We start from the raw sequence: 57,671 nt of genomic DNA on the forward strand, positions 1-57,671 counted from the left end.
CTGCTTAGTTAAACTGTTCATATCTTGACCCTGATCCTGAAATTCTCGCTCAGCGCCGGAATCTGGATGGACCTCAAATTTCTTGTACCAACGTACAAAGTGATAGGCAGTTACTTTGCCTATTCGGTGCTTTTTCGCTACCTGGCTAATGCTCAAAATACCGCCCTGGTAATCCCGAGCTACTGCGATTTTTAAACTTTCATCATAGATGGCTACCCGACCACCTTTTGATCCTTTTCTTGGTGCTTCCATTCTTAATTTAATTTAAGAATTATCCTAAACTTTATCAACTACTTTTAGGAATGGACACTGAAAATTGAAAAATTATACGAATCGTCCTCCCATTAACCCGAACAACAGGATTATTTAAGATATTTGCCAGTCTGGGGAACTGTATTGATGCAGCTCGGGCGAAAAAGAAAAGGAATAATATGATTGAAATATTTACTGACGGTGCAGCAAGCGGAAATCCTGGTCCGGGAGGTTATGGTGTTATTCTGCGTGCAGGAAGTCACTATAAAGAGTTAAGCGGTGGATTTCGCATGACTACAAACAACAGGATGGAGTTACTTGCAGTCATTGAAGGCCTGAATGCAATTAAAAAACCCGGTCAGCAGGTGACAATTTATTCAGATTCAAAATATGTTGTAGATTCAGTAGAGAAAAAATGGGTATTTGGCTGGGTAAAGAAGGGCTTTAAAGATAAAAAGAACAAAGATCTCTGGATACGTTTTCTGGCTATATACAAACTGCATGATGTTAAATTTATCTGGATTAAAGGCCATAATGACCACCCGGAAAATGAAAGATGTGATGTACTTGCAGTCGCAGCATCCAAAAGAAGGGATATACTGGCTATCGATTATGAGTTTGAAGCAGAAAAAAACAAAGGCCTCTTATTATAATAAAGGACAGCAGCAGACGCATGCTGTCCTTTTATTTTCTAGATTCAGGCAGACTGAACGGTTACAACTTTTTCTACATATTCGGCAGCCATCATTTCTTCGGCCATCCTGACCATTTTTTCTGATCCTATAAAAATAGACGCCCTCTGATGTAATTCATTTGGTTCTATCTCCAAAATTCTGTTAAATCCATCTGAAGCCCTTCCGCCTGCTTGCTCCACAATAAAAGCCATCGGATTACACTCATAAAGTAGTCTTAATTTACCATTCGGCGAACTTGCTGTTGTCGGATAAATATAGATTCCGCCTTTAATAAGGTTGCGGTGTATATCTGCTACCATAGAACCGATATATCTGGACGTGTAAGGACGATTACTCGCAGCGTCATGAACCTGAGCATATTTTATATACTTTTTAACACCCTCAGGAAAATGCACATAATTCCCCTCATTAATAGAATAAATACAACCGTCCTGCGGTATTTTCATATCTGGATGGGAAAGGCAGAATTCACCAATTGAAGGATCGAGTGTAAAACCATTCACACCTTTACCGGTCGTATAAACCAGCATGGTCGAAGAACCGTAGATAACATAACCAGCTGCGACCTGCTCGGTTCCCTTCTGGAGTACATCTGCCAGCGTAGCGGTGCCTTCAATAGATTTCCTGCGGAAAATAGAGAAGATAGTTCCAACAGCAACGTTTACATCGATATTACTGGAACCATCCAGCGGATCGATACAAACGATATATTTGGCATTTTTAGAAACCGGAGATTCGATCCTGACGAAATCGTCCTCTTCTTCTGTCGCTACAATACAACATTCCCCACCGCTGGTGAGCGCTGAGATAAACTGGGTATTCGCGTAAATATCCAGTTTTTTTTGTCCCTCCCCCTGAATATTCATAGTACCTGCATCTCCCAGAATATCGACAAGACCGGCTTTATTAACCTCCCTGTTTACGATTTTGGCAGCTATACCGATGTCCCTTAATAATCTGGAGAGTTCGCCTTTGGCGTAAGAGAAATCAGCTTGTTTCTCAATAATGAATTGCCCTAATGTTTTGATACCAGACATTCTACTTAGTGTATTAAATACGTTATCTTAGACCTATTTCTATGGCCTCTAAGGTATGTATTTTTTTCTCCGTAACACAAAATCGAATTAAGGTTTTCTTCTGATGCCACCCCGATTTACCCGCTGCACCGGGGTTAATATGCATACAATTGATTTTAGGGTCTAACATTACTTTAAGGATGTGTGAATGTCCGCTTATAAAAAGACCAGGAGGCTTAGTGTATATTATACTCTTTACATTCGGAGCATATTTCCCGGGATACCCACCGATATGCGTCATCCAAACATCCAATTCCTCGCAGCTAAATCGTAAATGCTCCGGAAACTCTTCCCGGATAATTTTATCGTCAATATTTCCGTACACTCCTTTTAAAGGTTTGAAATCTGCCAGCTTTGGCGCTACATCCGGGCCGAAGTCTCCAGCATGCCAGATCTCATCACAACTATCAAAATATTTATAAACTGCATCATCCAGGTAACCATGCGTGTCGGATATTAAGCCAATTTTTTTCATTTTATTCAATTATAGAAATTTGCGCTGTTTTAGAACGCCAGAAAGAACTCTTTAAGCAGCATCTGGTACTGCGTAGTATAAACTCCCTGCGCAGCGTAGATATATACATTATCCCGCCGGACAGGAACATCTTCAAATCCCAGACAGATCAGCTGCCGGAACGCCGGCTTCTGCGCATCAGAGCAAATCTGAAATCGCCGGCACGGATAGAGTTTCCATCGAACTGCCTGCTGGATAACGAATTCTGCCTGCTTCACCGGCAAAATAAGCCATAGTAAACCTTTAGGGTTCATCATTTCCGCAGCCTGCCGGAGCATTAGCTCAAAAAAATCGGGGTCTGCATGCCTCGCCAGTTCCTTCCGTTTCTCTGGATTCTTAAGGTCATTCACAAAAAAAGGTGGATTAGAAACTATAAGATCATATTTATGCAGCGGTTTAAACTGAAGAAAATCATGTCCAGATAGCCGCACGCGGTCTGCGAAAGGAGACTCTATAAAATTCTTTTCTGCAGCCGAAGCCGCAGATGGGTCAATTTCTACTGCGTCTACCACAGCTGATGGAAAACGCTGAGCGAGCATCAGCGCTATTACTCCCGTCCCGGTTCCGATGTCCAAAATTCTCAACGGATCTTCATGACTTGCTAAGGCGCCAAGCAGTACGCCGTCCGTGTTGATTTTCATCGCACAACCTTGCTGGTCTAAACTAAACTGTTTAAAACGAAAAACACTTCCCATAGTTAACCTGCATAGAGTTCAAGAGGCAACCCGTCAGGATCTGTAAAAAATGTAAATCTTCTGCCTGTGTATTCATCGGTACGGATCGCTTCAGTCTGAATACCCTGATCGTTTAAACTGCGAACAGAAGTTTCGATATCATCTACCTCAAAAGCCAGATGTCTCAATCCCGCTGCTTCTGGCCTGGAAGGACGTTCAGGAGGATTTTCGAAAGAAAACAATTCAATAATATAGGTACCGTCCAAAGCCAGATCCAGTTTATACGATTTTCTGGCTTCCCGATACACTTCCCTGATAATCTCCAGGCCAAGTATTTCGGTATAGAAAGCTTTACTCTTATCGTAATCCCTGCAAATAATTGCAATATGATGTACCCGTTTTAAAATTCCAACTGACATTTGTATATAATTTAGTTTTTCCAGAGCATGCAGGGTTTCGCCCTGCACTCCTGCCGCAACAGCATAAACACAAATGTAAAGAATTTAGTGTGCCAGCGTAAAAGAAAGCGGCATCGTATAGCGCACGCGTACAGATTGATTATGCTGCCTGCCAGGCGTCCATTTCGGCGACTTACGAATTACCCGCATAGCTTCTTCGTCACATCCACCCCCGATACCCTTTAAAATTCGCACATCAGTTACTGAACCGTCTGTTTCTACTACAAAGCTAATAAATACTTTCCCCTGAATATCCTGCTCCTGCGCAGCTGCAGGATAACGCAGGTTTCTGCGGATAAATTTAGTCCAGCCTTCTGCCCCTCCATCAAATTCAGGGTATTTATCTATCGTTGCCGCATCATAAATTGTATTATCGCCAGTATTAATTGTAGCCGAATTACCTTCGCCATCTCCTGTTTTTACTGTCGTACTTCCTGTGGCTGGGACACCGCTCTGGGTTAGCTGACCGGGATCTGCATTTTTCAACTCATCCAGTCTGGGCGGTTCTTCAGTTAGATCCGGCCGGTCTACTACTTTAATGTTTGAGCTGAATTTTTTCGATTCCCGACGCGGAGCCGCAGCTTCGACTTTAGCTTCCACAGGTTCGGGCGCCTTTCTCTCCAAAGGTTTCTGTGGAACCAATGTATTCAGCTCGACAGGAATCTGCACTTCTTCTTTAATTTCCTGTACGGGATTAAACTGCCTGTAGACTGCCGGACCGGCAAATAACAAAACGAATACCGGAACGGTAAGCATAAATGCTTTCAGGGTGTTTGACCCGGACTCAGCACGTAATACATACGCGCCGTAATTTTTGTTCCTGCCTTTGAAAACAAGCGCAGTCCAGGTACTTTTGTTGAGGTTAGCATTGAAATTCAGCATAATATTCAGGTTTAATTCAACGTTATGATGTAAAAAGAATAAGTTTTCCATAATTCATTCTATTTGCCGGCAAAAAACGGTTGTCTTCAAAAACCGCCTTAAACTTCTTGAAAAGGCATATATTTCTAGCATACTTTGCAAACAAACCACAACCGCACACTTTTTAGATACACAAATAGCTGTATTCACCTAATTTTTTAAAAAAAAGCTTGAATTTTTAATTGTAAATATTCTATTTTTGATAAAATTTTAAAGAAACGAATGAAAAGCTTAAGGACAACCGCACTAAAAGAAGCACAAACCAGAGTTTCACCAGAAGTAAAGGCACCATCGCCGAAAATTTCTGAGTTTTTCGGGTCAAATGTGTTCGATACTAAAAAAATGAAAGACTTCTTATCTAAAGATGTCTACGAAAAATTAATTGCTGCTATTGACCGTGGAGAACTCATCAACCAGGATGAAGCTAACCATATTGCAAGTGCAATGAAACAGTGGTCAATGTCCAAAGGCGCCACACACTATACTCATTGGTTTCAACCATTAACTGGATCCACTGCAGAAAAACACGATTCATTCTTCGAACCGAGTAAAGACGGACCAATCGAGAAATTTGCAGGCAGCGCACTGGTACAACAAGAGCCAGATGCTTCCAGCTTCCCTAACGGTGGTATCAGAAATACTTTCGAAGCTCGCGGTTACACTGCATGGGACCCTTCTTCACCAGCTTTCATTATGGAAAGCAAAGCAGGTAAAACCTTATGTATTCCTACAGTATTTGTAGCTTATACCGGTGAAGCACTGGATTACAAAGCTCCGTTATTAAAAGCACTAAATGCTTTGGATAAAGCAGCTGTTGAAGTTTGCCAGTTTTTTGATAAAGGAATTACCAAAGTAACTGCATCTTTAGGTATCGAGCAGGAATATTTCCTGGTTGACCTTGCGTTATATAATGCACGTCCGGATTTAGCTTTAACCGGCAGAACGCTATTCGGCCATATGTCTGCAAAAGGACAACAACTGGATGACCATTATTTCGGGTCGATTCCTGAGCGTGTTTATTCTTACATGGTAGATTTCGAAAACGAAGCTTTAAAACTGGGTATTCCTTTGAAAACCCGTCACAATGAGGTTGCACCTTTACAATTTGAATGTGCACCGATTTTCGAAGAGATTAACCTGGCTATCGATCACAACCAGTTATTAATGGACGTGATGGAGAAAGTTGCCCGCAGACATCACTTCAAAGTATTATTACATGAAAAACCTTATGCCGGAATCAATGGTTCAGGTAAACACAATAACTGGTCTCTAATTACAGATACGGGTAAAAACCTGCTTGCTCCTGGTAAGACACCAAAAAATAACCTGATGTTCCTTGCTTTCTTTGTGAATACAATTAAAGCTGTTCACGAACATGCAGATTTATTAAGAGCAAGTATCGCTTCTGTAAGTAATGATCACCGCTTAGGTGCAAATGAAGCTCCTCCTGCAATTATCTCTATTTTCCTTGGTCAGCAGCTGAATGAAGTGCTGGATGAGATTGAACACTCCCGCATCAGCAAAAAAATCAAAGAAGATAATGCGCTTTGGTTAGGAATTCCTAAGATCCCGCAGATCCTGTTGGATAACACAGACCGTAACCGTACTTCACCTTTTGCTTTCACTGGTAATAAATTTGAATTACGTGCTGTAGGTTCTTCTGCAAACTCTTCTGCACCAATGACGGTATTAAATACAATCATGGCAGATCAGTTAGTGAAATTCAAAATTGAAGTAGATAAACTGATCAAAAAAGGTGAGAAAAAAGATATCGCTCTTTTAACAATCATCAAAAAATACATTAAAGAATCGAAAGATATCCGTTTCGAAGGTAATGGTTACAGCCAGGACTGGGAAAATGAAGCTTTAAGCCGTGGTTTAGCAAATGTTAAAACAACTCCGGTTGCGCTTGATGCTTATATCTCAGATAAAACAACTGAGTTATTCGAAAAAAACAATGTATTCACTAAACGTGAACTACATGCGCGTCATGAGATCCTGCTGGAAGATTACTACAAAAAACTGCAGATCGAAGCAAGGGTAATGGGTGAGGTTGCGAATACAATGGTTATTCCTGCTTGTATCGAATATCAGAATGCTTTACTGGAGAATGTTAAAGGATTGAAAGACGCTGGTCTTTCTAAAGAAAGCCTGGAAACTCCACTTGCTATTATCAATAAACTTTCATTGCACCTGGGTATTGTTAAAAACTCTATCGATGAGATGCTGGAAGAACGTAAACGGACTAACGCAATTGAAGATTCAAGAGAAAAAGCAATCGCCTACGATCAGAATGTCAAATCTCACTTTGACGCGATCCGCTACCATGCAGATAAGCTGGAGCAAATCGTTGATGATAGTGTTTGGCCTCTTCCGAAATTCAGAGAATTATTATTTTTAAAATAAGAGCTTAATACAAACACAGCTTTCTAACCTCTGCCCCATAAAGGCAGAGGTTATTTTTTTATGTTAGAATCGTCCACATCCGGGCGTTTCTCTATCTTTGCAACAATATGAGTGATAACAGGTACAACCAGCGTGGCGTCTCAGCCTCGAAAGAAGATGTGCACCAAGCCATCAAGAACATAGATAAAGGAATTTTTCCGCAGGCATTTTGTAAGATTATCCCGGATATCCTGGGAAATGATCCCGATTTCTGTAACATCATGCATGCTGACGGTGCAGGTACAAAATCATCTTTAGCTTATGTATACTGGAAAGAAACCGGTGATCTTTCAGTTTGGAAAGGTATTGCACAGGATGCAATTATTATGAACCTCGATGACCTGATCTGTGTGGGCGCAACTGACCATATCTTATTGTCATCTACAATCGGCAGAAATAAAAATCTGATCCCGGGTGAAGTGATTGCCGCTATCATTAACGGAACTGAAGAAATTCTTGCTGAGTTGCGTGAGATGGGTATTTCTATCTATTCTACGGGAGGCGAAACTGCAGATGTTGGTGACCTTGTCAGAACTATCATTGTAGACTCTACGGTAACCTGCAGAATGAAAAGAGCTGACGTGATCAGTAATCACAAAATACAACCGGGAAATGTAATTGTAGGTTTATCTTCTTCAGGTAAAGCAAACTACGAACAGGAATATAACGGAGGAATGGGTTCAAACGGATTAACTTCTGCCAGACATGATGTATTCAATAAAACTATTGCTACCGCCTATCCTGAAAGCTTTGATCCCTCCGTTCCTGAAGAACTGGTATTTTCCGGTGGTAAGAAATTAACGGATACTATTCAGATTGATGCAGAAACGACTACTACCATTGGTAAACTAGTTCTTTCCCCTACCCGTACGTATGCACCGGTAATAAGCCAGATTCTGGCTAAATACAGAGGACAGATCGATGGGCTGGTACATTGCAGCGGTGGTGCCCAAACTAAGGTTCTTCATTTTATTAATGAAGGCATCCACGTAATTAAAGACAATTTATTCCCTGTACCTCCTTTGTTTCAGTTAATCCAGGAACAATCCGGAACAGACTGGAAAGAAATGTATAAGGTATTTAATATGGGCCACCGGATGGAGCTTTATGTCCCTGCGGAGATCGCAGCTGATATTATCGCTATTGCAGCTGGTTTCGGTATAGACGGACAAATTATTGGCCGCGTAGAAGCTGGCGAAGGTAAAAAAGTAACCATCCTTTCCGACAAAGGAACCTTCGATTACGAAGGTTAGTAATTACCGGATAAAATATAAACAAAAGAGCCGCAGGAAATTTCCTGCGGCTCTTTTGTTTATATGTAAATTATTTGAACAGGGACTAATCTGCATGCAGTACATCCGCGTGTTCTTCTGGTTTGTAATTTGCTTCCAGTTCAGCAAGTTTTTTCTTACCGTACGCTATTTTGGTAATCAGTACGAATAATACCGGAACGATAAAGATTGCCAGAATCGTTGCCGAGATCATACCTGCTGCTACTGTCCAACCGATAGTCATCCTGGACACAGCACCTGCACCATGAGAAATAATCAGTGGAATTACTCCTAAGATAAAGGCAAGGGATGTCATGACAATCGGTCTTAACCTTAGTTTAACAGCTTCAATCGTCGCTGCAATTAAAGGCATACCCCAATCTACACGTTCCTTGGCAAACTCAACGATCAGAATTGCATTCTTCGCCGACAAACCAATCAAGGTAATTAAACCTACCTGTGCATAGATATTGTTATCTAATTTCGGCAGGAACATCAGCGCAAGGATCGCACCGAATAGACCTAGTGGTACAGCTAACAGAATAGAGAACGGAACAGACCAGCTTTCGTAAAGCGCTGCAAGAAGCAGGAATACGAACACTACGATTAATCCGAAGATCAAGGTTGTACTGTTACCAGCTTCTGTTTCCTCCAAACTTAATCCAGAAAAATCATAATCATAATTTGACGGTAAAGTTTGTGCTGCAACTTCACGGAGTGCATTTAATGCATCACCTGAACTGTAACCTGGTTTAGAAGCACCGCCAATCTCAATTGACCTGAAAAGGTTATAGTGATTGATAATTGAGGCGTTCTCTATTGTTTTATAAGACACCATAGAACTTAATGGTACAGGAGTGCCTGCTGCATTTCTTACGTATAATTGACCCAGGTTTTCTATTCCTCTTCTGAAGTTAGTATCTGCCTGCGTTACTACACGGAAGTTACGTCCGTATTTGGTGAAATCATTAATATAATTACTACCCAGATAAGCAGAGATAGTACTGTAAACAGCACCGATAGAAACACCCATTTTCTTCGCTTGCTCGCGGTCTACATTGACCTTATAGTTTGGTGTTCTCGCATTAAACAGCGTATAAGCCATTCCAATCTCTGGACGCTGATTTGCTGCCATCAGGAATTTACCTACGTTGGCTTCAAACTCTTTAATATCTCCGGTTTGTTTTTCCTGAATCTGTAAACTAAATCCACCACTGATACCCAGACCCGGAATAGCCGGAGGTGATACAACCAGTACACTACCGTCTTTATCACCGGCAAAATCCTGAGTTACACCAGCAATAGTTTCATTTACTGTATTAGGACGATCATTCCAGTCTTTTAACTGAACGAAGAATGTCGCTGCATTGGATTTAAAGGAACGGTTCAGAATGTTAATACCTGTAATCGAAGTGATGTTCTTCACTTCCGGATATTTCTTCTGGATCGTTTCTGTAATTCTATTCACAAATGCATCGGTACGTGCAGCCGAAGCTCCTTCAGGAAGGGTAACCCCCATCAGGAATACACCCGCATCCTCATTCGGAATAAATCCACTTGGTTTTTTCATAAACATTCCTACAGTACCTACATAGATACATGCAAGAATTATCATAACTAAAGGTGCTTTTTTCAAAGCCCACTTCACACCATTCGAATACCTGTTCGTTACACGTGCAAACCAACCATTGAATTTAAAGAAGAATTTATTTAATCCTCTTGAATCTTCTGTCAGGTTCATTGGTGTTAACATTAATGAACATAATGCAGGAGTCAGTGAAAGCGCGATAAATGCAGATAACAAGACAGATACTGCAATTGTAATAGCGAACTGTTGATAAAGTTGTCCAACCATACCTGGTATAAATCCTACAGGTATAAATACCGCAGCAAGAATTAAGGCAATTGCAATTACCGGAGCGGTAATATCCTTCATCGCTTTTCTAGTCGCATCTGGAGCTGAAAGGCCTTCGTGGTCCATATAATGCTGGACAGCCTCCACTACAACAATCGCATCATCCACCACAATACCGATGGCGAGTACAAATCCAAACATCGTTAATACGTTGATAGAGAATCCTAAAAGCGTAAAGAAGATAAATGTACCGATAATGGATACCGGAATCGCTAATACAGGAATTAATGTTGCTCTCCAGCTTTGCAGGAAGAAGAACACAACGATGGTAACCAGGATGAGCGCTTCTACAAGCGTATGAATTACCTCGCTGATGGATACTTTAATAATAGATACAGTTTCATAACTGATTTTATAATCGAGATCATTAGGAAATGACTTTTTTAATTCAATCAGCGTTTTATCAATACCGTCTGCAGTTTGTACAGCGTTACCACCTGGCGTCTGGTTAATGGCCATCATAGATGCAACCTGACCGTTAACTTTTGAACTTGTAGAGTACATGAACTCACCTAATTCAACACGTGCAACATCTTTCAGATAAACGGGAGATCCGTCAGCACCACTTTTAATTACGATGTTACGAAACTGATCTTCTGTATTCAAATCTCCGTCAAGTACAACTGAGAATTCAAAAGTTTGATTACTATGTTGTGGAGCACCACCGACACTACCTCCGGGAACACGGGTATTCTGTTCCTGAATTGCCGCAGAAACTTCAGCCGGTGTCAAACCAAGACGCGCCATTTTATTGGCATCCAACCACACACGCATACTAAATGGCTGGCCGAAGGCCTGCACATCACCTACACCTGGGATACGAAGTAAAGCGTCTTTTACATAAAGGTTGACATAGTTGGAGATAAACTTTTGGTCATATGTCCCTTTGGGAGAATACAGACCTACCACCATTAAGATGTCATTATTTGCTTTTTTGGTTGTAACACCCAGTCTTCTCACAGCTTCGGGCAAAGAAGGTTCGGCGATACCTACCCTGTTCTGTACGTCAAGGGCTGCGATATCGATATCTGTTCCTACATCAAAAGTTACTGTGATAGCCGAACGTCCGTCGGAGGTACTGTTGGATGAAAGATATTTCATACCCGGTGTACCGTTAATCTGACTTTCTATTGGTGTTGTAACTGTTTGTTCGACAGTTTCTGCATCCGCTCCGGTATAGGTCGCAGTTACTGTAACTGTTGGTGGTGCGATATTCGGATACTGACTGATCGGGAGTGTAGTGATCACAATCGTACCGATCAGCACGATTAAAATGGAAATAACGATTGCCGTGACGGGTCGTTTTATAAATACTTCTGAGATCATATTGCTGAAATTCTTTGTAAAAACCTATTTTTTAGCTGCCGGAGCTGCGGCTGCAGGTTGCTGACCGTTAGCAGCTGCTGCAGTATTGTCCTGAACTACTGCGCCAGGTCTTACATTTTGCACACCATCTACAACAATAACTTCACCTTGTTTCAATCCTTCTCTGATAACAACTTCTTTATCAAATTGCTTTCCTAGTTTGACCATACGTGGTGTTGCTTTGCTACTGTCTCCAACTACATATACATTGTATTCTCCTAACTGTTCAACCACTGCTTTGAATGGAATCACTAACTGGTCATCAGTGGCCTTATTCAGAACGCGCATATTTACAGTCATACCTACATACAGCTTACCTGCTGAGTTTGGATAACTAATTCTCACTTTGATAGTTCCGGTCTGTGGATCCACTGCACGGTCTATTGCAGTAATATGTCCCTGAGCTGTATAGATACTACCGTCTTGTAACTGGATATTAAATAGTGAATCTTTAACTGCTGATGCACTTTGTAATGCTCTGAAACGTGGAATCTCAGCCTGATTAACTGCGATATCCACAGCAATCGGATCATTTGTCGAAACTGTATTCAATAAGGTTGTACCCGGAGAAGCAAAAGCTCCTAATTTTACCTGTGAAATTCCAATTGTACCATTTAAAGGAGATACGATAATTGAACGCTGCAGGTCAGAATTAGCTGAGGCAAGATTCGCTTCTGCTGCTGCTACCTGAGATTCTGCATTGGCAAGATCGGTTAGCGCATAATCAACACGTTGTTTTGCAACTGCATCTTGTTCTGCAAGTTTAGTATATCTCTCTGCATCTTTTTTTGCTTTATCTCTATTGGCTTTTGCTACTGCAACGTTTGCTTTTGCAGAGTTGTAAGCCGCCTGATATTTTGTACGGTCAATTTCATAAAGCTTCTGACCTTTAGAAACTTTCTGTCCGTCTTTCACGAAGATACCGGTGATATAACCGCCCACTTGTGCACGGAGTTCCACTTCATCCAACGCAACGACATTTCCAGGATAAGTATCAACTGTAGTGACTGGCTTAGATTCCACGGTAGATAAACTTACCGGAGTTGCAGGAGGAGGTCCTTGTTGTTGCTGTGCTGATTTATCGCCACCGCCACAGGACACTAATGTAATAGAGCTTATTAAAGCGATACCTAATTTTATGTAATTTGTGTTCATGTCTGTATTATTGGTTTACTGTGATTGTTCCTAATGCTTGTTTTACGTCGAATTTCGATGAAAGCAGACTGTATAATGAATTTAAGTAATTGAGTTGAGCGGTACGCAGATCTGTTTCTGAGGTCATCAGATCCAGATAAGTTTTAATCCCTTCATCGTATTGTAATTTGATCGTATTGTAAACCTGTTTGGAAATATCAACATTCTCACGGTTAGTCCTTAAATCATTAAGGTTTGCTTTATAAGTGGCAATTGCCTGCTCATACTGCGTATTGATCTGATTTTTCGTGTTAACTAAGTCAAGATCGATCTTTCTTTCCTGTAACTGTGACTTTTTAATTTCCTGCGTTCTCTTTCCACCTAGGAATACCGGCACAGTAAGTTTTAAGCCAACAATTGAACTCGGGTATACCCTGTCATATAAATTACCGATCTCCTGATTCTGGTAATTCCATCCGTAATTGATAAAGCCGGATAAGGTTGGCATATAAGCTAATTTGTTATAAGAGGTGTTGATCTTTTGAAGCTGCTTCTGAGTTTCCAGTAAGCGGTACTCTACTCTACCTTGATAATCCAGCGTTTGGTTAGTATCCAGTAAGACCTCTTTTTCCATATCTGCAGAAGCAAATGAAAGACTGAAGTCTTCAGTACCTTTATACCCGATCAATTCTTTCAGGTAAACATATTTGTATTTCAATAATTCTTCAGTTCTCTTTTTATCTGCCTTGGAATTACTCAGACTGATTTGCGCACGCTGATAATCTGTCTTATCTACCAGACCTGCTTCGTATTGCGCACTCGCATCTTTCAATTGCTTTTCCAGACGGGCAATATTCTCTGCAATAATATTTAACTGTTCTTTGCTGGTCAGAATATCATAAAAACCTTTACTTACATCAACGACCGTATTGATTTTCGTATTTTCTGTATTCTGTTTGTATTGCTGTCTGAAATACTTAGCTGTTCTTGAGGCTTGAATTAAACCTGCATTCAAAAATTGCTGATCTGCCTGCAGTACAAATGATGATGTATTCTTAGCACCAAAAGTAAGCAAAGAGCTTTCTCCATTCGTGGTTAATATTTGACTCTGCTGCTTGAAATTGTGATTAGCGGTTCCAGTACCGTTAATTTGCGGTAACCATCCGGAGAGTGCCGACTTGATATCCCTTTCCCCGATTTCCTCATCCAGCACTGACTGCTGAATTCCGGGTCTGTTACTGAGCGCGTAATCAATACACTCTTGGAGCGTCGCATTCGTAAGTGTAAGCTGATCTCTGACCGTAGCCGGCGTTTGTGCGTGAAGACTGCCTGTGAAGAACAGCGGTACGCAGGAGAGCATCATTAAAACTAAATTTTGAGATTTCATATTTATATAAAGGGTATTGTTCAATTATTGGTTACTGTCGTTTAATGCCGTCCCAAATTATACTGACGACCTCATTGATGTCTTCATCGGAAAACAGCATATGTTGTGATAATTGAAAACTAGCGGCAGCAACAAGGGTACCTCTAATGGTCGGGGCAAGAAGTCTAGGGTCTATATTTTTGAAGTAAGCATTTTCTATGCCATATTTAAAGAAGGTAATGACCTTTTCTACAAACAGTTGACTCTCCAAATGTGCATACTCCTGCGCATAAGGTGAGTTGATATACTGTTCAAGAAAATTCATGGAATCCGGGTTTTCAACGTAGAATCTGTATTGGCTGACCATGACAGCGAAGAATCTTTCTTTATAGCTTTTTGAAGGATCATCGCCATCGATTATCGCTTTTGCCATACGATCTTTGACATAAATATACAATTCAGATATCAGGGCTCCTTTCGAAGGAAAATAATGATAGATTGTCCCTGCAGCAACTCCGGCATTTTTCGCAATCTGACTCATAGGCGTTCCGTGAAAACCTTGTTTCCCCACCAATGAGAGTGTACTCTTCAGTACAGCCTCTTTTTTTCCAAAACAATCATGTAATTGAACGTTCATTCGGTACAAATGAACAAAATTTATTTAAGTTAAAATATTGTTTAAATTTTTTATGACAAACGTATGATTAGCGTCACTTTTTCTGGTCATAATTGTCTTAAATAGGAAACGGAATTCCGTACCACCGAAGTTATATACCTTGTATTTAAAGGAATAGCATATTCGTCGAGTAGACTGCAATTTATTTGAATGTTCCTTTACTTTTTAGTGCTTCAATTATTCTAGAAAATATAAGAACAAAAAAAGGGTGCATTCAAATTTGAATGCACCCTTTTTTTGTTCTTATATTGGTTATTATCTAGTTGAAGCTATATCTCACCCCAACCTGAACTTGATATCTTGAACCGATACTAGTGTTGTCTCTGAAAGTTTCACCAGGTAAAGCTTGACTCACAGTATACGTTGGTGTGTTATTTACAACACCTTTGTATTGTAAGAAGTTGGTCAGCTGAGGAGTTTTTGTAGTTCCCCACTTTTTATTCAACATATTACCAAAGTTGATGATATCGACAGAAATTTCAAATCTGCTGTTGTCTTTCTCACCAAATACAGTTTTGATCTGTTGAAGGATTCTAATATCAAATCTATTCGCCCAAGGGTATTCAGCACCGTTTCTTTGTGACATTTCACCTCTGTGCTTGCTAAGGTATTTGTCTTGATTGATATAATCATCAAGCCTTGCATACTGAGAATTAATATCTTCTGGTGTTGTAGTTCTTGAAGCAGTAATTGGTACTAACTTAATATCATTCTGATCTCTTGGAATATACATCAGATCGTTCGAGGTAGCATTATCATTGTTAACGTTTCCGGAAGTGATATAAGAGAATCTTGTATTACCAAAAACATCACCGTATGGGCTGCCTTCATAAACAACTCCAAATGAAGTTGGCAATTTAGGAATAATAGAGAAATTAACATTTACGGATGCAATCACGCGGTTTTTAACAACGAAACTGCTATATGCTAATACCGGAGTATTAGGATCACCTGCTACTGGGTTACCTGTAAATGCCGAGTTAGCCTGTGAACCTGGATTGGAACTGATATCGCGGGCGTCGCTTCTTGTATACGCTGCCATTACATCTAGATGTCTACCGAATTTCTTTTGCAACTGAGCTGTTACGTTCCAAGCATAACCTTTGTTTGTATTATCAAATACAATAGCATTGGTAATAAATGAATTTATTCTGTTTGTATTTCCCCCTGGAAAAAATGCACGTGTATCACCAGTGCCGGAGAATTGTCCTGTAGGATTAACTAAGTTAGCATCTCTGTGAAATACTTCGTTTAAAGATTTAGTATATAATCCGTCAATTGTAGCCACAATGCCACCTGGAAGTTTATAATCTACAGCCAAACTTGATCTCCATACCTGAGGAACTTTAAAGTCTTTAACAGCAATATTTATTGGAAAAGATGGGGCTGCTGTAGGATTTGAAGGGATATAGGCTGCCGGATCAGCATTGAACGGGCGGTTATTAGGATTAGTACTGAATTCACTGTTCGTCAATAATCCATTTTGGCCAGCCTGATTAGTTAACCAAACTGCAGGGACAGCTCCTGTGAACACTCCTGAACCTCCACGAATTTGCAGAGTCGCATCACCTTTAACATCCCAGTTGAAACCAATTCTTGGAGAGAATAAAATCTGGGTATTAGGAAGTTTTCCAACATCCATTCTTTCACCATCTCTAAAAGTAGAGTTAGTAACCAGTGGATTCGAAGCAAGGTTTTCGGTGTAAATCGGCATATCAAGTCTTACACCGTAAGTTAATTTGAAATTAGGTTTAATATACCATTCATCTTGCGCATAAACAGCAACTGGCGCCTGGCTAAATCTAGCCGAAGGGCGTGGATTATTAGGATCAGCAGAATAAGTCAACTGATATTGTGTTGGCATAATCGTATTGTCTCCATTTACAGCAGAAATAAAATCTGATACAGATTTATATCTGAACTGGCCATTGAAAAACTGAACAAATGCATTATCAAATTTTTGGTAACCTACCGAACCACCAATAGTGAAAGTGTGGTTTCCAGCGAAAATATTAAAGTTTTCATTTAAGGTATAAATATCCTGATTTAAACTATTTAGACCACTGAAGGGTTCGGTGCCTAGTGAAATATAGTTAGCACCAGCTCCATTTTCGATGTCAATTACAGGGAAAGGATTTCCTTGTGTTTTACGGTAATCACGGAAGCCTGTATAAACTAATTGCAGGTTGTTCGCAAATTTATCATTGAAACGGGTATTTAATTCTGCTGTAACAGATTTAATATTGTTATACTGAGCGTATCTCATTCCATCATAAATCATTGACGTCAATGACGGTCCTCTACCAGAGTTAGAATTAGATCCGCTTGGATTGACATCTCTAAAAGATTTCAGGTAGTTATATCTAACTGTCAATCTATTGGCATCATTAATATTCCAGTCAATACGTGCAGTTAAGTTATCTGCATTCTGCTGATTACTGTAACCTTCATAATTACCCGGATCATAACCAGTTTTGTTAATAACTGCATTTCTAACGGCATCTAAATCAGATGCAAGTACGCTTGAAATATTCGAACCAGCTACCCCCCTGTTTGCCTGTATAGTTGTACCAGGCGAAATACGTCTTGTAATCTCTCCATTGACAAAAAAGAATAATTTGTCTTTGATAATCGGCCCACCTAATCTGAAACCAAATTGTTTGTTCAAAAATGAATTCCCAACTTTAGGAAGAGTCGTCTCACCTACTTTATAGCCTTGTAAATTCTGATCTTTATAATAAGTGTATACAGATCCTGAGAATTTGTTTGTACCACTTTTAGTAATTGCATTTACACCAGCGCCAGTAAATCCGCTCTGTTTAACGTCATAAGGAGCTAAGTTAATCTGAAGCTCATCTAATGCATCAAGTGAGAATGGCTGTGCACCTGTCTGTCCGCCTGGCAAAGAAGATAGTCCGAAAACGTTATTCATCTGTGCTCCGTCTAAAGTAAGGGAGTTGAATAAACTGTTTCTTCCAGCAAATGAGAATCCATCTCCCTGCGTGTTTGCCTGAGGCGTTAATTTAGTTAAATCCGTTATACTACGCGAGATAGCAGGTAACTGATCAATTTGCTGGCGGGAAATGTTTGTAGCCGCACCATTTCTTGAACTGTTAATAGTTTTATCCCTGCTCGCAACAATCTGGACGTCATTCAGCTGCTGTGATCCATCTGATAAAACAACATTTACCGGGTATGATGCACCCAATTTAAGACTTAAGTTCTCATATTTCATTGATTCGTAACCGATGAAACTGACCACAAGACTGTAAGGTCCGCCAACACGCATGTTCGCGATAGTAAAACGACCATCGCTATTCGTCGTAGTTGCATAAGCTGTACCTGTTGGTACATGCACGGCTCTAACGCTGGCGCCGGGCAAAGCGCCTTTTGAATCTTTGACATAGCCTGTCATCGATGATGTTGTTACCTGTGCATTTCCAGTCAGGACTGACCCGATAAAAGCAAATAGGATAACTACAAACTTAAATAGTAGAGATTTCTTCATACCTTTTGATTGAAAGATTTTGTTTTGAAATGTTTTGTTTTGATGTAATATTAGTTATGCCGGCAAAAGTAGATATTAATTTTACAAGGATTTAGCTTTCAATGTTAATTTATTATTAAGTCTGTCAGAATTTTATCAACATTTAACATCAATTATATGGAGTTAACAAACACTTAATCAGTAGCTTGATAGAAATATCAGGATTTACCTATAAATTGCATGCCGGATATTGCTTAATAACCCGCACCTATCCCGGCATATGATGAAATATATTCTCAGGAATTTCCCTGCCAAAATTAAAAGACGTGCTTAATCAACATTTTTTTTATTTTTGGGCGTTTACTATTTAATTTCCCTTAGAAAGATATGAACTACGATGTAATTATAATAGGTAGCGGTCCTGGCGGATACGTTGCAGCGATCAGAGCTTCACAACTGGGTTTAAAAACTGCTGTTGTAGAACGTGAATCCCTGGGAGGCATTTGCCTGAACTGGGGTTGTATTCCAACTAAAGCGCTGTTAAAAAGTGCCCAGGTATTTGAATATATCAATCACGCAGCTGATTACGGTATTAAAACTGCTGCTCCGGAAGCTGATTTTGCTGCTGTGGTTAAACGCAGCCGCGGTGTGGCAGACGGAATGAGTAAAGGCGTTCAGTTTTTAATGAAAAAAAATAAAATTGATGTCATCATGGGCACTGGTAAAGTAAAGCCAGGTAACAAAGTTGAGGTCAAAGGTGCTGATGGTTCCCAAAAAGAACTGACTGCCAAAAATATTATCCTGGCGACGGGTGGACGTTCCAAAGAATTACCAAGCCTGAAACAGGACGGTAAAAAAGTAATTGGATACAGACAGGCAATGGTTCTTCCTGAGCAACCAAAATCTATGGTTATTGTGGGTTCTGGTGCAATTGGAGTAGAATTCGCCTATTTCTATGCAACTATGGGTACAAAAGTGACTGTAGTTGAGTTCCTGGATAATATCGTTCCTGTAGAAGATGAAGATATTTCGAAACAACTGTTAAGAAGCTTCAAAAAAGTAGGGATAGATGTAATGACTTCTTCTAGTGTTGAATCTGTAGACACCAGCGGCGCTGGCTGTAAAGTTCAGGTTAAAACAGCGTCTGGTATGCAGACTTTAGAATGTGATATCGTTCTTTCCGCAGCCGGAGTTGTAGCTAACATCGAAAATATTGGTTTAGAAGAAACAGGAATTAAAACTGAAAAAGGAAAAGTTGTTGTTGATGAATTCTACAATACTTCGGTAAAAGGCTATTATGCTATCGGTGATATCGTCGGCGGACAAGCCCTGGCACACGTTGCCTCTGCAGAAGGTATTATCTGTGTAGAAAAAATCGCTGGTCAGAGCCCTGAACCTTTAGACTACAACAATATTCCGGGCTGTACTTACTGTACACCAGAAATTGCTTCTGTAGGGTACACTGAAAAAGCAGCCAAAGCTGCCGGCTACGAGTTGAAAATTGGTAAATTCCCGTTCTCAGCTTCTGGTAAAGCAAGTGCTGCTGGTGCTAAAGATGGATTTATTAAAATGATCTATGACGCAAAATATGGCGAATTACTAGGTGCCCATATGATTGGCGCCAATGTAACCGAAATGATTGCTGAAATTGTAGTTGCCCGCAAACTGGAAACAACAGGACATGAAATGCTGAAAGCAGTTCACCCTCACCCGACCATGAGTGAAGCAATTATGGAAGCCACTGCTGATGCTTATGGCGAAGTAATTCACCTATAATATATTCAGACATTAGCTTTTAAAGCTTACCTTATCGAAACCTGCTGAACTAATCAGCAGGTTTTTTTTTATTTTTACCTGAACCTAATCTACCCGCATATGCAACTACATACAATTGACACAGGCTTATTTAAACTGGACGGAGGTGCAATGTTTGGTGTCGTGCCAAAATCTATCTGGCAAAGAACAAATCCTGCAGATCAGAATAACATGTGTACCTGGGCCATGCGCTGCCTGCTTGTTGAGGAAGGCAACAGACTTATTTTAATTGATACCGGTATAGGACAAAAACAGGATGCTAAGTTTCTGAGCCATTTCTATCTTCACGGAGATGACACCCTGGATAAATCCCTTGCTAAGCTAGGCTTTAACCGTGATGACATTACAGACGTATTCCTAACCCACCTGCATTTTGACCATTGCGGCGGTGCTGTGGAACTTGTGGGTGACAAGCTGAGACCGGTATTCAAAAACGCAGTTTACTGGAGTAATGAAAAACATTGGGAATGGGCCGTTCATCCGAATGCAAGAGAAAAAGCTTCTTTTCTGAAAGAGAATATTATGCCGATTCAGGAAAGCGGACAGCTGAAATATGTTGACCAGCAGGAAGGTGTCATTTTTAGCGAAAACTTTAAAGTGCGCTTTGCATTCGGGCACACTGATTCGATGATGATTCCGCATTTAAATTATAAGGGAACCAATATTATTTACGCAGCAGACCTTCTCCCTTCCACAGGTCATATTCCTTTACCTTATGTAATGGCTTATGATATGTTTCCGATGCAGACCTTAATAGAGAAACAAGCTTTTCTGGAAGAGGTTGTTAAGGAAAATCATATTATTTTTCTGGAGCACGATCCGGTAAATGAATGCTGTACGCTACAACAAACAGAGAAAGGTATTCGTCTGAGAGACAGCTTCAAACTGACTGATATATAATTTTAGTCAGGATGTAGCTAAGGTTTTGCTACCTTTGCAAGGTTAATTCCTTGTTATGAAATTAAAACTAATACTACTCTTAATACCCATTTTCATATTAAATGGCTGTGAATATGATGAATTCAGCCCCAATCAGAAGTTCAACAGTAAGACTCCTAAAGAGGTAAATAATACTCAAATTGCCACACTGCCTGAAAAAAAACCCGGAAGCAGAATACGTATCGCTGTTTCCGGCGACACGCAGAGAAAGTACAAAGAATCTCAGGAGTTCGTAGACCATATCAATAGTCGCAATGACATTGATTTTGTAATTCTGAATGGAGATATTTCCGATTTTGGCCTATTGCTGGAATTCGAAGGTGTATACAATATATACAGCAAACTAAATGTCCCGTTTATTTCCGTTATCGGTAATCATGATCAGGTCGCAAATGGTTTCGAAATTTACCAGCGCATGTTCGGACAAACAGACTTTACCTTCAATTATGCTGGTGTAAAATTTGTGTGCCATGATTCGAACAGTCGCGAACATGCCTTTAACGGCACCATACCAGATCTAACCTGGTTAAAAAACAATATGGTAAGAGATGCCGGCCAGTCTGGTATAGTCGCATTCTCTCATGTCCCTCCCACTGATGCAGATTTTGATCAGAAACTCCGCCCGGCTTACGAAAACCTAATGAACAGTACTCCTGGTGTTCTTGCCTCTGTACACTCTCATCAACATGCTCCTGATATCATATACAGAAAGGACGATCAGGGAATACCTTTTATTATAACTAATGCTATTGTTAACAAAGCATATACTCAACTCACTATAGAAAATGGAAAGATCGATGCGCAGGCTGTGTTTTTTTAGTATATTCTTAATATTCTTATCAGGAAAGTTATCCGCCCAGGAAAAATTTCTTAAATCTATTACCCCCGATAACATAGGCTTACAATACGCAGGTAGCATCGGTTATATGAGTCTGGGTGTCGGCTATAACCTTTTTAAAGAAAAGACAAACCTCAGCTTTCATTATGGATATGTACCTGAAATTAAAGGTGGTGAATTACATATTGCAGCTGTTAAGTTTGAATATAAACCTTTCGCTATCAGAATCAGTGACAAGATCGTTTTCCACCCGGTTAATCCGGTAATTTTCGCTTCTTACACGTTCGGGAAAAACTTCGGATTTAAATTTGACAGGGATATTTATGCAAAAGGATATTATTTCTTGTCTCCGGCGCTTAGGGAGCATCTTGGCCTAAGTTCAGAGATCAAGATACTCGGAGATAAAACAAGTAAAATTAAATCTATAAGTCTGTATGCTGAAGCTAACACAAACGATCTTTACCTGATTAGCTGGTTCGAGAACCGTACAACGACACCGCTTCCATATATTTTTCAAATGGGATTTGGCGTCAGAATGAATTTTTAACTTGTATAATATCTTGACATGCTATGACAACAAATATTATATTAGATATAATTATCTCAGATAATTGTCATAGTTATATAATTAATTTATAACATTACTATTAAAATTAAGTAAAAAATATCATTCTAAGCATTGGTAATCAATATTTAAGAAACATTTCCCACGTCTTTGTGTTATAACTGACAAAATGCATTTGGAATAATTTTTGCTATCCAAGTCGAGTACAATTAAAGTTCGTAAACTGTAACATTTTCAGGAATTTATGTTTAAAAATTGCCTTTAAATCCTTACTTTTGCACGTTCAAAACACATAAAGAGCACCAAGCATATAAATGAGACAACTCAAAATTACCCAATCCATAACCAATCGCGAAAGTCAATCGCTGGACAAATATCTTCATGAGATTGGTAAAGTAGATCTGATCACAGCCGAAGAAGAAGTTATATTAGCCAGAAAAATTCGTGAAGGTGATCAGGCAGCTTTGGAACGATTAACAAAAACCAATTTACGTTTTGTTGTATCGGTAGCCAAGCAATACCAGAACCAGGGATTAACTTTAGGTGATTTAATTAATGAGGGAAATTTAGGTTTAATTAAAGCTGCAAAACGTTTTGATGAAACCAAAGGTTTTAAATTCATTTCTTATGCGGTATGGTGGATTCGTCAGTCAATTCTGCAGGCTATTGCTGAGCAGAGTCGTATTGTCCGTCTCCCTTTAAATCAGGTTGGTTCACTAAGTAAAATCAGTAAGGCATTCTCTAAACTTGAACAGGAATTTGAACGCGAGCCTTCTCCGGAAGAACTGGCTGAAATCCTGGAAACTACTGTAGATAAAATATCTGATACGCTGAGTAATTCAGGCCGTCACGTATCTATGGATGCTCCTTTTGTTCAGGGTGAGGAAAACACTTTACTGGATGTACTGGAAAATCACGAACCTAATACTGACAGCAGTCTGATTAATGAATCACTGTCTGAAGAGATTAAACGTTCCCTGTCTACATTAACTGAACGTGAGCGTGAAATTATCGTGTTATTTTTCGGATTGAGTACTAATCACCCGCTCTCGCTTGAGGAGATAGGTGAGAAATTTAACCTGACCCGTGAGCGTGTCCGTCAAATTAAAGACAAGGCTTTACAACGTCTTCGTCACACTTCAAGAAGCAAAATTTTAAAATCATATCTGGGTTAATCTTAAACCCTAATAATCGGATATAAAAGATTGGGTTTCACCCAATCTTTTATACTTTTGAGGCATTCTAACCAAATATGCCTTATTATGTTCAACAAGTACCAGTCCGAGTTCCAAAACTGGATTGAAAAAGAAAAAAAAGCTGTCCAGCTTCTACAAATTGTCGGACAGTTATGGTTCGACAGATCCATCGAACTTGTCCTATTCCGCAAACCACTTTTTGATGTAGGCAGCAGCGAAATTCTCGCCTGTCACCAGTATGCGAAAGAAATTTCAGGCAAAGACATCAATATCTATGAGACGCTGGAACTTGCAAAAGAAATTGCTTCATGCAGTATTGCGCCTTCGAGAATAGATATTGGACGTCTGACTACGGAATGGCTGGATGAAAATAATCAGTTTGCCACGCAACATGATTTTGTAATCAGTAAACTCAGTTCACATATCGGTCATGACAAGATTAGCCTGCAGCCTAAAGATGTAGTTCTTTACGGATTTGGTCGTATCGGAAGACTCGCTGCCAGGGAGCTTATTTTACAAGCTGGAAAAGGTGAACAGCTAAGACTTAGAGCCATTATTACCAGGACTTATAGTGACGAAGAACTGATTAAGCGTGCCGAGCTGCTAAGAACAGATTCAGTTCATGGTACATTTAACGGAATTATAGTGGAGGACTTTCAAAATAGAGCGCTAATAATTAATGGCCAGACAGTCTGCTTTATTGAAGCAAAAGATCCTGAAGATATCGATTATACTGCATACGGTATTCAAGATGCTTTGTTAATTGACAATACCGGAGTATTCAGAGACCGCGAAGGGCTTAGCAGACATCTTTCAGCTAATGGTATCTCCCGCGTCTTATTAACGGCACCCGCGAAGGGAGATGTACCGAATATAGTCGCAGGAATTAACGACGCAGATTTTGACCTGGTAAATGAAAATATCTTTTCAAATGCATCCTGCACAACCAATGCAATAGTTCCCGTACTTAAAATTATTGAGGACGCTTATGGAATAGAAAAAGGTCATATCGAAACAATTCATTCCTATACAAACGACCAGAATCTATTAGATAATTACCATAAAAAATACAGACGCGGGCGTTCGGCTGCACTGAATATGGTAATTACCGAAACCGGGGCAGATAAAGCAGTCGCTAAAGTTATTCCTCAGCTGGGGGGAAAATTAACGGGTAACGCGGTTAGGGTTCCTACCCCAAATGTGTCTCTTGCCATTCTCAATATCTCATTAAATCAGGTTAGCTCAAGAGCAGAAATTATTGATCTGCTTAAGCAGGCATCTTTGTTTGGCAAGCTTAGCGAGCAAATCGAATTTTCCATCTCTAACGAATTGGTGAGTTCTGATCTGATCGGCAACAGTCACGCAGCTATAATCGACGGTCCAGCGACCATTATGGCTAAAGATAATAAATCGGTAATTATCTATGCCTGGTATGATAATGAGTACGGATATACCAGACAGGTAATCCGTCTGGCGAAAAAACTCGCTGGTGTTGTGAGACTTACTTATTATTAGAATTAAATTCGTGTGTTTTTTATAAGCAGGCCCCCGGCCTGCTTTTTTATTGGCAATAATTTTATTCCTCCTTATTTTTATAACTAAAACCATACTGTCACTAATTTGTAATATATTAGGTAAAAGAATAAGGAAATTAACACTGTCTTTACTTATGAAATTATTTTTAATCCTTCCATTAGCCCTCACCCTAAGCTGCAATGCCGTCAAAAAATCTAATCAACCTGCAAATGCAAATCAATTATTAAAGGACGTCAAAGTCTTATCTTCAGATGCATTTGAGGGGAGAAAAACTGGTACGAAGGGTGCAGAATCAGCAAGAAATTATATCATAAAACGGTTTAAAGAAATTGGTGTAATCCCTTTTTCAAAGTACTCAAATTTCCAGCAGGCATTCACGTTTAAAGGAATTGACAATCCTGAAATTGAAGGGAAAAACGTAGTTGGATATATCAAAGGAAATACAGACCAGGTAATCGTCATCACCGCGCATTACGATCACCTGGGAGTCATTAATGGCAGAATTTTTAACGGCGCCGATGATAATGCTTCCGGTGTAGCCGGTCTGCTGAAAATTGCTGCACACTACGCAAGGGCTAAACCTAACCATACTTTAATATTTGTAGCTTTTGATGCAGAGGAATTTGGTAAGAAGGGTTCAGAATATTTCGTTGATAATGCTCCTGTTAAACTATCTGATATTAAATTAAACATTAATCTGGATATGATCAGCCACAACGATAAGGGTGAGTTATATGCGTCCGGCACGTATAAATATCCACAGCTTAAGAATTACATTATTTCTACCATTCCAGATTTAAAAATCTTGTTTGGGCATGACAATCCTAAACTTGGAATTGACGACTGGACCAACATGAGCGACCAGGCTGCATTCAATGCTAAAAACATTCCATTTATATATTTTGGAGTAGAAGATCATCCGGATTATCATAGAGCTTCAGACAAATTTGAAATGATTAATCAGCAGTTTTTTATTAATGCAGCAAACGGCATCCTTGAAATAACAGATAACTTTGATAAAGACCGCCCGGTAGAAAAAACTTACAGGGATCAGCTACAATCTTTCTGATCATAAAAAAAGGAGAGCGGTTGCTCTCCTTTTTTATTGCTTTTTATTTACAGCTATTTCGCCATTTTATATCGTTTATCTATCATACCATTAAACTCACTATGCGGATTAACCGGCCTTGACTGCTCCGCTTTAAAAGTGGATGTCATGATCTCACGACCCCTGATATTCATCGTAGCACCCTTCCTACTAACTGATCCTGCCGGCGCTAGTAACTGTAAAGCTCTGGCAAGGTAATCCTCCTTCGAATCTCCAAATTCATACCTTGGATCATCGAACTCAGATAATACATCTGGTAACATGCCGGAAAAATAACCACCTTCATTAAGTGCATTTTTGGTTTCGAACATTGAAAAATAGACATCATAACGATTCTCTATAGTCACAGGAAAAAATCCGACAGGCTTACCAAAAGTGGTATCCCCGACTAGTTTCACATTCATATAAGGTTTCAAGCTATTAATTAGCAGCTCACTGGCAGACGCTGTATTTTTACTGACAATGAAAACTACATTTGACACTGTATTTAAACTTCCTTTTTTAGCGAAATAAACATTATTATCCGGACTGTCCTGCTGATAATTGAGATTAGCATAAGTATAAACTCTCCCATTCTGCGTCTGAATTTTCCCATTTTCATCCAATAGAGGTTGATTAGCCAATATTTTAGCTTCTCCTTTTTGCATAGTCTGGTTAAAAATCTCGGTGTACATTTTTTTGCCGTTCGTAGCAGCAGGAGCGATCAGGTTGGCCAAATAAGCGCTGGTATTAATATAACCGCCGCCATTATACCTAAGATCTACAACCAAATCGGTAATGCCCTGAGTGCTGAATTCCGCAAATACCGGATCTAGATTGATGTCATTATTTCCCTTAAGATCAGATATCTCTGAAAACCTGGCGAATGCCAGGTATCCTATTTTTTTACCCGAGCGCTCTATAATTTTACTGGTATAAACCGGGCTGCTTTTATAAGATTTTTTCTCAAGTGTCACTGAAAAAGGCTTGCTATCTTCAAAATTAACACCCGTCAGGATAACAGAAGCCCCAGTTAAAGCACTGGTAACCTGGGCTTTTTCAGCACCATAGCTCGCTCCTACCGGCTTTCCGTTAACGGTCTTTATCTGCCAACCCCTTTTCACGCCTGCAGCTGCGGCAGGAGAACCTGGATAAACTGCTGTGATAAATAACAAATAACTGCTACTTTCTTCGGCGCCTGATGTAAAAAAAACAGGTCTTATTCCAAAATCAAAGCCATTACCTTCCAAATCTACATTAGCAGTTTTAGTAGCAGAAACAAAACTCGGATTTGATTTGGTTAGATCGTCTATATAGGAGTATTTTGGAAAGCCATCTCCGTAATATTCGTAGGGTATATTGGTTTGCGGATTAATCTTTAACTGCGTTAATGCGTAAAGTGCATCATCATAGCTATTTAAAGGATCTGATTTACCTAGATACTGTCTTGGATTGAAGGTCTGATAATCGGGAATCACATCATTCCAGTAATAAATTTGCTTAGCATAATAATATAGGGAGTCCAGTGTGAGCTCTGTTCTGCTGCCCACTGGCGTAACCGGATCCGGCTCTCCTCTATCTTCGATTGAACGGTCTTTCTTGCAAGCTGTGCCTAAGCAAATACAAACCAACAACACCATGTAACGGGGAAAGTATCTAAGGTCTTTCCTGATTTGCATATCCATATAATTATCAATAGGTTGACAGGATTAAGGTAGTCAAAGTTTAGATGTAGGCAAAAAATTTATTTCAGCCTGATGATTATCATCTACGACCTCATTTTCACTTACAACACATAATAGTTCAGCAGCCTGCAATCCATGTTCGGCTTTAATTAACGCTAAAGTCTCCGGAATGGTACCATGTGCTGTATCTGCACTGAAATATACTTTCAAATACGTCTCCAGACCATGCCATTCCATTTGTCTTACTTTATTTAACTGCATTACAGGATCGCCTTGCAATAAAAGGAAAAGCGGTTTCCCGGCAGCATGCACTTCCTGCATAAAGTCCAATACCTTTTTGAACAACATTAACTTTAATGGTAGCCGGGCAGTCTGATGCAATAAACCATAATTCTTCAGATAGGTCTGAGGAATGCCGAATTTAGCTGCCGTAAGTTCAAATAAGTTTTCAGGCCCGTCTTTCTCATAGGAGTCTTTCATCCAGCTGATTATCGCATTCCCATCCATTTGCTCGTTATATTCCATGAACTGGGCAAACAAATAGTATACCTGTAGCAGGTAATCTTTTTCGGGATAGATCACATCATCTAAACCCAGTACAAATCCTTTATAATTATCTACTGACAGATTACTTTTCATATTAAGTTTATAATTTTTTCTACTGCCCGATCTGCAGCAAATATGGTACTAAACTATCCTGCTGATTCTCCAACTGAAATACACCGTTCAGTGCTCTTTCCAAACCAAGACTTTCAAGCCTGGAGTTTAATTCCGAATCTGAGCAGTAGATTAGTTTACTTTCGTTAAATACAGCCCATGCTATTGCATGAACTAAGCCGCCTTGTTTAATATATTCACCCGACACTGTTCTTTCCGGAAGAAAAATCTTGATATTGAATTCTTCAAAAAGCAATACAGAACGCAAAAGCGGATCTAATTCGAAATCATAAAGAGGCACCAGACATTCTACCTGCAGATCCAGACAGTGTGTGAGCAAATTATGTGCAATGACTGTATCGTTTCTTTCGCCCAGACTAATAAACTGGTATTTTGCAGAAGTAAATGCAGGAATTGAGCCGTAATCGGCCAGGATGAGGTTATCGGCAGCAAAGGCTTTAGAGACCTTTAGCGCCTGGGCAGATTTTCCGCCGGTAATTAATGTTTTCAAATTTTATACGATTAAACCGTCTTTCATGGTGACAACCCTGTCACTAATTTCAGCGAGGTCTTTATTATGGGTAACAATTACAAAAGTTTGTTGAAAATTATCACGCAGTGTAATGAAGAACTGGTGCAGGCTATCGGCATTTGCGGAATCCAGGTTTCCCGAAGGTTCATCTGCCAAAATAATAGCCGGACGGTTAATCAATGCCCTGGCCACGGCTATCCGTTGCTGCTCTCCTCCTGAAAGTTGATTTGGTTTATGACTTGCCCGGTCTTTAAGACCAAGAAGATCTAATAGCTCCATTGCATAGTTTTCACTTTCTCTCTTACTCTTTTTCGCTATAAAGGCCGGAATGCAGATATTTTCCAAAGCGGTAAATTCGGGTAGAAGGTGGTGAAACTGAAAAACAAAACCGATATTTTTATTTCTGAATACACTTAGCTCCTCTCCATTGAGCTCATGAAGTCTGGCACCATTTAATTCGACAGTACCTTCATCTGCTTTATCCAGTGTGCCCAGTATATGAAGCAAGGTACTCTTACCCGCACCTGAAGCACCGATAATACTGACGATCTCTCCTTTAGCGATCTCAAAATCTACTCCTTTAAGAATTGGCAGATTCCCATAAGCTTTTTTTATACCTGCGGCTTTTAGCATCCTGCAAACTTACAAAATTGACTTTATAATTGTGTACAGCTGAATTGTAGCCTTTTTTCTACATCATAAAAGGGAGAATAAGTTTTTAAAACCAATCTGAAATTGTAGATTTGGATCAAATTTTTTCAGCAAATGAATATACACGAATATCAAGGTAAAGAAATACTTAAAAGTTTTGGTGTTGCCGTACAAGAAGGCATCGTTGCCGAAACTGTTGAGCAGGCTGTAGAAGCTGCAAAAAAAATGAAAGCAGACTACAACTCTGACTGGGTAGTGATCAAAGCGCAAATCCATGCTGGCGGTAGAGGAAAAGGTGGAGGCGTTAAATTGGCCAAAAACCTTGATGAAGTTACACAGAGAGCTACTGATATTTTAGGTATGCAGCTGGTAACACCTCAGACAGGCGCGGAAGGTAAAAAAGTTAATAAAATTCTGGTCGCACAGGATGTTTATTATCCAGGTGCATCTGAAACCAAAGAGTTTTATATCAGCGTATTATTAAACCGTAGCAGTGGAAGAAACATCATTATGTACTCTACCGAAGGTGGAATGGATATTGAAGAAGTTGCTGAGCACACACCTCATTTAATTTTCAAAGAAGAAATTGATCCTAAAGTTGGTCTTCAGGCTTTTCAGGCGCGTAAAATCGCTTTCAACTTAGGCTTAAGCGGTGGCGCTTTCAAAGAAATGGTGAAATTTGTGACTGCGCTTTACAAAGCGTATGATAATACAGATTCTGCAATGTTTGAGATTAACCCTGTTTTAAAGACATCTGATGACAAAATCATCGCAGTTGACGCTAAGGTTGACTTAGATGAGAACGCTTTATACCGTCATCCGGACTACGCAGCAATGCGTGATAAACTTGAAGAAGATCCTACCGATGTTGAAGCTAGTGAATCTAACCTAAACTATGTAAAACTTGACGGAAACGTTGGCTGTATGGTTAACGGTGCAGGTCTTGCTATGGCTACAATGGATATTATTAAAATTGCAGGTGGTGAACCAGCAAATTTCCTGGATGTAGGTGGAACAGCTAATGCACAAACAGTTAAAGCAGGATTCAATATTATTTTAAAAGATCCTAACGTAAAAGCTATCCTGATTAACATATTTGGTGGTATCGTTCGTTGTGACCGTGTTGCACAAGGTGTTATTGATGCTTATAAAGAAATTGGTGATATTCCAGTGCCAATTATCTGCCGTCTTCAAGGTACAAATGCTGAAGAAGCTAAGAAGTTAATTGATGAGTCTGGCTTAAAAGTATTTTCAGCGATTGCATTAAAAGATGCGGCTGCTCTTGTTACTCAAGTTTTAGCTTAATTCGTATAGTTCTAATTTTATAGATTAAAAACCGGTTGTTAAGACAACCGGTTTTTTTTATGCTTGAAATTTTCCAAAAAAAAAGATCCTCAGCCCTGAAGCCGAGGATCTTTAACCAAATATAAATTAAACGAGCAACACAAATATAGATATTATGTGATAAAAAACAAGTTTTATATTTATTTTTTCATAAAAAATGAATAAACCCGCACAAATAAGAATAAAACACATCATAAAATGATTAAAAAAGTAATAAAATCAAATTTAACACCAAATAAACAACAATAAAACAATACTAAAATGACTTAAAAACATAAAACACTGATTTAAACCAGTAAAAAACAATTAAAAATTCAATAAAAAAGAATTAAATTATAGAATAACCCGAAAAAATCATTAAAAACAAATAAAATAAACGAAATTCAACTTAAATCCAAAAAAAAGGTCTCTTTCAAATAATTCATGTTATTTAACAGCCTCTAAATCAAAATCATTATTTTTACGCGTTCCATATAAAATCATGATTAAAAGAGAAAAAATAAAAAGCCTGTTAAACACTACTGATTTTAACAGAGAAGTAAGCGTTATGGGTTGGGTAAAAACCTTCCGCAACAACCAGTTTATAGCCCTCAATGACGGTTCCTGCATGGGAAATCTTCAGATCGTTGTTGACTTTAATAATACAGCAGAAGAATTACTAAAAAGAATCACGACAGGAGCTGCAATTGCTATTAAAGGCCAGTTGGTGGAATCTCTTGGAAAAGGTCAGCGTGTGGAAGTTAAAGCTACCTCAGTTGAAATTCTCGGAGACAGTGATCCTGAAAAATTTCCATTGCAACCTAAAAAACACAGTTTAGAATTTTTACGTGAAATTGCACATCTGCGTTTCCGTACAAATACTTTTAATGCAGTATTTAAAATTCGTCATGCATTGGCGTTTGCTGTTCACCAGTTTTATAATGAGCGCGGATTCGTCTATATGCATACGCCAGTTATCACTGCCTCTGATGCAGAAGGTGCTGGTGAAATGTTTCGCGTTACCACTTTAGATTTTGATCAGACTCCAAGGACTGAAGACGGAAAAGTTGATTTTTCTGAAGACTTTTTTGGACGAGCAACCAATCTGACTGTTTCCGGCCAGCTGGAAGGCGAACTTGCTGCAATGGCTTTTGGAGAGATCTATACATTTGGTCCTACTTTCAGAGCTGAAAACTCAAATACCACACGCCACCTTGCAGAATTCTGGATGATTGAACCAGAAGTTGCTTTCGCTGATCTGGAAGACAATATGCAACTGGCAGAGGATATGATGAAGTATCTTATCTCTTACGCAAGAGAACATTGTAGAGAAGAACTGGAATTCCTGAATAACCGTCTACTGGAAGAAGAAAAAAATAAGCCTCAACAGGAACGTTCCGAACTTTCCTTACTGGAGAAGCTTGATTTCTGTGTCAATAACGACTTCCAAAGATTAACTTATACAGAAGCAATTGCTATTCTGAAATCATCAAAGCCAAATCAGAAAAAACAGTTTAAATATATAATTAATGAATGGGGTGCAGATCTGCAATCGGAACACGAGCGTTATCTGGTTGAGAAACACTTTAAAAAGCCAGTTATCCTCACAGATTACCCTGCAGACATTAAGTCATTCTACATGCGTCAGAATGAACCGGATTCCGAAGGTAGAAGAACTGTTGCTGCTATGGACGTACTTTTCCCTGGTATCGGTGAAATGATTGGCGGATCACAGAGAGAGGAACGTATGGATAGACTGACACAAAGAATGGATGAATTAAACATCCCTCAGGAAGAGTTATGGTGGTATCTAGACACTCGTCGTTTCGGTACAGCACCACATTCAGGCTTTGGGCTTGGATTTGAGCGGCTGATATTATTCGTGACGGGTATGACCAACATCAGAGACGTTATCGCCTTTCCACGTTTCCCTAAGAATGCAGAATTTTAAGAACACAATAAAATAAAAGAGGGTCCTGCTAATACAGCAGGACCCTCTTTTATTGACTTATTAAGCGCTTAACCAGCAAACGGTTGCGGCGCATTGCCCGGTGCATTCGCATGTGCATAATCCATAGAGGTTGCTCTATAGTCTGTCGGTGCAAAGCTAGAAGCCTTACTCAGGGCCATTCCCAATTCAAATCTCAAAGGATAAGGTGTGCTTAACAGGCTACCCTCAGGGATATAAGGGAATGTTTCCATGTAGGACTGGGTTACATTCGGTGCAATTCTTCTGTTTATATAAGCACGTGTCAATTGCTCAGTCTGTCTTAAGCCGGCTGCACCCAACAATTCCACAGCACTGGCCACCGTCAATCTGTGATAATTAAATACACGCACTTTCTTGTCATCCACGACTAATCCTTTCATCAAGCTCTGATCTTGTGTAGCGACACCAGTCGGACAGGTATTGCTGTTACACTCCAGCGCCTGTATGCAGCCGAGCGCGAACATCATTCCCCTTGCAGAATTACAAATATCTGCACCAAGCGCTATATTTTTTACCAGGTCGAAACCAGAAGACACTTTTCCGGATGCAATAATTTTAATATGTTTCTTCAAGTCAAATCCTGTCAATACATCGTATACGAAAGCAACACCTTCTCTTAAAGGCATACCTACTGCATTCGAGAATTCCTGAGGAGATGCTCCCGTACCACCTTCACCACCATCTACGGTAATGAAATCTACGTAGGTACCTGTTTCCACCATGGCTTTACAAATTGCGAAAAACTCACTTTTACGTCCGATACATAATTTAATACCTACCGGTTTACCATCCGATAATTCACGTAATTTCTGAACAAAAGTCACCAGCTCGACCGGTGTGCTGAAAGCAGAGTGAGCAGGTGGAGATATAATATCAAAACCCTGTTTTACTAATCTGATTCTCGCAATTTCAGGCGTTACTTTTCCCGCTGGAAGTATTCCCCCGTGACCTGGTTTGGCACCCTGAGATAATTTGATTTCAATCATTTTAACCTGAGATCCTTTTGCCCGCTCGGAGAAAGCATCAAAATTAAAGGTACCATCATGATTTCTGCAACCAAAGTATCCGGTACCGATCTGCCAGATCAAATCTCCTTTTGGAGCCGCATGGTAATCACTAATTCCACCTTCTCCGGTATTATGTGCAAAGTTCCCCATGAAAGCACCGCCGTTTAAAGCAAGAATAGCATTCTGACTTAATGAGCCAAAACTCATAGCAGAAATATTAAAGATACTAGACGAATAGGGCTGTTTACATTCCGGGCCCCCAACGGTAATTCTCGGATCTTCATTTAATTCATGATGGCTGATCGCAGAAATACTATGGCTCAACCATTCATACCCATTTTCATAAACGTCCAACTGTGTACCAAATGGAATAGTATCATTCTCTTTTTTTGCACGCTGATAGATCAAAGATCTGTTTAATCTACTGAATGGCTTACCATTAGTATCACTTTCAACAAAATATTGATAAACTTTAGGACGAAGGTCTTCCGCAAAATATCTTAAACGGCCGACCACCGGGTAGTTTCGGACAATACTATGTTTAGGTTGGTACAAATCATAGATACCTAACAAAATGACCGGACCAATAAAAATAAACGCCCAGTAAAAGGGCGGCCATGCAAGGCTAATCATCAAAGTTGCCGATACTAAAAACGCGGCAATCGCAATAAATGCTTTTCTCATTACTTGTCAGTTTTACAAATTAGGAGCAATGTTACGACATTTATCTATTTACTCAGTTAAATTTTCAGTAAATTTACACATGCTAATCAAAATCTACCCCGAAAATCCGAACGATAAAGCCATCGAACAGGTGGTTGAAGTCTTGAAAAAGGGCGGCATTATTATCTACCCTACTGACACTATTTATGGATTGGGCTGTGACATTACAAACCAGCGCGCGATCGAAAAGATCTGTAAGATCAGGGGGATAAAACCAGAAAAAGCTAACTTTTCATTTATCTGTTCTGACCTGAGTCATATATCAGATTATATCAAACCTATTGATACCGCTGCTTTCCGCGTATTGAAAAAAGCACTTCCCGGCCCCTTTACATTTATCTTTAACGCTAGTAATAACGTACCCAAACTGCTTAGTTCGAACAAGAAGACGGTTGGTATACGTGTACCAGATAACACGATTGCCAGAGAAATTGTAAGGGCACTTGGTAATCCGATTTTATCTACTTCCATTAAAGATGATGATGAGGTAATAGAATATTCAACAGACCCCGAATTAATCCATGAAAAATATGAGGATCTCGTAGACCTTGTTATAGATGGAGGATATGGAGATAATGAAGCTTCGACTGTCGTTGATTGTACTCAAGGTGATTTTGAAATCATAAGGGAAGGAAAAGGAAATCTGGACCTCTATTTATAGCCGGCGATCTTTACTTGTTTATGACAAGCTCATTTATAAAAAAAGCAGCTTTCCCACAAGATGAGAAAGCTGCTTTTAATTTATTACACGCAGTTCTAAGACTGACTCAGCACGGTGCCGGTAAACTCTTCCATAAAAGAACTTACACCTTCGGCCGGATTCGGCGACTGCAGTGACTTTACAAATGCAGTTCCGATAATGCCGCCGTTTGCATACTGGCAGGCCTTATCAAAAGTTTCTTTGCTGCTAATCCCAAAACCGATCATAGTTGGGTTCTTTAATTCCATTGCTTTAATCCTTGAAAAATATGCACTTGTTGTATCAGATACCTGTAAATTCTGCCCAGTCGTTGCCGAAGAAGATAAAAGGTAGATAAACCCCTTACTCAGACCGTCAATCTTCCTGATCCGTTCTTCCGAAGTTTGCGGAGTAACCAGAAAAACGTTACAGATATCATACTTTAGAAACACATCCTGATATAATTCTTCGTACTCATACATCGGAAGATCTGGGACAATACAACCATCTACCCCTGCTTCAGCGCAAGCTTTACAAAAATTCTCTACACCGTATTGTAATACAGGATTAACATATCCCATTAGTAAAACCGGAACGGTAACCTTATTTCTCAGTTCCTTTAATTGTTTAAATAATAAATCCAGGGTCATTCCACTATCCAGCGCAAGTTTGCTGCTAGCTTGAATTACCGGACCATCTGCAACAGGATCAGAATAAGGAAAACCGATTTCAAGCATATCAGCACCGGATTTCTCCAACGCTTCAGCAATGCTAACGGTGTCACCTAGACCAGGATATCCGGCGGTATAATAAATGGATAAGACATTGTTTTTTTTCTTTTCGAATAACTGATTAATTCTGTTCATATATATATAACCTGCCGGTAATTAAAATCCAAAATGTTTCATATAGGTTTCCATGTCTTTGTCTCCCCTGCCGGAAAGGCAAACAACAACATTCTCCTTGCCTGTAAACTCCATTTTTTCGAGATAGGCGAGTGCATGTGCGCTTTCTATAGCAGGAATAATTCCTTCCAGCTGCGTGAGTAGCAGACCTGCGTCCAGAGACTCTTCATCGCTCACTGATACATATTCAGCACGGGTAGTTTTAAACAAATGTGCATGCTGGGGACCTATCCCGGGGTAGTCGAGCCCAGCGGAAATGGAATAAGGTTCAATTACCTGACCGTCGTCTGTCTGCATTAAAATACTCCTGCTTCCATGAAGTACTCCTTCCTTACCCAAAGCAGTTGTCGCAGCAGAATGCCCACTGTGAACACCTTTACCCGCAGCTTCTACAGCGATAAGCTTCACATCTTTATCATTTACAAAATGATAGAACATACCCATTGCATTACTGCCACCACCAACACAGGCTAGGACGTAATCAGGTTGATCATTTCCTGTCTGTTCCAGTAATTGTTTTTTAGTCTCTTCTGATATAACCGACTGAAAAAGTGCGACCATATCCGGATAAGGATGCGGCCCAACTACAGAACCAATAATATAATGTGTATCAATAGGATTATTAATCCAGTCACGCATGGCTTCATTGGTTGCATCTTTCAACGTTTTACTGCCGGAAACAGCAGACACAACTTTCGCACCCAGCATTTTCATTCTGGCCACATTAGGTGCCTGACGCTGAATATCGATTTCTCCCATATACACCACACATTCCAAACCACGCAGCGCACAAACAGTAGCTGTTGCAACGCCATGCTGTCCGGCACCGGTTTCGGCAATAATCCTTTTTTTGCCCAGCTTTTCCGCTAACAGGATCTGACCAATGGTATTGTTAATTTTATGCGCACCGGTATGATTGAGATCTTCCCTTTTCAGAAAGATGTTCGCATTATACTTTTCAGACAAACGTTTTGCCAGATATAAAGGAGAAGGTCTGCCTACGTAATCTTTAAGCAACGCCCTGAATTCCTGCTGAAATTCTGGCGCATTGATAATTTCAAGGTAATGCTGACGAAGTTCTTCTACATTCGGATATAACATTTCAGGAATATATGCTCCTCCAAAATCACCGTAATAGCCTTTTTCATTAACAAAATAATTCATATCGTTATAATTTTTAGCAGCCGGGGCCGCATTCCATAAAGTAAAAAATGTACTAAGTAGTTCTATGTCTTTTAACCCGGGTGATATTTCGAACCTACTGTTAACATCTATAAAATGTAGACGCTTATCATCGATTGATGCCAGTTCATTCACATCATCCGGGCCAATTCCACCACTTAGGAAATAAGGCTGATTTAACCGGTATTGTTTTAATAAAGACCAGTCAAAACGTTTACCTGATCCGCCATGGTTTACCGTCAGCGTATCAAAAAGAAAATAACTGGTTACCTTTTCATAAGCAATAAGACTTTCAAAATCAAATGAATAATTAACCCCAAAAGCCTTAATCACCTCAGTATATGGCTGTAAGGCAGCGCAATACTCCGGACTTTCAGCACCATGTAACTGTACTGCCTTAAGTTCATATAAAGCTATCAGCCTCTTTACTTCTTCCAATGTTTCATTGACAAAAACACCTGTAGTTTTAATCGTTGCAGGAATTGAACTGAGCAATTCAGGATCAACAGAACCAATGTACCTGGCAGAACCAGGATAAAAAATAAACCCTATATAAGCAGGGTGAAGAGCTGTAACAGCCTGAATGTTCATCAAATCCCGCATTCCGCAAACTTTTAACCCTGCTTTCATCCGACAAGTTGTTTAAAAGATTTCAATGCACTTCCACCAACCAACGAACTTTCGGCTTCATAATAACAATCGGCAAAACTGCTTTCCGGTTTTATTGTACGGATAGCCAGAGCAGCATTACAAAGTACCACGTTCTGCTGCGGATCTGTACCATGGCCTTCCAGCACCTGCATAAAAATCTTTGCAGAATTCTGCACACTATCTCCACCCTCAATTTCGAAAGGGTCGACCTGCTCAAAACCAAGGTCAGCTACGGTTAACAAAGCCTCACCCTGTTTGTTAAACACCTTAACATCGCAGGATAGGGAAACCTCATCAAAACCATCCACAGCATGAAGAATGGTATAATTAATTTGAGTTTGCTGATAGAGATAAGCATACAGGCGTGCAAGTTCAAGACTAAAAACACCAACCATCTGGTGTTTCGGCTGCGCAGGATTAACCATAGGCCCGAGCATATTAAAAAACGTTTTAACGCCTAAATCCCTTCTGATGGGCGCCACAATTTTCATTGCCGGATTAAATAATGGTGCGTGAATAAAACAGATGCCCGCACGATCCAGACTACGTTTCAGCTCATCCTGATCTGCAGTAAACTGGTAACCCAGAAACTCCATCACATTTGACGAACCGCAGCCAGATGACACTCCATAATTTCCATGTTTGGCAACAGGATATCCAGCTCCTGCCACAACGAAGGAGGCGAGTGTTGAAATATTAAATGTATCTTTTCCATCTCCGCCTGTTCCGCATAGGTCTATCAGTTCATATTCCGAAAGATCTACACGTACACAGAGTTCCAGCATGGCATCACGGAATCCCTGAAGTTCAGCGACTGTAATGTTTCGCATATTTAATGCAGTCATAAAGGCTGCGATCTGGGCAGAGTTGAACTCTCCCTGAGTAATAGAAGTTAATATTCTTCTCGCTTCTTCCCGACTAAATGATTTGTTCTCAAATAGATGGTTAAGTATTTTTTTCATAATTGATCAAAAAAAAAGGGCTGCTTAAAAAGCAACCCTTTACATATTTTTATATAAATATAAACGCACAAAAATGGGTCACACTACGCTTGTTGCGTTGTGCCACCACCATTGCTTAAGTCCGTTTGTTAATTTCATGATTTATTTGTCTCCGGAGAATTTGATATCTGTCTGGCTATCACCAGGCGGAAGCAAATATGTATTTGTTTTTGGAGAAATGCAAGATTAATTTAAAATAATTGAATCAAAGTGCCGAAGGAATATTAATAAGCTATTTAATCAATGCTTTTTTTTCTTTGGTAAAGTGATTAAAAACCAGTTTATCTGCCAAACCAGGAAGCAACTTATTCAGCCATACCGTTAAATTTCCCTGAGCTGTCATCACTAAAGTTCTTTTTCTATCGCCGATACCATCAATTATTCGGATAGCTACCTCCTGAGCAGACATCATTTTCCCTTCATCCATACTCGTCTCCCCGTGAGAAGAGCCGTCTGCAGCTAAAGCAGTGGAACGGATATTAGAAGCTGTAAACCCAGGGCAAGCCACCATCACATGCACTCCACTGTGCAATAATTCTGTTCTCAATGATTCCATAAAGCCATTCATGGCAAATTTAGATGCAGAGTAACCGGTCCTTCCCGGCAAACCCCTGTATCCTGCGATACTGGAAACCCCGACTATACTCCCTCCCGTTTTCAGGATCTCCGGCAGTGCATATTTTGTACAATAAACGGTGCCCCAGAAATTCACATCCATCAGGTTTTTAAGTACAGAAAGATCGAGGTCATTAAATAAAGCACGCATTGATAACCCTGCATTATTAATCAATACGTCTACCTTTCCCAGAGCAGTGACCGCCTTGGCAACCAGTTTCTCACAATCTTCTTCCCGGCTAACGTCGGTTTGAACGGGCAAAGCCCGAATTCCGTAATCCTTCTCCAAAGCGGTACAAAATTCACTTAAAGCAGCGAAATTTCTTGCGCCTAAAACCAGATTCGCTCCTCTTGAGGCCAGTTCCAAAGCACAGGCATAGCCAATACCCGAGGAAGCGCCGGTAATAATTACACTTTTATTTTTAAAGCTCATTTTATGATTTTACTATTGAACTCACGTAAGGTATTCTGGTTACAATAGACCTGCCCAGCGTAATCTCATCTGCATACTCCAATTCTCCACCAAAAGCAATACCCCTGGCGATGGTGGTAACAGGAATTTGAAAATCCTTCAATTTTTTATACAAATAGAATAAGGTAGTGTCCCCCTCCATTGTAGCGCTCAGGGCCATCACAACTTCCTTAACCGGAGTTGTCGCGACACGCTGTACTAATGAATCTATAAAAAGATCGGAAGGCCCGACACCATCCATAGGGGAAATTAAGCCCCCAAGAACATGATAAACACCGAAAAACTGAGATGTATTCTCGATAGCCATAACGTCCCTTGTATCTTCTACCACACAAATCGTTTCTTTATCTCTTCTTGGCGATGAGCAGATACTGCAAACCGGCAGATCAGATATATTATGACAGATAGAACAATGCCGGATGTCACGTCTGAGTTTAATTAACGTATTCCCGAAGGTGTCCACCTCCTCTTGTTCCTTACCCAGCAGATGCAAAACAAGACGAAGAGCAGTTTTTTGGCCTACTCCAGGTAACTTTGCAAATTCACTAACAGCATCTTCAAGAAGCTTAGATGAAAAGTTCATTCTGCAAATTTATATTTATCTTCTGGATTTGATTTTTAAAATTTGATTTTCTTACATTTAGCTCCTAAAACGACACTATAATATGACTCCAGCCATCCTTTTGACGTTTCTTTTAGGATACTTTGCCCTACTGATTGGTGTGGCTTATTTCACTTCCAGAAATTCTTCCGACAATGCGTCCTTCTTTATAGCTAACCGTAACTCCAAATGGTATCTCGTTGCTTTTGGAATGATTGGAACAGCATTATCTGGTGTCACTTTCATTTCTGTTCCCGGAGCCGTAGGTAACAACAGCTTTGGCTATTTTCAGTTTATACTGGGTAATGCTGTAGGTTTTGTAATCGTTGCAACCGTATTATTACCACTCTATTACAGGATGAACCTCATCTCCATATATACGTATCTGGAGAAAAGGCTTGGCCATTATAGCTATAAAACTGGCGCAGTTATTTTCCTGATTTCCAGAACTATCGGATCTGCTTTCCGTTTGTATCTGGTTGCTATCGTGTTACAGCGTTTCATATTCGATGCCTGGAACGTCCCGTTCTGGCTCACCATAGTACTCTGCCTTTTACTTATCTGGCTTTATACCCATAAAGGAGGATTAAAAACGATCATTATCACCGATACCTTGCAGACAGTGTTCCTGCTCCTTTCCGTGGTCCTTTCGATTATATTTATTTCAAAATCACTTCACCTGGATGTTGCAGGAACTTTTGAAGCCGTTAAAACCAGCAGTTATTCAACGATATTCTTCTGGGAAGATTTTATGGGAAGCAAATCTCATTTTATTAAACAGTTCGTTGGAGGGATCTTTGTGACCATTGCAATGACCGGCCTCGATCAGGATCTTATGCAGAAAAACCTGAGTATGAAAACCATTGGTGAAGCACAAAAAAACATGTTCACTTTTACGCTCGTATTTGTCATTATGAACATCTTTTTTTTGAGTGTAGGTGCACTCCTTTATCTTTACGCCGCTAAAAATGGCATATCAGTTGCTGCATTACAAACGCCGGATCATTTATATCCGGAAATTGCTTTAAATCACCTTAATATTGTTCCGGGAATTATTTTTATGATGGGCTTAACCGCTGCAACATTTGCTACTACCGATTCTGCTTTAACTGCACTTACTACATCTTTTTGCGTTGACTTTCTGCATTTTGACAAAAAAACAGACCAGCAAGACCCTAAGCTTGTCACGCAAAGGCACCTGGTTCATATTGGTTTTTCAGTGCTGATGGTAATCGTCATCCTGATTTTTAAAGTTATTAATAATGATTCGGTGGTTAACTCCATATTTACAGCAGCCGGATATACTTACGGTCCATTGCTGGGGCTTTTCAGCTTTGGCCTGCTAACCAAAAGAGCAGTTCATGATAAATTAGTTCCTTACCTTTGTCTGGCCTCGCCAGTGCTTTGTTATATTATTAACAGCAATAGCATGCACTGGTTCGGATATACCATGAGTTTTGAACTGATTGTTCTAAATGGGCTCATTACCTTTATTCTGCTGTGGCTGACCGGAAAACCATCCGTAAGCCAGACAAAATTTTAACATTAATACCCTATATAATGACAAGTGAAGAGAAAATCAGAAGCGCATTTGAAAATAAAAACTGGCAGGAGATTAAAGTAACAGACTCCTGGTCGATCTTTAAAATAATGGCCGAATTTGTAGACGGCTTTGAGAAATTAGCAAAAATTGGTCCTTGTGTATCCATTTTTGGTTCTGCAAGAACTGCCGAGACCAATAAATACTATGAGATTGCTGTCGAATGTGGCAGACTGTTAACCGACAGAGGTTACGGCGTAATTACAGGTGGAGGTCCCGGGATTATGGAGGCAGGGAATAAAGGCGCACACATGAACGGCGGTAAATCCGTAGGATTAAATATCGATCTGCCGTTTGAGCAGTTTCACAATAAATATATCGACCACAATAAATTATTGGAATTCGACTATTTTTTCGTGCGCAAAGTAATGTTCATGAAATATTCACAAGGTTTTATCGTGTTACCTGGCGGTATGGGAACTATGGATGAACTTTTCGAAGCAATCACTTTGATTCAAACCGGTAAAATTGCAAGGTTTCCTATCGTACTGGTTGGAAAAGATTACTGGGGCGGACTAGTGGATTGGATTACCAACACGATGTTGGGAAAAGAACACAATATACATGCAGAAGATCTGAACCTGTTCAGAGTAGTTGATACCGCAGAGGAAGCTGCTGAGCACATCTTCAGATTCTACGACAAGTATGTCCTGAAACCAAACTTCTAATAAGAATATAGAATTAGTGCAGGGGTTAGATATGACTAACCCCTCCTGATACTACTAGTTTCATTGCTTCGGCAGCATTCATATTTAATTCCTTAACACTGTCCCTTTGCACAACACAAACCTGTCCGGCAAAAGAGTAAGAGAAAGGGAAGTAGACGACACACTCACCAGGTAATCCTATCGAAGCCAGATCATTCTGGGTCAAAAAGCCAATCCGTTTTACACCAGGAACAACTTCAACTGTCACCGGATGATTAAATTTCTTTTCATCTCCTACAAATGCTTCCGTCAGATCTTTAATTGAAGAGTAGATAAAATTGAGTCCGGGCAACCTGTTCATCCAACGATTAAACCAATTATACATTGGCTCAGTTACGAAGTTGGTAACAAAAATACCAGCCAGCAGGATTAGCGCTAATACCAATGCAAGTCCGAAACCAGGAATATTTCTGCTTTCACCTGTACGCGGGTCCACACCAAGGATATTGTTTAGATTTAACCAGCTATCAACTGTGGTTACACACCATACAACAATATAGATACTGAGTGTAATAGGCAATACAATCAGCAAACCTTTAATCAGGTAATTTAATAAAGCCCTTCCAATCCTGTTCATAGCGCAATATTACTCATAAAAATAGATGCGTTTAACTCTTTGAGAAATATTTGTTAAAATCTCGTAAGGAATGGTTCCGATTTGTGCTGCCAGATCAACAATCGTTAATTCTTCATTAAAAACAATCACCTCATCATCCGTATGCACATCTATACCGGTTACATCCAGCATACACATATCCATTGCAATAGCACCTATAGTTCTGGCAGGTTTACCATTAACCAGCATCATACCGATACCATTTCCGAAAGATCTGCGGTAACCATCGGCGTAACCGATCTTAACGGTAGCAATCTGGCCCCCCTGCGGGAGGATACCTCTTCTGCCATAACCCACAGTTTCACCGGGAGCTATCCGTTTTACCTGGGTAACTGTAGTTTTAAGCTTAGCGACAACCTGCAGATCTGAAGTGTCAGGTTTGCCGGAATCGAATCCATACAGTCCAATGCCCAACCGAACCATCTCAAACTGTGCATCGGGATACCTGGTAATCGCCGAAGTATTACAAATATGTCTGATAAAGTCATATCCAAGCTCATTCCGAAGGACAAACGCAAAAGCTTTAAAACGTCCGATCTGTCCGAGGGTAAACTCTTCATGAAGCTCGTCTTCGCTTCCCGCAAGATGAGAAAAAGCTGAAATGACCTTAAGCTTACCTGTATCTTTTAATACTTTCAGTAAAACAGGCAGATCTGGCTCTTCGAAGCCCAGACGGCGCATCCCGGTATCAACTTTCAAATGCACAGGATAATCTTTCTGCTCCTGCGGAAGAAAGGCAATAAAAGCATTCAATATTTCAAAACTATATAATTCTGGTTCAAGCTTATATTTCAGCATGGCCTCAAAAGCAGAAGGCTCCGGGCTCATGACCATTATTGGTAACGTTATTCCAGATTTACGAAGTGCAATCCCTTCATCTGCATAGGCAACCGTCAGATAATCAACCTGATGATATTGCAACAGGTTAGCAATTTCAAAACTGCCGCTACCGTAAGAAAAGGCTTTCACCATTGCCATTAGTTTAACCCCCGGCGACAATTGTGTCTGATAATAACGCAGGTTATGAGCAATTGCATTCAGGTCAATTTCCATAATTGTATCATGGACTTTCTGCGTTAACAGCTTACTGATCTGCTCAAAACCAAATTTGCGAGCCCCTTTCACCAGTATAGTTTCCTGGCTAAAATGAAGCTGGGGAAAAGCAGAGATAAAATCTGCTGTAGAATCGAAGAACACTGTTTCCAGATCAAATAACTCTTCAACTGACTTAATATGCGGACCGATGCCAACTAATCTGCTGATTTCTTTTTGGCTAAGCATAGCGGCTATTTCAGCGTAAAGTTCAGTGTCTGTCCTCCCTGTTTCATGAAGATCAGACAGGATCACTGTTTTTTTATTATGCTGCTTTTGCAGTTTGAGAAAGTCCAGCGCAATGGCAAGCGAGGAAGTATCAGCACTGTAGGAATCATCTATAATAGAACATTGGTTTATTCCGTTTTTCAAAGAAAGACGCATATTAACCGGCACGAGCTCACTCAATTTAGATTTTACAACGGCAGGTTCATAACCCAGGGCGAGAAGTACCGACCAGCAAATCACACCATTTTCCAATGATGCCCTGTCTTTAAATGGAAGATAAACACTGAGGGATGTGCCCTGATACAGCGCATCAAGAGTAGTACCCGCTTGTTCCTGACGCATGCCCGTAATCTGCAGATCAGCAGGCTGGCTAAAACTCCAGCTGAACTTGGTGCTGCCGGGCAGACTTTTTGCTGGCAGCCCGGAGGTATAATCAGGACTGTAAATAAACAGATCGGTATGATCAAACAAACGTAATTTCTCACTTAGTTTTTCTGGCTTTCCAGAGAATCCTTCTGCATGCGCCTCTCCCAGATTAGTAAGGATACCAATCGTGGGTTGCAAAACTCCCGCAAGCTTAGCCATCTCCCCTGTTCTGGAAATCCCTGCTTCGAAAATACCTAGCGTATGTCCGGAGTTCATTTGCCATACCGATAAAGGAACCCCAATCTGGGAATTAAAACTTTTTGGACTTCTGACAATTTTGTAATCAGCATTGAGCAGCTGCGCAAGCCACTCTTTTACAATGGTCTTCCCATTACTACCTGTAATACCAATAACGGGTATTTTAAAAACACTGCGGTGTGCAGCAGCAATCTGCTGAAGAGCGGTAATAACATCTGAAACGACCAGAAAGCTTGCTTCCGGAAATTTGTTTTGCCATTCAGAATCACTGATAACAAATTTCCTGACGCCCGCTGCATACGCATCTGCAATAAATTCATGCCCATCTCTTTGTGCTTTGACAGCAAAAAACAATGCATGCTCCGGGTCCATAACCTTCCTGCTGTCAATTAACAATTGATTGATGCGGGATTGAGTTTTCGGCACAAAATTCACAGGATTTAAAATCCCGGCTAACTGCTGCATGGTATAGCTGGTTTCAGTCATGATTGTTGGTCAGATAAAGACTGGTAAAGTTAATAAAAAGATAATGCAGATATTTGCAGCTAAGAAATGGAATATAACGAGAACAGACCGCCAAAACCGACACTTGACAAGAGAAGTGCAATGCTAAAAGCAGAAAGTTATTGTGCTTATCAGGAACGTTCGCAACAAGAGGTCAGGAATAAGTTGTATGAATGGGGGCTTCATCAGCAAGATACAGAATCCATTATCACAGAATTAATCCTCACCAATTTTCTAAACGAGGAAAGATTTGCCGCTTCCTATGTCTCCGGAAAATTTAACATTAAAAGATGGGGAAAAATAAAAATCAAGCAGGGACTGAAGCTTAAAAAGGTTCCGGAAAAAATGATAATCAAAGCACTTGCGAAGATAGATTACGACGATTACCTGGCAGCTATACTTACGGCGGCAGAAAAAAAAGCAGCTTCTATAACGGAAAAAGACGCTTACAAAAGGAAAAACAAATTGATTACCTATCTAATGGGAAGAGGCTTTGAATTTAATGTGATTTCAGAAGTACTGAAAGACAACCAGTTAATATAAAACTTTAGATTTTATTAAGAAAAACTTGTCATTGATATAAAAGTCACTATATTTGCAATCCCAAACGGAAATAAGGTGTACAACACATTATAACCTCAGGGATCACATGGGATCATGTGAATTATACCATGCGAAAGTAGCTCAGTTGGTAGAGCACGACCTTGCCAAGGTCGGGGTCGCGAGTTCGAATCTCGTCTTTCGCTCCAAATGATTTCTCTACCGGAAATCATTTATTAAAAGGTTTAACACCTGCTCAGATGGTGGAACTGGTAGACACGCAGGACTTAAAATCCTGTGACCTTAAAAGTCGTGCGGGTTCGATTCCCGCTCTGAGTACAGAAATCTTTTCCATATAGGAAAGATTATTTAAAAACTAAAAAAGCCTTTAGATGATATCTAAAGGCTTTTTTAGTTTTTAAATGTTGCATTTTTTGCAATAGCTGTTCTGATCGCTAAAAAATTACTAAAAATAGGTTTTAACAGCAAATTCAAACTGATTCTTGAAAATTTCCTTAAAAGAGTAATCCGAAGAAACGGTACAAAGGCTCTTTACAAATTTGTAAAGAGCCTTTTTTTTTATATTCCTCACCAAAAACTAATCCTGTTTCCGGAGCATTATCATTGAACCCCCTTTCACAGAGTCTCCTATCCATTACTTACAAATTTGTCTGTATCATACAAATCAATGCAGGCTGTAATAGGCAGGTAATTGACCCTATTTTCGCCAACTCAAATGAATGCTTCGCTGCATTTTAAATAGTTGATCATAAATGAAAAAGTTCGCATACGTTGGATGCCTGGGTATGATAGGCGTTATCACTACAGAATTTGGTGTAATTGGTATTTTGCCACAAATCGCCGCACACTACCAGATTACAATCGATAAAGCCGGTTTGTTACTCAGTGCATTTGCTCTGGTTATCGCATTAACCGGCCCGTTTATGACACTGCTAACCTCCGGAATAGACCGCAAAAAGATTATGATGGCTGCCATCGCTATCTTTATGCTTACAGGTATCGTTTCGGCAATGTCGCCGCCATTCTGGCTATTAATTCTGGTTCGTATACTACCCGCCTTTCTTCAGCCCGTATATATCGCGACCGCTATAGCAGTTGCTGTAGCTCAGGCCGATAAAAAGCAAGAGAATGAAATGATGGGAATCGTCCTTGGAGGAATCGCGATCTCTATGGTCACAACTATTCCTATTGCCACCTATATAGCCAGCCACTGGGGCTGGGAAAGCTCATTCATAGTACAGGCGGTAATCAGCCTGATTGCACTGGCCGGAATCCTGAAAATTCTGCCAGCCATTCCCGTTAGGGAGAAGAAATCATACGGCAGTCAGCTAAAGATCTTAACGCAGTTCAGATTTCAGTTGAGCACAGCTATGAACTTTCTGATGATAGCAGCCTGGTTTTCCACTTATAGTTATTTTGCAGATTACTTAAATAAGGTTAAAAGTATGGATGGCACAATGGTGAGCTATATGCTTTTCCTCTTTGGTATAACGGGTATCGCCTCCAACTGGATTGCCGGTAAAATGCTGAATAAAAACATCCCCCTTACCGTAGCAATCTTTCTTTCGGGCACTATTATCATTCCGGTTCTGCTCTATTTTTCAGGAGAAAATGAGGTTGCTATTATAGCAGTAATTGCTTGCTGGGGATTCTTTTACGCTCCTTGCTTTCTAAATGCATCGGCCTATATGATTTCCGCGGCGCCAAACTCTTTGGAATTTGCAAACAGTCTGGCTACCTCTTTCGGAAACTTGGGCGTATCCCTGGGAACAATTCTTGGCGGATGGATTATTGCCACAAAAGGCATAGCATATGTTCCATGGATCGGTGCAATATTTGGTTTACTGGCATTACTGATGATCGGAATCAGGAGCCTGATGGAAAGAAAAACCTCTGACCTCATTTAATTTCATAGTCATCCTTTCAGCTGTATCTTCCACCCATTGGTCATAGTCTTCAATAGCTTTCAGCCGCTGTTCTTCGGTAAGATACCCCTCTTCGACAATCTGTTTTAAATTGGCCACTTTTGACCAGATCCCTATACGTGCTGAGAACCCAGGATCCTTTTTCTCATAAACTTCATCCGAGTTAAAGACCTGGATATCCTGAAAACCGGCTTCTCTGAAGTAACCAGCCAGATCGTCTGCGATATGGTTATTCATTCCCGCATCAGCACGCCACTTGAGAAAGGCCGAATAGAAATGCTGCATACTTTCCGGCGGTGAAGGCTGCCACTCCAGCTGTTCATGATTATAATCCAGGATGGAAACAATTCCTCCTGGTTTTAACATGCTTTTCATCTTCTTCAGTGCTTCCAATGGGTTACTCAACCACTGCAATGTTCTGGCCGAAACAATAAGGTCATATTTTTCATCCACCTGATAATTGAATAAATCACTGTGAATCAGTGTCAAATTAACAGTATCCTTATAAGTTTCTTTTCCGCTGCTTATAAATTTCTCTGTATTATCAAGCGCAGTTACAGTGCCGGAAGGGCCTACCAATGCCGCTATTCCACTGGAAATAGCACCGGTTCCGCAACCCACATCCAGTACTTTTAGCCCCTCTCTCAACAGCGGTATTAAAGTAGCATAGTCACGTTCCAAACTTCTGTCGTCAAACACTTTATTAGCTGTCTGGTGGTCCCGGTTAATAATTTTATTTTCCATATAATGCTGTTATAGCTGATGATTACAATTTCTTTTCCCCGCATACCCGGTCAGCTGATAAATATACTTTCTTCAAAACTTAAAAGTGCCTCTTTCGATACCCTTCCGTGGTTCCGCAGGAATGCACGCACGAGAACTACCAGTGCAGATGAATCATTGACCAGGTTCACCTTCCAGAATTATCGTTCTTATATGTGAGAACCGCAGGCCTTTTGTAATACTGATGGCCGCAACAGCATCTGTGGCAGCAAGTAATATGACCCGGTGTTAAAGTATGTTAACGTAGAATTATCTGAAAAACTGAATATATATCTTGCCGTTATGAATCATTTTAAAATAACAAAAAACAGCTTTCATATCCGTTTAAAAGGATATGCACTCCTTATTCTTCTAACCTGCAGTTTGACTGCGGGTGCACAGGAAATCACTGCAAAAGGTATCCTGACCGACGAAAATGCAATCCCTCTTCCCTGGGTAAATATTGGCATTAAAAAGAAAAACATCGGCAGTATGAGTAAAGCCAATGGAAAGTTCGAACTGCAAATCCCTTCGACGAGTTTTCAAGATACGCTCCTATTCAGCTATGTCGGATATCATGATCAGGCTATTCCCATTTCTGCTTTCCAAACCGGGAACGAAAATAAGATCATCCTGAAAAAATCTACACATCAACTACAGGAGGTCGTCATCACCAACCGCAAAAAGAAGATCCGCAAATTAGGCACGACCGGTTACACACCAATGGTTTGGGTTTCTATTAGCTTTAAAAATAAAAATGATTTTGCAGAACAGGCACAATTGATCAAGATCAGCGAACCGACCAGATTACTGGAAGTCAGAGCAAAGGTCGCCGGGAATAAAAAGAAAACAGATTCAGTAAATTACAGATTAAATATTTACGCAGTAAAAGACGGTCTGCCTGGCCCACGCATTCTGGAGAAAAATCTGATTAAATCTTTCTCTATGGCAGAACGGGAAATCAGCTTTGACCTAACGCGGGAATCAATTTTCACAGATAAAGACTGTATAGTATCTTTTGAATATATTCCTAAAGGAAACACGGAACATATAGATATTTTAAGTTTCCGGGCCAGCATAACTGGTAAAGGCGGGTATTCCAGGAAAGCAAGTATAGGAGACTGGACACCAATGAGCGCAGGAAGCGGGTCCATTTATGCAATTGTAGAGCAATAAATATTAGTCAATGATGCCTGTTGTTTTTCTCTGCTGCAAGGGAAGTGGTAATTCGGCCATTTCCAATAATGTAGTTTCAATCATCAGACACATCGCATTTAGGGCCAGATCATTATCTTCCAATCCAAAAGGGTCTTCTATTTCATCTGCTATCGCCTCTAAAGCTACAAAAGTGTAGGCTATAAATACGACAATCAACGGTGTGAACCAACCCAGGCTATCTACAAAACCAAAAGGTAAAAGCAAGCAGTAGATATAAACCGTACGATGCAAAAGCACGCGGTAAGTATAAGGTATTGGTGTAGATGCTATTCGCTCACATCCACCCACTATCGTTGACAAATTACTCAGGTTGGTATCAAAAGCAGCTTGCAATATTGTATCAATTTTTCCGGCTGATCTGGCCTGCTGTACCCATTCTGCCATAACCTTCATTAACATGATCGGTTTATAAATTGCAGAGTTTATCTTTTCAGCGAGTACCGGATCGAGACGCTTTTGCAGATCAGGTCCTGCATCTGTAAACCGGAGCTGATGTTTCAAAGCATAGGTGAAGCTAGTCAGATAATGTATAAACACATGAATTTCCCTGCTATCTTTTTCATATCCAGTTAAGGTAATTGCCTGCCTGGCCATTGACCTAGTATCATTTAATAAAGCACCCCATATCTTTCTCGCTTCCCAGAAACGATCATAGCTTGCATTATTCCTAAAGCCAAGGAATAATGCAAGTGCAATACCAAAAATGGTAAATGGCGCGGGATTTAAAGGGATTTTATAGTCAAAAAAAGTCCCTTTAAAATAAACGATAGCTACCGATAACACGAGCAGCAAAAGTAAACGTGGTAATATTTTTGGAAGGACTGAACCTTTCCAGATAAAAAGCATCCGGAACCAGTTGTCATTTTTTCTAATAATCATAAACCTGCCATGTCCTGATAATTACAAGACATGTGCAATTTAACTAAAAACTATATGGTTGGAGACCTTTACCGGAAAAAGACCACCAATTATCCCCCATCCCCTCGCAAAATCACAGAGAATGATGTTTAAACCTCTTTAAACAAACCTTTATAAAAAATTTACTAGCTGAAATTCAGCCGCTTTAATACATTCTTTAAATTAGAGTATGGAAAAATCAAAACAATATCTATCTTCGCAGAACATAAGCGAAAGTAGCTCAGTTGGTAGAGCACGACCTTGCCAAGGTCGGGGTCGCGAGTTCGAATCTCGTCTTTCGCTCTAAATGATTTCTCTACCGGAAATCATTTATTAAAAGGTTTAACACCTGCTCAGATGGTGGAACTGGTAGACACGCAGGACTTAAAATCCTGTGACCTTAAAAGTCGTGCGGGTTCGATTCCCGCTCTGAGTACTTCTGGAAAACCCCTTTCTGATATCAGAAAGGGGTTTCTTTTTTTACCCTGATTCCATTAAATCCTTCAGGTCGTTATTCTGATATTATGCCAGCTTTTTCCGCAACCATTTACGAACCGGCTCATCATACCATTTCAATGCGGCGTAAGCCAAAACGATCCCGCCTGTTAAAATAAGTAACGCATAAGGCCAAGCCTGTGCAATCGTCACACCTTTATTGTTGCCGATCCAGGCAACGTAAAAATAAACCAGCGGATAATGCACCAAATAAAGCGGATAGGATATATCACCTAAAAATTTGCAGATCCTGTGCTCTCTTTGAGTTTTCATCAATCCACTGGCACCTAGGTAAACGATAAGTGGAAAAACGATGATAATGCAAATAGATTCATAGACTCCATTCATCCAAACATGCTCTGCTCCACCAATGCGTGGCATATAAAGTACGATAGCAACTAAAATGCTGCACCATAAAAAGGCATTTTTAATTCGGGTTGGTTTCGCTATACGAGAGAGCAACAGACCGGCAAAGAAAGGGTACATAGTACGGGTAAACCCAATTCGCACCTGCTCCACATTTAGTGTCCAGCCACCACTGACGTCACCATTGGTGATTGCCAGGTGAGCGAGTGCAATAGCGGCGATGCCTACTAAAATACTTAATGCCATTGTCGAAAATTTCCTGATCCAAACAGCATAAAGAATGTTGGCAATGTATTCGAAGAACAGTGACCACCCTACGCTGTTAAGGGGGTGCATCTCTTCCCAGCCACGTATATCCAGTGATAATGGCACAGGCAGGATAGTATATCCAATAAGCATTACCAACATCATTTTCCAAAGAGGTATCGTATGAATTAACGGCCATAGCGTAGAATCAGTAAAATAGAATCCGATAGCACCCAGGGTCATTCCCAGAATCACCATTGGCTGAAGACGTTCAATCCGGCGTTTAAAAAAATTGCCGACTGTCATTTTATGCCACCTGTCGTCATAGGCATAGCCGATTACAAAGCCCGACAATAAAAAGAAAAAGTCTACAGCCAAATAACCATGATTAACAAGAATATCTAAATGACCGGTAGCTAATGGTTCTGCAAGATGAAAGGTTACGACGATAATCGCTGCGACACCACGGAGACCATCTAATATAGGATAATGTGGCTTGGATGCCAGCTCATTGTTGTTCATTAATAAAATTGATATACAGGCTCTGAATTAAAACTAACGCAAATTATAAAAAAAATGCGTTAGTCAAATTACTGTCGAGCTTACTGTTATCTCAAAGATGCACTACAGAACTTATCTTTGAACCACCCCCGGGTGCTGCACCCTGACCCATAAAGCTATCAGCAATCCTGCAAGAACCATCGAGATACCAGCCGCCACGAATACACCCACGATCCCCGTAAAGCTGAACAAAAGACCGCCAGCTGCAGCACCAGCGGCAATCGCACCCTGCACTGATGCCACAACCATACCGCCTGCACTTTCCGCCTGATCAGGAACGGCGCGCGCGACCCAGGCCGACCATGCAACTGGTACACCGCCGAAAGCCATTCCCCAGATTGCTATCAATAAAGCATGGCTGGCAAAAGAGGAAGGAATAAGGACCAAGATCAATGCAACGACACCGACCAGCACGGGCATAAAAATTAATGTCCCACGAAGGCTGTGCTCAAGGAGTCGTCCCGCCAGCAATGTCCCGGCAAAGTTCGCCACGCCAAATCCAAGCAAAATCAATGCAAGTCCTTCAGCCCCTATTCCCACTGTGCTTTCCAGGAATGGACGGATATAAGTGAAAAGTGCGTAATGGCCCATATGTGCCAGCACGCAACCCAGCATCCCCACTGCGATTCCGGGTCGTAAAAGCACTTGAAGTACAGTTATTGTCTTTACCGTCCGTTGCGGCATTAAACTAGGCAATGTTAACCACTGGAAAGCCAGTGTCACCACACCAATCCCTGCCGATGCGTAGAAGGCACTGCGCCAGCCGAACATACCACCCAGATAGCTCCCCAGAGGAACTGATACTACGGTACCCACAGCTATACCGCTAAAAATTATCGATAAGGCACGCGGCACCAGCGCCACAGGTACCAGACGCATAGCTACAGCCGCCGTCATGGCCCAGAATCCTCCCAGTGCGACACCTAATAAGGTTCGCATAACCAAAAGCACCACTATACTGGAGGAAAAGGCTACCAGTAAGTTGGAGACAATCATTAAAGCTGAAAAACCCAGTAATACCACCCGGCGGTCAATTGAGCGCGTTAAACCGGGCAATAGTAACCCGGAGAACAAAGCGGCAATTGCCGTGACTGTTACGGCCTGCCCCGCTACTGCTTCTGATACCTTCAGTTCGGCTGCCATCGGCGTCAACAAGCTGGCCGGAAGATATTCCGCTGTCAATAATCCGAAGACACCCATTGTAAGCGAAAACACTGCTGTCCACGCTGGCGAAGTTGGTGCTGCAACACAAGCTGGACTACTGTCACATAAATTTACATTTTCCATAAAACAAACTAATTTTTATGGAACAAAGCTCACTTTTAAGCCTTGAATAAAATTATGCCAATCAAACCAATAATTATTAAATACAGATCCAAAATAAAGTATCAGACACTAGCCGATCCAAATTCTTTCCTGAGTTGCAGAGGGGTCTTACCGGTTTGCTTTTTGAAGAAGATAATAAAGTTTGATGGATGTTCAAACCCTAAACTATATGCTACTTCAGAGATATCCCAGTTACTGAACTGCAACAATGCTTTTGCTTCATTTACTATTCTTCCCGCAATCCATTCAGTAGTGGTTTTACCTGTGCTTTCTTTTAAAGCCCTGTTTAAAGTATTCGTATGTATATTGAGCTGCAAGGCAAATTCATTGGCTGTTTTCAGCTTTAAAGTTTGACTTGGGGCATCAATCGGAAACTGCAGTTCTAATAGCTCAAGAAATAAAGTACTAATACGCTCTGACGCATTGAATGGCTGATAAAAAGTATTAGGAGGTTGGATTTTCATCGCCTCGTGCATAACAATTTGAACATAGCTTCTCAATAATTCATATTTATGAGCGTAACCAGATCGAATTTCGAGAAACATATTTTCAAAAACCCCTTTCAACAGTTCAACACTTTCTTTCGCAGGAAAAAACAAATGGTCTCCCCCGGCTTTGAACAAGGAAAATTGTGACAGACTTTCACTTTTGAGATTTTGACTAATGAAATCCTCGGTAAAAAGGCAAAAATATCCAGCCTGGTCTTTCGAGGTCGGTTCCCATGAATAAGGAATTAACGGATTGAAAAAAGTAATAGATGGTTTATCAATCTTAATGGCTTTGTCAGCATAGCTTAAAATACCTGTTCCCGCTGTGATCATTGAAATTTTATAGAAATCCCGGCGGTTGGGTGGCAATGATGTACTATCACAAGAAAACTCTCCTCTATTATACACATTGAACTGTCCGGTTCTGGGATATTCCCGCCCATGCCGGGTATGAAACTCTGCTATACTTTCTTTCTTGTTCATTCCACAAAATTATGAAATTAAAACAACAACCATTATGACCAGAAGCCATTCGCGAGCATCTTTAGAAGTTCCTTTACCAATGGAATATAAACTGCCAGGTAAATAACACTAAATTCAGACAGATTGGCGAAATGCCAATCATCGTTAGACTCCCCGGAAAGAAATATTAATTAAATCTGAGAATACCGCAATAAATCATTCTGACAGGAGTTCTATAATCGATTTTTTTATTCATAACTTAAATAAAAATTGCCATGATGCAGGAAACCAGTCTAATCGCAAAACAAATTCATCCAGCGTCGTTGATTAAAAGGATGCTGGTCGGTTCAATCATCGCACTCGTTCTAATCGTAGTGTTTTTGTTAAGTGCCGGAGCTTCTAATCCAGAATGGGGAAAATTATGGATATTAAAACCGCTAATTATCGTTCCTCTGGCTGGTGCAGCGGGTGGCTTCTTTGATTAGAACTTACGACATAAAGATGAAAGAAGACATACGCATCCATCTGAACGATTCCAGGCAACTCGAAAAGATGTACCGGGCTAACAAAAATAATTTCAAACGTGAATTTAGCGAGCTTTATCCGGAGCTAAAAGGCAACGCCCTTGCTGATTTCTGGAACGAAAGGCTCAATTATGAGAATGAAGAAATCAACTGGGGAACTGGCCGGGAGTTAGGAATAGTCATTATTGCTTCTCTTTTTGCAGGGCTGATTGCAAGACTACCCGATTTACTGCCTATCACTGACGCCTTTTTCTACCCCCGCAATACCGCATTCGTCATTTTTCCATTGTTAACCGCTTACTTCGCCTGGAAAAACAAACTATCAGTTGGAAAAATAGTCTTTATAGTTTTTACAATTATTGCAGGCATGCTTCTCATCAATTTCCTGCCGGACGTTAGGAAAAGTGATACGCTAATTCTGGCATGTATTCATTTACCATTATTTCTATGGTCTGTATTAGGGTTCGCTTTCGTCGGCGGAAGACAAAATAACGAGCAAAGACGACTGGGTTTTTTGAAGTACAATGGAGACCTGATTGTTATGACAACACTCATTCTGATCTCTGGTGCAATTCTGACCGGTATAACCATAGGACTCTTCTCACTGATCGGCTTTAATATTGAGGAATATTATTTCAAAAATGTTGCTGTATTCGGATTAGCCGCGGCACCAATTATCGGTACTTACCTAACCCAAACCAATCCACAGTTAGTCGGGAAAGTTTCTCCGGTGATTGCAAAGCTGTTCAGTCCTCTGGTCGTAGTTATGCTTTCCGCTTACCTTATAGCTATTCTTTATTCGGGGAAAGACCCTTACCAAGACAGGGATTTCTTGTTGATTTTTAACGCCTTGTTAATTGGCGTTCTCGCTATAATTTTCTTTTCGATAGCCGAAACGTCAAATTCGGGTAAAAGCCGTGTCCAAACAGGAATTCTTTTTATATTATCAGTTCTAACCGTCCTGGTTAACGGCATTGCCCTGTCAGCTATCCTATTTCGGATATCGGAATTTGGGATTACCCCAAACAGAATAGCAGTTCTCGGTGGAAATATGCTGATACTGATCAATCTGCTTTTAGTAACATTGCAGCTTTTCCGTGTACTTGCAAAAAAGTCAGACATAACCAGCGTCGGAAAATCTATCTCATTTTATTTACCCGTTTACTTCATCTGGACGATCATAGTGACATTTTTCTTTCCTTTTATTTTCGGGTTCAAATAGCAGCCTTACCTCATCCCAAACAGGGGCACACTGCCCGCCGATTAATTAAGATATTTTAACCAGCAACAGACCCTACAAATGTGCTCCGTTGTTTGAACATCTCATAAAAATTGTATTTTAGCCGGAAACAGCACACCTTGCAAAACTTACGTCTTAATCCCGGAGAATCAGAAAACCTTCACTGGCAATCCTTTAAAACAGGCAACCCGGCTTCATTTGAATATCTTTATCAACAATATTCTGCGGGGCTTTATAACTATGGCGATAAATTCAGCGGAGATAAGGATCTGATCAAAGAGTGTATTCAGGAGTTGTTTGTGCAGATCTGGACAAAACGGAGTTCAATTG

48 protein-coding genes, 4 tRNA genes and 2 pseudogenes (1 of these 54 running past the window's edge) are annotated in these 57,671 nt (G+C 40.3%); 25 read left to right on the forward strand and 29 right to left on the reverse strand.

Going from position 1 to position 57,671, the window contains the following annotated elements; all coding sequences use genetic code 11:
- Window positions 1-252: pseudogene (locus tag BM192_RS13075) on the reverse strand (hypothetical protein); the annotation flags it as partial.
- A 179-nt stretch (window positions 253-431) separates the two neighbouring features.
- Between BM192_RS13075 and rnhA the strand changes: the two are divergent.
- Window positions 432-905 carry a ribonuclease HI gene (gene rnhA / locus BM192_RS13080; protein ID WP_037439032.1) on the forward strand — a complete coding sequence of 158 codons (474 nt, stop codon included), beginning with the start codon at window positions 432-434 and terminating at the stop codon, window positions 903-905.
- Between the two features lie 44 nt (window positions 906-949).
- Here the strand turns inward: rnhA and fbp are convergent, their stop codons facing one another.
- The 5 genes from fbp to BM192_RS13105 form a co-directional block, all read right to left on the reverse strand.
- Complete coding sequence (gene fbp / locus BM192_RS13085) at window positions 950-1,984, reverse strand: class 1 fructose-bisphosphatase (protein WP_037439030.1); 1,035 nt, start codon at window positions 1,982-1,984, stop codon at window positions 950-952.
- 22 nt (window positions 1,985-2,006) lie between these two features.
- Entirely contained in the window at window positions 2,007-2,498 is a 492-nt protein-coding gene (locus tag BM192_RS13090) for a metallophosphoesterase family protein (protein WP_037439028.1), read from the reverse strand.
- Between the two features lie 29 nt (window positions 2,499-2,527).
- Window positions 2,528-3,232, reverse strand: coding sequence for a tRNA1(Val) (adenine(37)-N6)-methyltransferase (locus tag BM192_RS13095; RefSeq protein WP_074964012.1), 705 nt, complete (start codon window positions 3,230-3,232; stop codon window positions 2,528-2,530).
- Between the two features lie 2 nt (window positions 3,233-3,234).
- Complete coding sequence (gloA2, locus tag BM192_RS13100; RefSeq protein ID WP_201771362.1) at window positions 3,235-3,630, reverse strand: SMU1112c/YaeR family gloxylase I-like metalloprotein; 396 nt, start codon at window positions 3,628-3,630, stop codon at window positions 3,235-3,237.
- A gap of 84 nt (window positions 3,631-3,714) precedes the next feature.
- Window positions 3,715-4,602 (reverse strand): energy transducer TonB, encoded by an 888-nt coding sequence (locus BM192_RS13105; protein WP_051759691.1) that lies wholly within the window; start codon window positions 4,600-4,602, stop codon window positions 3,715-3,717.
- A 210-nt stretch (window positions 4,603-4,812) separates the two neighbouring features.
- On the opposite strand from BM192_RS13105, the gene BM192_RS13110 reads away from it, so the two are divergent.
- Both BM192_RS13110 and BM192_RS13115 read left to right on the forward strand, forming a co-directional pair.
- The gene (locus tag BM192_RS13110) at window positions 4,813-6,996 is read left to right on the forward strand and encodes a glutamine synthetase III family protein (protein WP_037439026.1); all 2,184 of its coding nucleotides are present in this window, start codon (window positions 4,813-4,815) and stop codon (window positions 6,994-6,996) included.
- 107 nt (window positions 6,997-7,103) lie between these two features.
- Window positions 7,104-8,288, forward strand: coding sequence for an AIR synthase related protein (locus BM192_RS13115; protein ID WP_037439024.1), 1,185 nt, complete (start codon window positions 7,104-7,106; stop codon window positions 8,286-8,288).
- Between the two features lie 85 nt (window positions 8,289-8,373).
- Here BM192_RS13115 and BM192_RS13120 read toward each other — a convergent pair whose 3' ends face one another.
- The 5 genes from BM192_RS13120 to BM192_RS13140 form a co-directional block, all read right to left on the reverse strand.
- Window positions 8,374-11,547 carry an efflux RND transporter permease subunit gene (locus BM192_RS13120; protein ID WP_037439022.1) on the reverse strand — a complete coding sequence of 1,058 codons (3,174 nt, stop codon included), beginning with the start codon at window positions 11,545-11,547 and terminating at the stop codon, window positions 8,374-8,376.
- Between the two features lie 24 nt (window positions 11,548-11,571).
- The gene (locus BM192_RS13125) at window positions 11,572-12,741 is read right to left on the reverse strand and encodes an efflux RND transporter periplasmic adaptor subunit (protein WP_074590183.1); all 1,170 of its coding nucleotides are present in this window, start codon (window positions 12,739-12,741) and stop codon (window positions 11,572-11,574) included.
- A gap of 7 nt (window positions 12,742-12,748) precedes the next feature.
- Window positions 12,749-14,107, reverse strand: a complete 1,359-nt coding sequence (locus BM192_RS13130; RefSeq protein WP_037439017.1) for a TolC family protein — start codon at window positions 14,105-14,107, stop codon at window positions 12,749-12,751.
- A gap of 31 nt (window positions 14,108-14,138) precedes the next feature.
- The gene (locus tag BM192_RS13135; protein WP_051759688.1) at window positions 14,139-14,723 is read right to left on the reverse strand and encodes a TetR/AcrR family transcriptional regulator; all 585 of its coding nucleotides are present in this window, start codon (window positions 14,721-14,723) and stop codon (window positions 14,139-14,141) included.
- A gap of 298 nt (window positions 14,724-15,021) precedes the next feature.
- The gene (locus BM192_RS13140; RefSeq protein WP_037444046.1) at window positions 15,022-18,270 is read right to left on the reverse strand and encodes a TonB-dependent receptor; all 3,249 of its coding nucleotides are present in this window, start codon (window positions 18,268-18,270) and stop codon (window positions 15,022-15,024) included.
- Window positions 18,271-18,636: 366 nt separating this feature from the next.
- Here BM192_RS13140 and lpdA point away from each other — a divergent pair, with 366 nt between their 5' ends.
- The 7 genes from lpdA (at window position 18,637) to BM192_RS13175 (ending at window position 26,207) form a co-directional block, all read left to right on the forward strand.
- Window positions 18,637-20,025 (forward strand): dihydrolipoyl dehydrogenase, encoded by a 1,389-nt coding sequence (gene lpdA / locus BM192_RS13145; protein WP_037444049.1) that lies wholly within the window; start codon window positions 18,637-18,639, stop codon window positions 20,023-20,025.
- A gap of 99 nt (window positions 20,026-20,124) precedes the next feature.
- The gene (locus BM192_RS13150; protein WP_037444051.1) at window positions 20,125-20,964 is read left to right on the forward strand and encodes an MBL fold metallo-hydrolase; all 840 of its coding nucleotides are present in this window, start codon (window positions 20,125-20,127) and stop codon (window positions 20,962-20,964) included.
- 55 nt (window positions 20,965-21,019) lie between these two features.
- Window positions 21,020-21,823 (forward strand): metallophosphoesterase family protein, encoded by an 804-nt coding sequence (locus BM192_RS13155; protein ID WP_037444053.1) that lies wholly within the window; start codon window positions 21,020-21,022, stop codon window positions 21,821-21,823.
- Window positions 21,789-22,388 (forward strand): hypothetical protein, encoded by a 600-nt coding sequence (locus tag BM192_RS13160; RefSeq protein WP_051760200.1) that lies wholly within the window; start codon window positions 21,789-21,791, stop codon window positions 22,386-22,388. Before BM192_RS13155 ends, BM192_RS13160 begins: the two co-directional genes overlap by 35 nt.
- Window positions 22,389-22,720: 332 nt before the next feature.
- Window positions 22,721-23,581: a sigma-70 family RNA polymerase sigma factor gene (locus BM192_RS13165; protein ID WP_037444054.1), complete on the forward strand. Its 861-nt coding sequence runs from the start codon at window positions 22,721-22,723 to the stop codon at window positions 23,579-23,581.
- A gap of 87 nt (window positions 23,582-23,668) precedes the next feature.
- Window positions 23,669-25,117, forward strand: a complete 1,449-nt coding sequence (locus tag BM192_RS13170) for a glyceraldehyde-3-phosphate dehydrogenase (protein WP_037444056.1) — start codon at window positions 23,669-23,671, stop codon at window positions 25,115-25,117.
- Between the two features lie 154 nt (window positions 25,118-25,271).
- On the forward strand, window positions 25,272-26,207 hold the full coding sequence (locus BM192_RS13175) for a M20/M25/M40 family metallo-hydrolase (RefSeq protein WP_037444059.1): 936 nt from the start codon (window positions 25,272-25,274) through the stop codon (window positions 26,205-26,207).
- A 53-nt stretch (window positions 26,208-26,260) separates the two neighbouring features.
- Here BM192_RS13175 and BM192_RS13180 read toward each other — a convergent pair whose 3' ends face one another.
- The 4 genes from BM192_RS13180 to BM192_RS13195 are packed head-to-tail and all read right to left on the reverse strand — an operon-like array spanning window position 26,261 to window position 29,732.
- Window positions 26,261-27,904 carry a S41 family peptidase gene (locus BM192_RS13180; protein ID WP_170844857.1) on the reverse strand — a complete coding sequence of 548 codons (1,644 nt, stop codon included), beginning with the start codon at window positions 27,902-27,904 and terminating at the stop codon, window positions 26,261-26,263.
- 39 nt (window positions 27,905-27,943) lie between these two features.
- Window positions 27,944-28,549 (reverse strand): hypothetical protein, encoded by a 606-nt coding sequence (locus BM192_RS13185; RefSeq protein ID WP_037444063.1) that lies wholly within the window; start codon window positions 28,547-28,549, stop codon window positions 27,944-27,946.
- Between the two features lie 19 nt (window positions 28,550-28,568).
- Entirely contained in the window at window positions 28,569-29,078 is a 510-nt protein-coding gene (locus BM192_RS13190; RefSeq protein ID WP_037444065.1) for an ATP-grasp domain-containing protein, read from the reverse strand.
- A gap of 3 nt (window positions 29,079-29,081) precedes the next feature.
- Window positions 29,082-29,732, reverse strand: a complete 651-nt coding sequence (locus BM192_RS13195) for an ABC transporter ATP-binding protein (protein WP_037444067.1) — start codon at window positions 29,730-29,732, stop codon at window positions 29,082-29,084.
- Between the two features lie 132 nt (window positions 29,733-29,864).
- On the opposite strand from BM192_RS13195, the gene sucC reads away from it, so the two are divergent.
- Both sucC and asnS read left to right on the forward strand, forming a co-directional pair.
- On the forward strand, window positions 29,865-31,055 hold the full coding sequence (gene sucC, locus BM192_RS13200; protein WP_037444070.1) for an ADP-forming succinate--CoA ligase subunit beta: 1,191 nt from the start codon (window positions 29,865-29,867) through the stop codon (window positions 31,053-31,055).
- A gap of 520 nt (window positions 31,056-31,575) precedes the next feature.
- A complete protein-coding gene (asnS, locus tag BM192_RS13205) occupies window positions 31,576-33,024 on the forward strand; it encodes an asparagine--tRNA ligase (protein WP_037444073.1) in 1,449 nt (482 codons plus the stop codon).
- A gap of 68 nt (window positions 33,025-33,092) precedes the next feature.
- Here asnS and BM192_RS13210 read toward each other — a convergent pair whose 3' ends face one another.
- Entirely contained in the window at window positions 33,093-34,754 is a 1,662-nt protein-coding gene (locus BM192_RS13210) for an FMN-binding glutamate synthase family protein (protein WP_037444077.1), read from the reverse strand.
- Between the two features lie 79 nt (window positions 34,755-34,833).
- On the opposite strand from BM192_RS13210, the gene BM192_RS13215 reads away from it, so the two are divergent.
- Window positions 34,834-35,454, forward strand: a complete 621-nt coding sequence (locus BM192_RS13215; RefSeq protein ID WP_037444080.1) for an L-threonylcarbamoyladenylate synthase — start codon at window positions 34,834-34,836, stop codon at window positions 35,452-35,454.
- A gap of 95 nt (window positions 35,455-35,549) precedes the next feature.
- Here the strand turns inward: BM192_RS13215 and trpA are convergent, their stop codons facing one another.
- The 6 genes and pseudogenes from trpA to recR form a co-directional block, all read right to left on the reverse strand.
- Window positions 35,550-36,338, reverse strand: a complete 789-nt coding sequence (gene trpA, locus BM192_RS13220; protein ID WP_037444081.1) for a tryptophan synthase subunit alpha — start codon at window positions 36,336-36,338, stop codon at window positions 35,550-35,552.
- 21 nt (window positions 36,339-36,359) lie between these two features.
- On the reverse strand, window positions 36,360-37,541 hold the full coding sequence (gene trpB / locus BM192_RS21040; RefSeq protein WP_037444100.1) for a tryptophan synthase subunit beta: 1,182 nt from the start codon (window positions 37,539-37,541) through the stop codon (window positions 36,360-36,362).
- A gap of 54 nt (window positions 37,542-37,595) precedes the next feature.
- Window positions 37,596-38,189 (reverse strand): annotated as a pseudogene (locus BM192_RS21045) (phosphoribosylanthranilate isomerase); the annotation flags it as partial.
- Window positions 38,186-39,172 (reverse strand): anthranilate phosphoribosyltransferase, encoded by a 987-nt coding sequence (gene trpD, locus BM192_RS13230; protein WP_037444083.1) that lies wholly within the window; start codon window positions 39,170-39,172, stop codon window positions 38,186-38,188. The gene trpD and the pseudogene BM192_RS21045, both read right to left, overlap by 4 nt.
- 271 nt (window positions 39,173-39,443) lie before the next feature.
- Entirely contained in the window at window positions 39,444-40,259 is an 816-nt protein-coding gene (locus tag BM192_RS13235) for an SDR family oxidoreductase (RefSeq protein WP_074964014.1), read from the reverse strand.
- A gap of 1 nt (window position 40,260) precedes the next feature.
- Entirely contained in the window at window positions 40,261-40,881 is a 621-nt protein-coding gene (gene recR, locus BM192_RS13240) for a recombination mediator RecR (RefSeq protein ID WP_037444087.1), read from the reverse strand.
- A gap of 82 nt (window positions 40,882-40,963) precedes the next feature.
- Between recR and BM192_RS13245 the strand changes: the two genes are divergently transcribed.
- Both BM192_RS13245 and BM192_RS13250 read left to right on the forward strand, forming a co-directional pair.
- Entirely contained in the window at window positions 40,964-42,442 is a 1,479-nt protein-coding gene (locus tag BM192_RS13245) for a sodium:solute symporter (protein ID WP_037444090.1), read from the forward strand.
- Between the two features lie 17 nt (window positions 42,443-42,459).
- Entirely contained in the window at window positions 42,460-43,167 is a 708-nt protein-coding gene (locus BM192_RS13250) for an LOG family protein (RefSeq protein WP_037444092.1), read from the forward strand.
- A gap of 25 nt (window positions 43,168-43,192) precedes the next feature.
- On the opposite strand, the gene BM192_RS13255 is transcribed toward BM192_RS13250, so the two are convergent.
- Both BM192_RS13255 and BM192_RS13260 read right to left on the reverse strand, forming a co-directional pair.
- The gene (locus BM192_RS13255; RefSeq protein WP_037444094.1) at window positions 43,193-43,783 is read right to left on the reverse strand and encodes a DUF502 domain-containing protein; all 591 of its coding nucleotides are present in this window, start codon (window positions 43,781-43,783) and stop codon (window positions 43,193-43,195) included.
- A 9-nt stretch (window positions 43,784-43,792) separates the two neighbouring features.
- Window positions 43,793-46,252 (reverse strand): bifunctional UDP-N-acetylmuramoyl-tripeptide:D-alanyl-D-alanine ligase/alanine racemase, encoded by a 2,460-nt coding sequence (locus tag BM192_RS13260; RefSeq protein WP_074964015.1) that lies wholly within the window; start codon window positions 46,250-46,252, stop codon window positions 43,793-43,795.
- 66 nt (window positions 46,253-46,318) lie between these two features.
- Here BM192_RS13260 and BM192_RS13265 point away from each other — a divergent pair, with 66 nt between their 5' ends.
- The 4 genes from BM192_RS13265 to BM192_RS13280 all read left to right on the forward strand — a co-directional run bounded on the left by BM192_RS13265 (window position 46,319) and on the right by BM192_RS13280 (window position 48,738).
- Window positions 46,319-46,813 carry a regulatory protein RecX gene (locus BM192_RS13265; protein WP_037444096.1) on the forward strand — a complete coding sequence of 165 codons (495 nt, stop codon included), beginning with the start codon at window positions 46,319-46,321 and terminating at the stop codon, window positions 46,811-46,813.
- 130 nt (window positions 46,814-46,943) lie between these two features.
- Window positions 46,944-47,019: transfer RNA gene (locus BM192_RS13270), tRNA-Gly, on the forward strand.
- Window positions 47,020-47,064: 45 nt separating this feature from the next.
- A tRNA-Leu gene (locus BM192_RS13275) sits at window positions 47,065-47,149 on the forward strand.
- A gap of 434 nt (window positions 47,150-47,583) precedes the next feature.
- A complete protein-coding gene (locus BM192_RS13280) occupies window positions 47,584-48,738 on the forward strand; it encodes an MFS transporter (RefSeq protein ID WP_074590154.1) in 1,155 nt (384 codons plus the stop codon).
- Here BM192_RS13280 and BM192_RS13285 read toward each other — a convergent pair.
- Window positions 48,682-49,500 carry a methyltransferase domain-containing protein gene (locus BM192_RS13285; RefSeq protein ID WP_037438567.1) on the reverse strand — a complete coding sequence of 273 codons (819 nt, stop codon included), beginning with the start codon at window positions 49,498-49,500 and terminating at the stop codon, window positions 48,682-48,684. The genes BM192_RS13280 and BM192_RS13285 overlap by 57 nt on opposite strands.
- Window positions 49,501-49,821: 321 nt before the next feature.
- Here BM192_RS13285 and BM192_RS13295 point away from each other — a divergent pair, with 321 nt between their 5' ends.
- Window positions 49,822-50,694 (forward strand): carboxypeptidase-like regulatory domain-containing protein, encoded by an 873-nt coding sequence (locus tag BM192_RS13295; RefSeq protein WP_139218444.1) that lies wholly within the window; start codon window positions 49,822-49,824, stop codon window positions 50,692-50,694.
- 3 nt (window positions 50,695-50,697) lie between these two features.
- Here BM192_RS13295 and BM192_RS13300 read toward each other — a convergent pair whose 3' ends face one another.
- A complete protein-coding gene (locus BM192_RS13300) occupies window positions 50,698-51,615 on the reverse strand; it encodes a bestrophin family protein (RefSeq protein WP_037438561.1) in 918 nt (305 codons plus the stop codon).
- A 248-nt stretch (window positions 51,616-51,863) separates the two neighbouring features.
- Here BM192_RS13300 and BM192_RS13305 point away from each other — a divergent pair.
- Window positions 51,864-51,936 (forward strand) — tRNA-Gly (locus BM192_RS13305).
- 48 nt (window positions 51,937-51,984) lie between these two features.
- Window positions 51,985-52,069: transfer RNA gene (locus tag BM192_RS13310), tRNA-Leu, on the forward strand.
- 86 nt (window positions 52,070-52,155) lie between these two features.
- Here BM192_RS13310 and BM192_RS13315 read toward each other — a convergent pair.
- The 3 genes from BM192_RS13315 to BM192_RS13325 form a co-directional block, all read right to left on the reverse strand.
- Window positions 52,156-53,262, reverse strand: coding sequence for an acyltransferase family protein (locus tag BM192_RS13315; RefSeq protein ID WP_037439287.1), 1,107 nt, complete (start codon window positions 53,260-53,262; stop codon window positions 52,156-52,158).
- Between the two features lie 111 nt (window positions 53,263-53,373).
- Window positions 53,374-54,588 carry an MFS transporter gene (locus BM192_RS13320; protein ID WP_037439289.1) on the reverse strand — a complete coding sequence of 405 codons (1,215 nt, stop codon included), beginning with the start codon at window positions 54,586-54,588 and terminating at the stop codon, window positions 53,374-53,376.
- A gap of 101 nt (window positions 54,589-54,689) precedes the next feature.
- Window positions 54,690-55,598: an AraC family transcriptional regulator gene (locus BM192_RS13325; RefSeq protein WP_074964016.1), complete on the reverse strand. Its 909-nt coding sequence runs from the start codon at window positions 55,596-55,598 to the stop codon at window positions 54,690-54,692.
- Between the two features lie 254 nt (window positions 55,599-55,852).
- On the opposite strand from BM192_RS13325, the gene BM192_RS13330 reads away from it, so the two are divergent.
- The 3 genes from BM192_RS13330 to BM192_RS13340 form a co-directional block, all read left to right on the forward strand.
- Window positions 55,853-56,062: a hypothetical protein gene (locus BM192_RS13330; protein ID WP_051759726.1), complete on the forward strand. Its 210-nt coding sequence runs from the start codon at window positions 55,853-55,855 to the stop codon at window positions 56,060-56,062.
- Window positions 56,063-56,078: 16 nt separating this feature from the next.
- Complete coding sequence (locus BM192_RS13335; RefSeq protein WP_037439292.1) at window positions 56,079-57,323, forward strand: hypothetical protein; 1,245 nt, start codon at window positions 56,079-56,081, stop codon at window positions 57,321-57,323.
- Window positions 57,324-57,460: 137 nt separating this feature from the next.
- Window positions 57,461-57,671, forward strand: the 5' end (the start) of a protein-coding gene (locus BM192_RS13340) for an RNA polymerase sigma factor (RefSeq protein ID WP_074964018.1). The gene runs 404 nt beyond the window's last position; only the first 211 of its 615 coding nucleotides appear in the window; its start codon is at window positions 57,461-57,463; its stop codon lies beyond the right edge, outside the window.

This window comes from Pedobacter antarcticus (genome assembly GCF_900112985.1).
GTDB classification, from domain to species: domain Bacteria; phylum Bacteroidota; class Bacteroidia; order Sphingobacteriales; family Sphingobacteriaceae; genus Pedobacter; species Pedobacter antarcticus.

Bases quoted from the DNA above. Each gene is read 5' to 3' on its own strand.
- rnhA (WP_037439032.1), top strand. From the start codon at position 432: ATGATTGAAATATTTACTGACGGTGCAGCAAGCGGAAATCCTGGTCCG.
- fbp (WP_037439030.1), bottom strand. From the start codon at position 1,984: ATGTCTGGTATCAAAACATTAGGGCAATTCATTATTGAGAAACAAGCT.
- BM192_RS13090 (WP_037439028.1), bottom strand. From the start codon at position 2,498: ATGAAAAAAATTGGCTTAATATCCGACACGCATGGTTACCTGGATGAT.
- BM192_RS13095 (WP_074964012.1), bottom strand. From the start codon at position 3,232: ATGGGAAGTGTTTTTCGTTTTAAACAGTTTAGTTTAGACCAGCAAGGT.
- gloA2 (WP_201771362.1), bottom strand. From the start codon at position 3,630: ATGTCAGTTGGAATTTTAAAACGGGTACATCATATTGCAATTATTTGC.
- BM192_RS13105 (WP_051759691.1), bottom strand. From the start codon at position 4,602: ATGGAAAACTTATTCTTTTTACATCATAACGTTGAATTAAACCTGAAT.
- BM192_RS13110 (WP_037439026.1), top strand. From the start codon at position 4,813: ATGAAAAGCTTAAGGACAACCGCACTAAAAGAAGCACAAACCAGAGTT.
- BM192_RS13115 (WP_037439024.1), top strand. From the start codon at position 7,104: ATGAGTGATAACAGGTACAACCAGCGTGGCGTCTCAGCCTCGAAAGAA.
- BM192_RS13120 (WP_037439022.1), bottom strand. From the start codon at position 11,547: ATGATCTCAGAAGTATTTATAAAACGACCCGTCACGGCAATCGTTATT.
- BM192_RS13125 (WP_074590183.1), bottom strand. From the start codon at position 12,741: ATGAACACAAATTACATAAAATTAGGTATCGCTTTAATAAGCTCTATT.
- BM192_RS13130 (WP_037439017.1), bottom strand. From the start codon at position 14,107: ATGAAATCTCAAAATTTAGTTTTAATGATGCTCTCCTGCGTACCGCTG.
- BM192_RS13135 (WP_051759688.1), bottom strand. From the start codon at position 14,723: ATGAACGTTCAATTACATGATTGTTTTGGAAAAAAAGAGGCTGTACTG.
- BM192_RS13140 (WP_037444046.1), bottom strand. From the start codon at position 18,270: ATGAAGAAATCTCTACTATTTAAGTTTGTAGTTATCCTATTTGCTTTT.
- lpdA (WP_037444049.1), top strand. From the start codon at position 18,637: ATGAACTACGATGTAATTATAATAGGTAGCGGTCCTGGCGGATACGTT.
- BM192_RS13150 (WP_037444051.1), top strand. From the start codon at position 20,125: ATGCAACTACATACAATTGACACAGGCTTATTTAAACTGGACGGAGGT.
- BM192_RS13155 (WP_037444053.1), top strand. From the start codon at position 21,020: ATGAAATTAAAACTAATACTACTCTTAATACCCATTTTCATATTAAAT.
- BM192_RS13160 (WP_051760200.1), top strand. From the start codon at position 21,789: ATGGAAAGATCGATGCGCAGGCTGTGTTTTTTTAGTATATTCTTAATA.
- BM192_RS13165 (WP_037444054.1), top strand. From the start codon at position 22,721: ATGAGACAACTCAAAATTACCCAATCCATAACCAATCGCGAAAGTCAA.
- BM192_RS13170 (WP_037444056.1), top strand. From the start codon at position 23,669: ATGTTCAACAAGTACCAGTCCGAGTTCCAAAACTGGATTGAAAAAGAA.
- BM192_RS13175 (WP_037444059.1), top strand. From the start codon at position 25,272: ATGAAATTATTTTTAATCCTTCCATTAGCCCTCACCCTAAGCTGCAAT.
- BM192_RS13180 (WP_170844857.1), bottom strand. From the start codon at position 27,904: ATGCAAATCAGGAAAGACCTTAGATACTTTCCCCGTTACATGGTGTTG.
- BM192_RS13185 (WP_037444063.1), bottom strand. From the start codon at position 28,549: ATGAAAAGTAATCTGTCAGTAGATAATTATAAAGGATTTGTACTGGGT.
- BM192_RS13195 (WP_037444067.1), bottom strand. From the start codon at position 29,732: ATGCTAAAAGCCGCAGGTATAAAAAAAGCTTATGGGAATCTGCCAATT.
- sucC (WP_037444070.1), top strand. From the start codon at position 29,865: ATGAATATACACGAATATCAAGGTAAAGAAATACTTAAAAGTTTTGGT.
- asnS (WP_037444073.1), top strand. From the start codon at position 31,576: ATGATTAAAAGAGAAAAAATAAAAAGCCTGTTAAACACTACTGATTTT.
- BM192_RS13210 (WP_037444077.1), bottom strand. From the start codon at position 34,754: ATGAGAAAAGCATTTATTGCGATTGCCGCGTTTTTAGTATCGGCAACT.
- BM192_RS13215 (WP_037444080.1), top strand. From the start codon at position 34,834: ATGCTAATCAAAATCTACCCCGAAAATCCGAACGATAAAGCCATCGAA.
- trpA (WP_037444081.1), bottom strand. From the start codon at position 36,338: ATGAACAGAATTAATCAGTTATTCGAAAAGAAAAAAAACAATGTCTTA.
- trpB (WP_037444100.1), bottom strand. From the start codon at position 37,541: ATGAATTATTTTGTTAATGAAAAAGGCTATTACGGTGATTTTGGAGGA.
- trpD (WP_037444083.1), bottom strand. From the start codon at position 39,172: ATGAAAAAAATACTTAACCATCTATTTGAGAACAAATCATTTAGTCGG.
- BM192_RS13235 (WP_074964014.1), bottom strand. From the start codon at position 40,259: ATGAGCTTTAAAAATAAAAGTGTAATTATTACCGGCGCTTCCTCGGGT.
- recR (WP_037444087.1), bottom strand. From the start codon at position 40,881: ATGAACTTTTCATCTAAGCTTCTTGAAGATGCTGTTAGTGAATTTGCA.
- BM192_RS13245 (WP_037444090.1), top strand. From the start codon at position 40,964: ATGACTCCAGCCATCCTTTTGACGTTTCTTTTAGGATACTTTGCCCTA.
- BM192_RS13250 (WP_037444092.1), top strand. From the start codon at position 42,460: ATGACAAGTGAAGAGAAAATCAGAAGCGCATTTGAAAATAAAAACTGG.
- BM192_RS13255 (WP_037444094.1), bottom strand. From the start codon at position 43,783: ATGAACAGGATTGGAAGGGCTTTATTAAATTACCTGATTAAAGGTTTG.
- BM192_RS13260 (WP_074964015.1), bottom strand. From the start codon at position 46,252: ATGACTGAAACCAGCTATACCATGCAGCAGTTAGCCGGGATTTTAAAT.
- BM192_RS13265 (WP_037444096.1), top strand. From the start codon at position 46,319: ATGGAATATAACGAGAACAGACCGCCAAAACCGACACTTGACAAGAGA.
- BM192_RS13280 (WP_074590154.1), top strand. From the start codon at position 47,584: ATGAAAAAGTTCGCATACGTTGGATGCCTGGGTATGATAGGCGTTATC.
- BM192_RS13285 (WP_037438567.1), bottom strand. From the start codon at position 49,500: ATGGAAAATAAAATTATTAACCGGGACCACCAGACAGCTAATAAAGTG.
- BM192_RS13295 (WP_139218444.1), top strand. From the start codon at position 49,822: ATGAATCATTTTAAAATAACAAAAAACAGCTTTCATATCCGTTTAAAA.
- BM192_RS13300 (WP_037438561.1), bottom strand. From the start codon at position 51,615: ATGATTATTAGAAAAAATGACAACTGGTTCCGGATGCTTTTTATCTGG.
- BM192_RS13315 (WP_037439287.1), bottom strand. From the start codon at position 53,262: ATGAACAACAATGAGCTGGCATCCAAGCCACATTATCCTATATTAGAT.
- BM192_RS13320 (WP_037439289.1), bottom strand. From the start codon at position 54,588: ATGGAAAATGTAAATTTATGTGACAGTAGTCCAGCTTGTGTTGCAGCA.
- BM192_RS13325 (WP_074964016.1), bottom strand. From the start codon at position 55,598: ATGAACAAGAAAGAAAGTATAGCAGAGTTTCATACCCGGCATGGGCGG.
- BM192_RS13330 (WP_051759726.1), top strand. From the start codon at position 55,853: ATGATGCAGGAAACCAGTCTAATCGCAAAACAAATTCATCCAGCGTCG.
- BM192_RS13335 (WP_037439292.1), top strand. From the start codon at position 56,079: ATGAAAGAAGACATACGCATCCATCTGAACGATTCCAGGCAACTCGAA.